The sequence below is a fragment of the Enteractinococcus helveticum genome, from assembly GCF_001657475.1.
Lineage (GTDB): Bacteria > Actinomycetota > Actinomycetes > Actinomycetales > Micrococcaceae > Yaniella > Yaniella helvetica.
Genome location: NZ_LXEY01000113.1, coordinates 1 through 43020, shown reverse-complemented (window position 1 = coordinate 43020; position 43020 = coordinate 1). Strand labels below are relative to the sequence as shown.

The following is a 43020-nucleotide window of genomic DNA, read 5'->3' as shown; positions in this document are numbered from 1 at the left end:
GCCATGTCGAGGTCTTTCTTCAGATGTGTTGTTTCGTCACTTCCATCTTCGGAAGACCTCGACTCTTTTTATGCCTTCAACACGCCCTGATCTAAAACATCATCTACACCCAAAATTCCGAAGAGCCTTTAAACATTACGTAGTCCTCGCGTCTGCGTGAGCTACCCGCTGATGGTGAACAGGCAACGCGTGGCTAAAACGCTAACTACAGTGGTCGTGCAAACCGATGAAACTCATTAGTCTGGGAAACGAAGGATACAACCATGCCTGAGGGCAATACAGAGCACACCACGACCGATGAAACGGCTGCGACATCATGGAAGTCCCGTAATGCTAGGTCACTCGGTCACGTTTTTGGCCAGTGTGTTAGTCATATCCACTGAAAGCGCTCGGAGTGTCCACGGCTAGTGAGCCACCCTTTCGAGCTGAACTTCTCCAGCAACGATAGACGCCGCGGCGTACTGGACGGTTGCTGGCGCTACGAGTGTTATGAACGTACTGTCCATGCTGTTCAGATCCTTATTCTGCGTCGTCGCTTCCCGTTGTTTCATCTGGGCCGACTACCAATCGTTCTGGTGTGCAGGACCCGGTTAATGGATTCTCCTGGGGCCTTTGATTATGGGGCTGTTACAGGATGTAACGCATTCGTTCACCGCCGGCTGGATCGCCGTAGGCTTGAGTTATCTACTGTGCGGTGTGGTTACCGTGTTACTCCATCGCCGCACGCAACGTAAGGAGAAGCGTTGATGCTCATTAAAACCACCCATGCGCCTCGTTGTGCCCGAGCCCTAATGCTGTTGATCCCGCCAATCTGGTTGGGCCTGATCATTGGGATTTCATTCATCGAAGCGCCCCTGAAATTTACAGCACCGGGCATCACGATTCCGCTGGGCTTAGGCATCGGACGTCGCGTGTTCTTGGCGATGAACATCGCCGAAGTCATTCTTGGGGTTCTATTGTTGATCGCACTGATCTCGATGTGGCGCAATCACCGCCGCCAAGAACTGCCAAACTTTGGCAAAATGCAGCGCTACAGTTTCATTGCGCTGATCTTACTGCTGATCAAAACCGCCATCATCCGTCCCCTGCTGGCGGTGCACACCGACCGAGTGTTGGAAGGATCCTTTGAGGGTGGTTCAACAACGCACTATTACTACATCGGCGTCGAAGCGATCCTGTTTGTGGTGTTACTGCTGCTCATGGTGTCCGCGATCCGCGGGCTGATCCCGCCGACCGCTGCCATTGACGGCGTAGCCAAGAACAACAAGGAAGCGTCCGAACACTAGCCCGACGCCACGTGCCACAGTCATAAAGTTTTCGCCCCTGCCGAGCAAATCGGCAGGGGCGACTGTCATGTGGACATGGACTCAGTGATTAGACCGAAGCCAAGCTGGAGTTGTCTTCGCGGCTTGCCGAAGATGCTCGGTAGGGCGAGCTTGGCAGCAGTGCGTCGATGCTGAAGCGGCCGGCACCGCGTGCAGCGATCAGCAGCAGGCCAGCCGCAATGGCCAGTACGAGTTCGTAGCCGCCGTTGTCCACGAAGACGCCGGCCTGAATGTGGACCAGGACGAAGGCGCCGAGCTGGACCAGGATGTTCAGGACTGCAGCCAGTGGGGTCACCAATCCGATGAGCACCAGCACACCGCCGAAGAGTTCGGCCGAAGCCGCAAAGATTGAGGTAACGCTTGGGGCTGGGATGCCCATGTCGGTGAATGCCGAGGCGGTGCCCGCCAGGGTCCATTCGTTGAATTTCTGCCAACCGTGGGCGATCAACACAATGCCCAGGGCGATGCGTGCAATCAACAGCACGACGTCGTCAATGATGGGGTACTTTTTTGCAGGGTGTAAGAATGTCAACATGACCGATAGCTTGACACGGAAAGTGTTTCCGCGGCAAGTCAATCTCGTGTGAGTTGTATCTACTGTCTGCGGCTCAGACTCGCGACCAGGCCTACTTCCCTGTATTCATACGGAAGTAAGTCTGGTATTCCCGGTTTATCCGGTAGCCAAACGTGAAAGCAGCCACGCTTCCACTACATCGTGAAGTATTTGCAGCAGTTGGATGCCGTCCAGCAGTGCAGAAACTTAGGCACCCACGAGACCGGAAACACCGTACATCAGAGCACCGGCAACTCCGGCATACAGGGTGATCGCAATGGCCTGCCACACCAGCACGCCCGCCCGGGAGAGCCCGAATGACACCAGGGTTGCGGCAATCAGATGGGTCGGAACAAACAGCATGCCCAGCAACGTGACTCCCGGGATGCCGTAGCGGTCAAAGAGTTTGCGAACCCGGGCTTTACTTGGCGAATCGGTGACCGGAAGTTCGGCGGTTCCGTGTTTGCGCGCCATGATCGCATCGCGGGTGCGCCCGGAGATCAGCGTTATGAGCGCGACCACGGCTAGGTTGCCGACGATCGCCATGAGCACGACCACCCAGATCGGAATGCCAGCCACGCTGCCGATGACGACGGCGCCGTAGTTTTCGACAAATGGGACCATCGCGGCAAGGGCGACGCCAATAAATTGGACGGCTTCTGGAAGACCAAGGACAAAGTTTTGGAGTGATTCGATGAAGTTCATGCTCTTAGTCTTCCGTGGTCCTGGCGTGTGCAGTAGTGGCATTGCGTCACCTGTTGCCATGACATTCTGCAGGCGATCGTATGACAGTTGTCATGGATCTACACTGATGGGTGTGACTGATTCTTCGACCCCGCTTCGTCCCACCGGCCAGCTGCCGGTCAGTCCGGCGACTGATCCTGCTGACGCGGCCGGCCGCGATATCAATATCACCTGGTGGTACACGTTCCTGAGTATCGCCGGGATGTCGATTTTTCTGCTGGGCGTTGGAGCCTTTGTGCCCATCTCACTGATAACTGCCTCCGATGGTCCAACCTGGCAGATCGTCGTCGTACTGGTCCTGTTTACCGCTACCTGCGTGACGTGTGTGTATGCTTCCTGGCTGATACGCGATGGTTATGGCGCCGGCTGGCCCCCACCAAAAGTTACCGCCTGGCTACTGGCCATCCCGGGACTGGCATTGGTCGTGACCATTTTTATTCCCGGAGCCACACTTTATGGTGCGACCCCGCTGTGGGTCACGCTGAGTATTCTGCTGGCGCTCGTCCCCCGCTCGCACCGGTTGTGGCTCGTATTTATCGGGCTGGCGGCCATCGCCCTCCACGGCCTGCTGAATCCCGGCACCGCAGAGTTTATTTACGGCGGTGGGGTTGTGGGGATCTCGTTGTTGGTGTTGCTCACCCCCACCACGTTTCTGGTCTCCGGGTGGTTGTGGCATCTGATCACCCGCCTGGATGGGGCCCGCACTGTGAACAGTCAGCTGGCCGTGGCCCGCGAGCGCCTACGCTTTGCCTCTGATTTGCACGATATCCAAGGTCACCACCTGCAGGTCATCGCGTTAAAAGCAGAGCTTGCCGACCGGCTGCTCGCCACCCAGGAGCCCACACATCTCCGCGCCGCCCAGGAATCCATCGCCGAGGTCCGCGCCTTGGCAGAGCAAGCTCAGTCCGAAACCCGCCAACTGGTTCGCGACCTGCGCGTGGTGTCCCTGCCCGAAGAGCTCGCCAACGCCAAAGATGTCCTGGCGGCCGCTGGGATCGACGTCGACATCCAACTGGACCCCAAAATTGAACACAGACTGACCGGTGATGTCACCCGGCTTTTCGGCCTCGCAGTACGCGAGGCCACCACCAATATTTTGCGTCATGCCAATGCCACCAGCGTTGGGATCCGATGTGGCGTCAACGGTTCCTTACAGTTGATCATCACCAATGACGGCGTGGAAGCCCCCGACGCCGTCGATACTCAAGGCACCGGCATTGCCGGGCTGCGCACCCGCTTTGCCGCCGTCAACGGGAACATTATGGCCACCCGTCACGATGAGTCCTTCACCTTCCAGGCCACCCTACCGATGCCCCACAAGGAGCAGCACGCATGATTCGGGTCCTGATTGCCGACGACGAGACCATGATCCGCACCGCCATGGAAACCCTGCTGGGTATGGAAGAAGATATTGAGATCCTGCCCGGTGTGGCTGATGGTCAGGCTGCCGTCGAGGCCGCACAACAGCTGCAACCCGATGTGTGCGTGCTAGACCTTGAGATGCCCGAACTCGACGGCGTAGAAGCAGCCCGCGAAATCAACCGCACTGTAGCCACCAAGGTGATCATCTGCACCCGACACGCCCGACCCGGGGTGCTGCGCCGGGCGCTGGCCGAAAAGGTCGCCGGCTTTGTCCCCAAATCCACTCCGGTGGAACGTCTTGCCGGGGTCATCCGTGAGGTCATGGCTGGACGCCGCTACATCGACCCGGATATTGCCGCCACCGCACTCACCGCAGAGCAATGTCCGCTCACAGATCGGGAACTCGACGTTTTGCGCGCCGGACGAGATGCCCCCACGATCGCACAGATTGCCGAACGCTTGAACCTTGCCCAAGGTACCGTGCGCAATTATGTCTCCACCGCCATGCAAAAACTCGGCGTCAGCACCCGCACAGAAGCCGCCCAACACGCTTGGGAACAAGGTTGGATCTAGGCAACCACCTCAGCTCTGGACTAGTCCGAGTCGGTAGGCACCCGGTCCAGCAGGTCGTCCCAGAGCATGGGCGCAAAGTTGAAGGTGTCGGCGCCGTCGAGCCCACCGCTGAGAAATTCATGTTCGTATTCCCATTGCAGCTCATCGAGCACGTCCTCTACGGTCACCCCGGGTGCGCCGTCTTCCACCGCGCCAGCAGTCTGCGGGTCAAAGTCAATCCCCAGCACCTCATAGACGTCGGTCAAGACTCTGCGAATGGAATAGCCGTGTTCAACCACCAAACTGGTAGAAAATAGCCAGGCCCCTTTAACTACGCGCTGCGCGGTGCCCGCCAATTTGATGCGGCGATCGGCATCTAATACCCCGTGGACCGAGTATTCCCCGGCACAATACTCACCCGGGATCTCTCCGACGGCGGCCTGCACCCCCAGCCGGGCCAGCACGTTAGTAAATAGCGCACCAAAGTATTCAAACCGGGACTTGAACCCGACCATCGCATCATCCTCGGGCTGGATGTGGTCGATAACAAGCGCCCCGCGGTGATACGCTGCCGCGCGGCCACCCACCTTGCGTACCGTGGGCGTAAAGCCGTGCGCGCTGGATTGTTGACGCGCCGCTTCATAACCGTCCAAGCGGACATCTTGCTGACCGAACGAAACCGTGGGTTGGGGACGATACAGCCGAATAATCGGCCCGGCGATCCTGCCGTGCTGCACAGCCCGCAGCAACGTGGTTGAATACGCCAGATCTTCTGCCACGCCCAGGCTTTCATCCTGTTCAACCCATGTCAGCGTCTTTGATGTCACATGCGCCCCGTTTCGTTGACTAACCTGTGATGAGCATACGCAACATCACCGCTCAAGGCCGAGATCTCATTGCCTTACTTCTTGGGTGTTTCGGCCTGCGGCAACAGTCGGCGAGACCGGGCTAGTGCGCTGCGTCACCTCGGTGCGATACTGGTTGACAAATGATGTCAGGATACAAGGACGATGCAATGCGGCACCTGCGACGTGGTCTCTATCTGCTCAGTGCAACCTTTTTCTTCACGGCCTGCATGGACCAACCGCAATCTGCGGACCCCGATACCGAGACGAATTCCACGAATACACCCAGTGCAGTAGACAACTGGCATGTCGAAACCATCGCCGAGAACCTGCAGGCGCCGTGGGCCGTCGCGTTCTACGACGAGACACCAATTGTGAGTGAACGCGATACTTCACGCATCCTTGAAATCACCGACGACGGCGGTGTTCGCGAACTCACCGTCATTGAACAAACAGCAGAGTCAACCGAAGGGGGCCTGCTTGGTCTGGCCGTCCATGAGGACTCCTTATACGCGTATTTGACGACGGCTGAGGATAATCGAATTCAGCGCTACGAACTGAACAGCGACGCTGAGGGATTGGAACTGCGCGACCCAGAAGTTATCTTTGACGGCATCCCGGCGGCTAGTCATCACAACGGGGGCCGCTTAGCCTTTGGACCAGATGGCCTGTTGTATGTCAGCACCGGGGATGGGCTGGAGCCCAGCACTGCTCAAGACCTGGACTCCCTGGCAGGCAAAATCTTACGGCTGAACCCCGAGGGCGATATTCCGGCCGATAATCCGTTCGATGACTCACCAGTCTTCAGTTACGGTCATCGCAACGTGCAAGGCGTCGCCTGGGCCCCTGATGGAACCATGTACGCCAGTGAATTCGGTGAAGACACCTGGGATGAACTGAACATCATTGCCCCCGGTGGCAATTACGGTTGGCCACGGGCCGAGGGCATCAGCGGTGATGAATCCTTCGTCGATCCCATCCAGCAGTGGTCGCCGTCTGAGGCCAGTCCCAGCGGTATCGCCATCGCCGATGAACACATCTATATGACTGCCCTGCGGGGTCAACAACTCTGGGACATCCCATTGGACGATCCCGGCACCTCAGTCCCACACTTCTCCGACGACTACGGTCGACTCCGAGACGTAATCACCGGGCCAGACGGCGCCTTATGGCTGCTGACCAACAACACTGACGGACGAGGCGATCCTGCAACGACGGACGATCGGCTCTTGCGGTTGACCCGAGATTAACGCGTTGTCTGTGCTCGCTGTAAGTTTTTCTTGACCTCATAGATCGCCGGATCTCGCCAGGCCGGGAAGTAGTGAGTTTCTGGGTGCCCCTGCGCCAGCCGACGATAATTTTCCTCGTCATGAACCAGCTGCATAATAAAGAAATCTCGGGGCGCAGTCGCCGGATCGAATCGCTTTTTGAATTCCAACAGCGAATCCCCTGAGCCACCTCCAAGGTGGCCTATCGTATAGCCGTGTTCTTGAGCCCACTGGGCAGTGGCCACGTGCACTACCACCGGCCCATTAAGATCACGTCCTTGGAGGGTCGATCCGTTGTGTTGGAAATGAATGACGTCCTTACTCAAAAAGTTCAACGTCGAGCTCACGGTTTGACCTTCAAATACCGCGTCGACTTGGATCATGTGGGGCGACAGCTTGGATTCCAAAGCATGCCAATAGGCATCTGTGAATAAGTAGAACGGACGCGCGCCGAGGCGCTGCATTGTGGTGTCGTACAGCTTGCGGAAGTTTGTGAGGTCTGCGGGATGTTCGATGACGTTGATTTCAAGGCCCGCTCGGAGACCTTTTCGGTAGTTTCGGCGATTGCTTGACGACATCTGAGCTACTAGGTCATCAGTCTGAAGATTCCAAACGATGTTCTCCCCAGACTTTGTGACCGGGAAGGCTTCAGCAAGCCTGGTGGCATAGTCGAACATCGGGTGGAACTGCACGAAAGTAGCTATGATCTTATGATTCTTCGCCCACCGGTCGTAGTATTTGCGGAATCCGTGCAGATCGGGCTGGCCTTCAATCCAGGGGCCACCTTGGCCGTAGGCGTTTGTTGCATCAAAGCAGCCCGTGTTGCGAATTTCTCGGATGATCAGTGGCAACCGGACGACGCCAGCGTCATCGTGCCATTCCAGCAGCGTGAGGTCCGAAAAGTCCGGTTCTATGAGCGCTGCAACTTCGTGATAAGTATTTGAAAAAAAGATGTCTGGGGTGTCTATTTGTGCCCACGCTTTTCGGGGCATAGTTTTTCCATGAACCATCATGTCCACCTCGTAAGAAAGATGAAAGCCGTATGTATGATGTACGCTCCGGCACAGAGAATGATAAAAAGGGCATTCCTAGGGAAGAGGGCCTCAAGAACCGGCCTGTACTCGTGAGAACTCGCCGCAGAGGCTAGAGCTCTCGCAGCGCGACTGCAACACACCTAAGGTGCATGACATAGATTCATAACTCCATATCCTGCCAAACAGCTCATATGATAGCAATCACATTTGCCAAGATTATTGGCTCATGCTTCGAACCACAGCCTCACATGGGAAGATCGACAGGGGATTTTTCCAATTTGCTGACAAACGGTAGACGGTACCTGCCCACCATGCTGTTTGGCTATCAATCCTGGGGGATGCACCGGGTTGCTGCCGAATATGTTGTCTACACAAGAATGCTGGACAGCGCGAGGCAACGACGTCGGGCGGACTCAGTAAAACGGCCAAGCCAGCCAGTGACTAGCATCCGCGGGTCGTTTCATACACGGCTTTGAAGAACGCTAGGTTTTCGTAGAGGAGGTATGTCCCCCAGCTTTCTTGAGCCTTTTCGATGGAGAGATCAGGCTCCGGGAAGACTACATTGACGTCAACAGCATCCCCGATGCACCGTTGGAGTATGAATCGCGTACGAAAGATGTGATGACGGCTGGTGACCACGGTGATCGAATCCCAGGATTTGCTCTCGGCGACTTCTCGGATCGCGTGCGCTTCCCCGCGGGTTGAAATCTCTTCAGGGGTAAAACATGAAATATTCTCGTCCATCCCGGCTGTTTGATCTTCGCAATATCGTTTCGCGGGTTCCCACGCCTTCATCCATTCCGCGGTGAAGTCGCGGGGATTTACCGGCACATAAGAAATTGCCAGATGAGCTGCATGATCACTGGCATAGAGCTCTTCGGCTAAGGGCAAGCGGTACGGCGGAGGGGATAAACTCACCACGGCATCGGTACGAGCCTCGAGGTCGCCTTGGAGCGGGTTGTAGATGTTCACGCTAGCGAAAATAAACCATCCTACGACAAGTGCGATCACAATGCCGCTGATGGTTTTGAGTTTCCGCATCAGCCATTCTTTCCTACGGATCTCACATGTCATCTCCACCCAAGCCGCCCGGCTGGCTCTGGCAATATACCTGCCTTCATCGTGTGCTGATCGCCTTATCGTCGAGGGTTCGTTCGACAGTCGCAGCTGGCGAACCTATCACTACCCGCACAGTTTCTCCATAACCTGCGGGGTTTTGTGATTGCCAGTTCCATGCGTCACGGCAGGCATCAGCGAAAGTTCGGGTAGTTTGCCACTTCAACTTTTCTTGCGCTAGCCGTGGGTCGGCCACCACAGTTGCCAGGTCTCCGCTGCGACGAGGACTGATCTGATACGGGACGGGTCGGTTGGACACTGCTTCGAATGCTCGCACCGCTTCCAAAACGCTTGTGCCCACCCCTGAGCCAAGATTGTAGGTTTGCACACCGCAGGACGCATAATTCAGCGCAGCGACATGGCCCTCAGCAAGATCCATGACATGGATGTAATCGCGCACCCCAGTACCATCTGGGGTGTCATAATCATCGCCAAAAACTGAGAGCTTGTCGCGTCGTCCGACTGCAACTTGGGCAATGAACGGTAAGAGGTTATTGGGAATACCCGCGGGATCTTCGCCAATGCGGCCCGATGGGTGGGCTCCGACGGGGTTGAAGTATCGCAAGAGCACCACCGACATGTCGGGGCGTGCCACCGCAGCATCTGTGATGATCTGTTCGTTCATGTATTTAGACCATCCATAGGGATTGGTCAGGCCCACTCCCGTGTGATGCGTTTCGGCAACCAGTGGGGTCTGGGGTTCGCCGTAGACGGTGGCAGATGAGCTGAAGACGAGCGTATTGATCTGGCGTTCTGCCATGATGTCTAGCAGCGTCAACGTCGATGCCAGGTTCGTCCGGTAATAGCGGACCGGTTGCTCGACCGACTCCCCCACGGCCTTGAGCCCTGCAAAATGTACCACGGCATCAAAATTGGTGTTTGCCAGTGTCACTCGTGTCGCAGTGGTGTTGGTGAGGTCTGCCTGCACAAAGGTGACCGATCTGCCCGTGAGCTCTTCTACTCGATCAAGCGCAATGCGATTGCCGTTCGATAGATCGTCGACCACCACCACGTCGTGTCCCTGTTCGAGCAACACTAACGCGGTGTGGCTACCGATGTATCCAGCTCCGCCGGTTAGAAGTACGCGCATAATAGCCTCCTATGAACTCTTCACGATGTAAGCGCCCTGGCCTCGGCAGGCCAGACCAAATGCGCCGATGAGCAATGGGATATCGACAGTATGAACAGCCAGACCAGACACCACGGGGCGGTGATCGGTTTGCAATCAACATCAACGGTGTCTGACATGACTGGCCACTTAGCGGTTCGAGGGTTGGCGGGCCAGGTGCGGCTCGAGTTGTTGGGCGATGTTGTCTTCTTGTAAACCAAACATGTAGACCTGTTCGAAGTGTTCTTCGACCCGACGACGGGCCTTGGTCCCGCGCTGTTGAATCTGTTCTGGGTGGGCCACGATCTCGGTTATGACTTCGGCCAGCGCGTGGGGGTTCTCGACTGGGAAGATCCACCCGGTTTCGCCGTCAACCACCGAATCAATCGCACCGGTGGCATCGGTGACGACGGCGGGGACTTCCAGTGCTGCGGCTTCCAGTACCACATTGGGGAACCCCTCGCGCAGGGTGGGCAAACACAACACATCGGCTGCGGTGATATATGGTCGAACATCCTCCACATTGTCTAAGCGGTGGATGTGCTCAACGTCGGAGACCTCTTCGGCTAGCTGACGATTTTCTACGGGACCAACCAGCACCAGGCGAATATTCAGCCCGCCAGCGCGCGCCGAATCGACCGCCTGCAACAGTGTGGAAATCCCCTTATCCGGGGTGAGCCTTCCGATGAACACGATGGTCAGATCACAGTCGGCGGCCAGAAATGCTGCCGTATCCGCATCGACCGGCCCGGTGGCGGCACGGTCGAACCATTCAAGATTCACCCCGTGGGAGCTGCCCACCCCCAGGACGTCAATGTGCCCTTGTGGAGCCAGTTCTAGCGCCTCGGCGGTGCGAGCCAGGCTAAAACTATTGGCCACAGTTTGGGTGGCTGACCGGATGGACGTCCGTTCGGCGACATCGAGAATCTTGCGCTTGAGTCCCGTGACGGTTTCCAACGGCATGCCCCACAGCTGATAAATACGCACCGGCACGCCTACCAGTCGTGCGGCCAGGGTGCCTAACAACCCGACCTTCGGGGTCGCTGAGACCACGACATCTGGACGGATGCGCCGCAACAACCGCACAGTAGCCCATAACGTCTGCAGATCCTTACCCATTGATGGGTCTCGCTCGTAGGGGATGTGATAGCCGGTGGCGCCTTCACTGGCTGCCCAGGCTTCTAGTGCACCACTGGAATGCCCTATGACACTCACCTCCCAGCCACGGCCGACCAGGAAACGCACATAATTTCGATAAAACGTCAAAGCAGAATCTTCAACGGTCACGATGAGAACGACTTTTTTCATTGTTCTACCTTCTGGGTGAGTGAGTGCTGCTGGATGGGTTGTCGGTTTCGAGAGAACAGGTGTACTGCGAGCAGCATGCCGACGATGAGCCACAGCACACGCGAGTTTTGTAACGAAATACCGGCTGAGCCGATGAGCATGACCAACAGTGCGTCCCGGGTCGAGTGCCACATCGACATATTGGTGCCTGGTGCGGGGCGTCTGAGCAGTAAGATGCCTACCCACACCAGGAAAATCGCCGACAAGACGAGTCCCCATTCGGCGGCGATCTGTAAATACGTGTTATGCGCGAGTATTGGTTCGTCGCTGAATTCAGCTGCTATACCGAGGTAGGTGCCCACGCCAACGCCGGCGAGGGGGAAGAGCCCAATAATTGGCAACGCATCCGACCACGCAGAGTCACGTCCGGAACCGTCCGCTTCAATTCCGGTTTCGAAATCAAGCAGCAGCGGTGTGAGTCGGCTCAGCGTAGGCACTTGGTCAAGGCTGGCTGCCACACTCATCCGCATCGAATAATCCAGCAGCACAATGAGCACCAGGACGGGCAGGCAGATCGCCACCCCGATTAACAGGGCCCGATAGGGCGAGACATATCTGCCGTGGTTCGAGGAGGAGAAAACAGTATGAAACCCGCGCCACATCAACAAGATCAGCAGCGTAAGCAATCCAGTTTTGGATCCAGAGGCCAAAACAGAAGCTGCCAAGATCACCAGCGCCGGGTAGCGGAAACGGCGTGCAATATCCGGGTCATGCCACAGGAAGGCCATGGCGATCAGCTGGATGAGCGCAAAATAGTTGGGGTCGTTCATCAGCCCGCTGAACCGTATCTCCCAGTGGAACATGAATTCCAGCCTCGGCAGCGAGGGGAACGTGGTTCCAACTACGCCGATGATGCCGATGAGTACGGCCATAAAGACGTAGGAGCGCATGACGATGCGGGCTTGGCCCGCACGGACAATATTGACGCCGAGCAAGAAATAGCCAAACGACGTCAGAAGCTTGGTGTAATCCGTCAGGACAGCGGTAAAACTTTGTTCAATCGGCAAGATATTTGGGACAACAAAGCCCCCCATGGTGATAACCACGATGGATAACACCAGAAAGTAGACTGTTGGGCCCAGCGGAATAGACATCCGTGCTGTGAGGATCATAAGCATCAAAATGAGGAACGCAAACACATCCGCGATCGACAGGTTGATGTCGAAGATAACGCTCGTTTGATTCAGCGTGATACCCAATAAAAAAAGCAATAACGGTGCACGCTTGAAGGCTGCTTGGTGGCGATGCTCTACCGCGAAGGTGCTAGCCATGGGCCCATTCCATTCGCTGCGTCGTCCAGATTGTCCTTGGCTGGTATCCACCGTTGACCTTGCACATAATCCTGCACCGTTGACTTTGATCGAACCTGGATCAACTCCGCGTGCGTCCGTACATAGACCGCAGGTGGAGATTCAATAAAAAACTGGGGCTGAAAGGACATGGTGTAGGCCCCGACCTTGTAAAAAATGATTCGATCCCCCGTCGCTAAGGCCCGCTCGTCGGGTAGTTCCATGAGGCGGTCGTCTTCCATACAGGTGAAGCCACCGATGGTTTGGGTGGGTCGGGTCTCGGTGGCTTCGGTTTGAAGTTCGTATTGGAATGGTCGTTTGCGACGGAACAGTGGATCGATGTTCGTGCGGCTGGCATCCGTCACCACGAATGTCTGGTCGTTGACCTGTTTGACGTCGATCACGGAGGCGTGGAATTCCACAGGCACAGCGATTAATGCGCCGCCGGGTTCCACAATCAGTTGTGTTTCTGCCGGATCCACGACGTCTTCTAGCACCTCACGGATTGCGGTCACATAATCGGCAAAGGTCGGCTGGCCATCTTCGGCGCCAAAGAATCCCCCACCGATGTCGACCCAGTCCAGGTTGAGATTCCGGGAACTGATAAGTTCTTTGGCCACGGTTGCAGCGGCCCGGAAGACGGCTATGCTTTGGGTCTGCGAGTTGCGGTGCATATGCAATCCAGCGATGCGTACGCCCGCGTCGGTCAGCACGGCAATGGCTGCATCGAGCTCACCGCTGTCAGGGTTGAATCCGAAACGGCTGTGGGCGCTGGTGCTGGTGCTTTCGCCGGGACAATACACATTGACGTCCCAATTGACCCGGAGCCCAACGGCTAAGGTGGTTTCGGGCAGCTGTCCCGCCAGTTCTGCGGTCCATAAGACTTCGCGTTTCGAATCAAGGTTGACCACGGAACCTTGTACCAGTGCGGCCCAGAGGCGGTCACGGCTTTTGATCGGACCGTTGTATACGATTCGATCCGGTGCGTAACCCATCGCTAAGGCCAGCTCGTACTCGGTGTCTGAGACGACTTCGGCCCACACACCACGATCTCGCATATACGACAGCAGCCACGGCAGTGCGTTGGTTTTGAAGGAGTACGACAGAATGGAGTTGGGCCAGCCCTCGGCCAGAGCGTCTTCGAAGCGGGTGACGAATGAGTCGAGTTTCGGAACATCCAAAACCAACGCGGGGGTCGGTGGTTGCTGCGGTATGAGGTGAGTGCGTTGCATGAGGCTTACTTTCTGTCCTGCATTCCAACGATTGCTGACGGACCATCTTGTGACGCTGCGGTGAGCTTTGCTGTGCGTTGAAAAAAGCTGACAATCTGGTCAACTGCCTGATCAATATGCGCGGCTGATCGTGCATATGTTTGGCGGGATTTACCAAACGGATCTTGGAGATCATAAAGCTGTTCCGGGTTCAGTCTTGGCACGACGCCGCGCATTCTCATGACCGCGTCGATTGCTGCGGTAGGACTCCCCCTGTTCAGAAACAGCAGCTGTTGGAGACGATCGTCGTTGATGGACGACACGATGTGGGCGAATTCCAGCAACGTGAAAGCACGCCGAACTGCACTGGGCTGCAGCTTTGCTGCTTGGCTGCGGTGTTCACGTTCCATACCCAAAATGAGATCAGCTTGACCCACCAAACCATGCGTGAGTACACGAGCACTGTGCTCATCTCTCCACCGAACTCCCATGTCAGCGGCGATGCGCTGCATAGTTTCTTGCATCGGATCGCCCAGCATGGCTGACGTACCCGCGCTTGCAACCTTGAATTGTGTCCGATCAAGTTTGGAAGCCAGCAGCTTCGCTGCGAATGGGGAGCGGCAGATATTTCCGGTACAGATGGTCAGGATTCGAAGAGTCGTCATGCCGCCCTCGAGACTCGGGATGTGCGGGTTTCAACGTTGTCAGCCTCGTACCGATAGGAGGCAAATCCGGAGTTGCCGGAGCCTCGCATTGGAACCTTATTGACGATCAGTCCCAGAACTTTGCCCCCAACATTTTCCAAGGAGTTGATGGCTTGTTCGAGGTCTTGCAGTCTGGTTTGCCCAATGGAACTCACCAGCAAGCTGCCCGATGCATAGTTCGTCAAGATGGCAGCGTCTGTGACTGGCAAGACCGGCGGGGCATCGATCAGGACGTAATCTGCGGTTTCGCGCAGCATGCCAAGGACTTCCCGCATCTTCTTGGAGCCAAGCAGCTCAGCAGGGTTGGGCGGAATTTGTCCGGCCGGTAGGACCATCAGGTTGCCAGGTCCCCATGGTTGTAAGACATCTTCCAGTGGAGCCCTGTCGATAAGCACATCGCTCAGTCCGGCCGCGCCTTCAATGCCCATCACATGTGCTAGCCGTGGTTTCCGCAAGTCTGCTTCAACCAGGGCCACACGTGCACCCGTTTCGGCCAGCGCCACCGCGAGGTTGGCCACCACATGGCTCTTGCCTTCGCCGGGGGCTGCACTGGAGACTACGAAGACGCGCGCGTCCTCGTTTGAGGCGAAGAATTGGAGATTCGTTCTCGTGGTGCGGAACGCCTCTGTGCGTGGACTACGCGGATCGTCATGAACGATCAGTGGTCTCCGTGTGATCTGGTCGTCGTAGGCGATCCGGCCAACCACCGGAACGTTGGTGATCTCTTCAACATCTGCCACCGAATGGATGCGGGTGTCCAGCGAGCCTCTCAGAATCGCCAATGCAATACCTAATGCCAGTCCAGCCAATAGTCCCAGTGCGCTATTGAGCGCTAAGTTGGGGCTGGTGGGTTCGGCAGGGACCACACCGGGGTCGATGAGGCGGACCTGCACGGGACTATTACCACCTGCAGCTGCCACTTCAATGTCGTTTTCTACTACCTCAACGATCACCTCGCCGGCGGTGTTGACTAGTTCGGCGGCGGTAGCGGGGTTCGAGTGTTCGGCTGAGATCTTCAACAGTGAGGATTCTGCTGGAGACTCCACAGTAAACAGTTGGTCCATGTTCTCGCGAGGAACGGCCCCGTCGAGTTTTTCTGCGACTTGATCTAACACAATGGCCGTCGTGGCAATATCGACGTAGCTGGTCACCACAGTTTGTGCGTAACTTGTACCTTCGAAGAGACCTCCGGAAGCATCTAAACCGGCTCCGCGAACTGAGACGTAGAGGATAGCTGTTGATTGGTATCTTGGCGTCATCAGTGCTGATGCGCCAAGGGCCAGCAGCAGGCCCACCAGGGCACCCGCCACGACAATCCACCAGTTCTTCGACAGCATGCGCCAGTAGGTGCGCAGTTCCATGGGGTAGCTGTTGTTGGTGTCTCGTCGGGTGAAGCCTTGGCGAGACTGGCCTTCATTAGGAAATTGAAACATTAGATTCCTACCCGTTTCTGGATTGAGCTCGTCAGCGGCTGGCGCCGATTCGCAGGTTGTGCGGCCGGGGTGTCTGCGGCGTCAAAGCCGATGATGCCTTCGTGTTTGGATCCGATGCAGCCGATCCGGTACTGGTCCCAGTCCGGTCGCGGCGTAAACCCAAGGGTTGAGGCTAGGTAGAAGTGCGGGACATCTGCTCCGGCGACGTGCACGAACGGATACCCGCCACCAAAACGTGGATTGACATCAATGACGTATGGAACATCGTCATCGGCCACCAGTACGTCGACGTCAACGCTGCCGCGGATGCCCAGGGCAGCATTGAGTGCTGCCGCCAGGCCGATGAACGGGGTGTTCTTGACGGTTTTGGCATTGGAGGTCTCGCCGTGGCGCATGCCCAGTTTCTGGCGGGCTAGTACGCCTTCAACCGGTCCTCCGCGCACTGCGGTGATGACGTCGAGTCCGTATTCAACCCCCCCGACATCGGGTTGGACGATGATGTCGTCGAACCCGAGTGCTTCGGCGTCAGTGGCGTTTTGGTAACGTCCCTCGACCCGGCGGCGGGCCTCGTGGGAGGGGAAGCGGCGCAGCCCGGACGAGCCGCTACCCCACCGGGCTTTGACGATGATGTTGTTAGTACTGGAAATCAGGTCATGCACGGCTGCGACGTCGGGTAGTAGGACGGGGCGTGGGGTGCATATGCCGGCGTTTTGTAAGACCTGGCTCATCATCAGTTTGTCGGCCACTGCCCGGTGGGATTGTTGCTCCAGGACCGGTGTCACGACCCCGCGTGCTCGCAGTTCGTCCGCCAGTCCCTCGGATAACGTGGTGAGTTCGTGGTCGTTGAGCGAAAGGAACAACTCGGGTCGCAGCTCATCGATGATGTCGAGCATTGCGGGAGCGTAATCCGGGCTGGTGAACGCCGGAATCGGACGATAGCTGTCTGCTGCAGCGGCTGTGGCAGCGTTCGGATCGTGCTCGATGACGATCACCTCGCCTACGATGCCTGCTTCGTAGAGCGCTTCTCGGAACCACTGGACGAGGTAGACCCGGCGTCCGGCTGAACTGATAACAATGCGCATATCATGTTCCTGTCTGTGCTGCGAAGGCCACAAGCACTTCGCCTTCATCGGTGTGAGGCCCCTGGAGGGGTAGATCTATTGGGACGAAACCGAGCTGCTGGGCTCTATCAAAAAGTTCTCGGCTGGTTTCGGAGAGCCGCAAGAAAATGCGGTGTGCGTTGTAGGCTTTGCCGTTATGAAGCAATCGGTGCAACAGTGCCTCGACCGTCATCGACGTGTTGTGGTTCGGGCCCAACACGAGGCTGGCGTAGAGTTCTGGACCGCCTAATCCGGACAGCCCGGCAATCCCGATGGGGACCTCGCGGTCGTCGAGATAGACCCAGTGGCGGGTCGTGTTGGCTTCAGCACCCTCGTGGTCACCAATCTTCATGGCGGCGGTGCTGCGCTGCCACGAATCCCACAGATCGTCCCAGCGCTCGTTGACGGGCTCTTCGGTCAGTCCGTCACGGGGTGGGGCACCGACGAACCGCATCATGGTTGAGAGGCGCTGGCTGTCATGCTCTGTGCTGGCAACCGTCCGAGTGAGGGTCTGGGCCATGACTTTCAGATCCATCCACAGATTGTGATGGTCGACGTAGTGGACGTCGAGGTCAAAGCGTGCTTCCCAAGTCAGCGCATTGTGGTCGTTGACTTGGGCCAGCCCGGTGAGACCGGGCCGGACTTCATGGCGGCGGGCCTGATGTGGTGAGTACAGGGCGAGGTATTCGACGCTGAGTGGTCGCGGCCCCACCAAACTCATCTCACCTTTGAGCACATTGACCAAGGCGGGGAGTTGATCCAAACTGCTGGCTTGCAGCCGGCGGCCAAAACTGGTCGTGCCCGAGTCGTCGGTCAACACTCCCTTGGCGGTGTCGTCTGTGCGCACGGTGCGAAACTTCCGGAGGGTGATCAATTCGCCATCTCGGCCGGGGCGTTGTTGCGTGACAATCACCGGTGCTCCAAGTTTGATGCGGACCAAAATCCACAGCACTCCAACAACGGGTGCCAGCACGATGAGCCCCAGGCTAGCTCCGAGAATATCGACGGCTCGTTTGGTCATGACAAGCGCCCACCGATGCAATCATCCAGCACGCTTATGACGCGCGCGAGTTGCGGGGCAGTCATATTTGAACCGCTGGGCAACATGACCCCGTTGGCAAAGAGTTCTTCTGCTGAGCCAGTCAACAGACTGCGGGCATCAGAGAATACCGGTTGTAAGTGCATGGGCTTCCAAACCCTGCGGGCCTCGATCTGATGCTGCGCCAAGATCTCGATGAGCACCTCGACGGCAACAGGGTTTTTCGACTGGTCGAAGACCAAAGAGGTTAACCAACAGTTATCTTCGGCATCATTGGCACCGCCCAGGATCTCAACGCCCGGTTTTGTGGCAGCCCATTGCCGGTAAATATCTCGGGTCTCACGACGGCTGGCAATCATTTCATCGAGGCGTTCCAGTTGGGCTCGTCCCAGGGCTGCCAGCAGATTGCTCAGACGGTAGTTGTAGCCGATGTCGGTGTGTTCGTAGTGGGCCACCGGCTGACGAGCTTGCGTCGATAGATACCGAACGTACTTAGCGATCTCGGCTCGGTTGGTTAGCAACATGCCGCCACCGGAGGTGGTCATGATTTTGTTGCCGTTGAACGAGAACACCGCGGCATCAGCCAAGGAGCCGACAGGACGGCCCGCATGGTAGGCGCCTGCTGCTTCGGCTGCATCCGCTAGGACTGGCACACCATAGCCTGCCGCAATTTCTTCGATCGCAGTGTAGTCGGCGGCCTTACCGAACAAATCCACCGGAAGTACTGCCGAAACCCGCTTATTGCCGCGGTCTAATACGTGCAACGCGATGTCGAGCAGTTCGGGATCCATGTTGCCCGTAGCCGGATCAACGTCAATGAAGAACGGTTCGGCGCCTGTGTAGGCAATCGCGTTGGCGGTGGCAGCAAATGTCAGCGTTGAGGTAACCACTACATCGCCCGGTCCAACACCCAGAGCTAATAAGCCTAGATGAAGTGCTGCAGTGCCAGATGCAAGACCGACGGCGTGATCGACGCCGACTCGCTGTGCGATTTCTGCTTCGAAGGCGTTGAGATCCGGGCCGGCTGGTGCGACCCACCCTGACCGCAAGGCGGCCATGACAGCTGCTTCTTCCGCTGGGCCAACATCGGGACTTGAGAGATGAATTTTTTCGGTGATGATGGGTTCGGGTGTGGTGAAAGTGATTTTAGTTTCAGTCATTGCTAGTTCTGAACTCTCATAGAAGTAGGCCTGTAGGTCAGCTCTGAAATCGATAGCGGTTCCACAACCGTGCGATTAATCAACGGATGTGCCGAAGGGCGCGCGTCTTCATGTTCGGCGGTGAGCTCTTCGTGGAGCTTTTCGCCTTCGCGCAGCCCAGTGAAGACAATCTCGACGTCTTTACCCGACATGGCGATCATGCGTTTGGCGATGTTCAGGATCTTGACTGGTTCTCCCATGTTCAAGATCATCACTTCACCAGTGCTCCCGATGCCGCCAGCTTGCAGTACCAGTTGACACGCTTCGGGGATCGTCATGAAGTATCGAGTGACATCCGGATGTGTCACGGTCAACGGACCACCTTGTTCGATCAGTCTCGTGAAAGTCGGCAGCATCGATCCTCGGCTGCCGATCACATTGCCGAACCGAACCGACAGGTAGAGTTGTTGGGTTTGTTGACCCATCCACGAGGTGAGCTGTTCTGCCGCACGTTTGGTGTGGCCCAGCACGCTGGTTGGATTCGCCGCTTTGTCAGTGGAGATGTTAACGAACCGCTCCACGCCCACAGCCGCAGCGGCCTCTAGCACGTTCTGTGTGCCGACGACGTTGGTTTTCCAACCTTCTTCTGGGTGGCGTTCCAGCATCGGTAGGTGTTTCAGTGCCGCAGCGTGGAAGACAACCTGTGGTCGGTGTTCTTCGAAGATCCGGCGCAGCGCATCCGCGTCGCGAATGTCGGCTAATACGGTCTCTTTGGTGTTAAGCAGTCCGTTGCCGTTCACCATGAGCTGAGCCGTTTGCAGGCCGGTCTCACAACGATCCAACATGATGAGCTCGGCTGGATTGAAGCGGCTAATTTGCTCGCATAGCACGGAGCCAATGGATCCGCCCGCACCGGTGACCAGTACTCGGGCACCGGTCAGGTAAACGGCAATGTCTTCGACGTTAGTATCGACGGGCTCGCGGCCAAGCAGATCATCGATCGAAATATCACGCAGATCGGTCGGGTGGACACCACGTTCGAGTAGGTCGTGCAATGGTGGGATGACCTTGACCTGCACGTCATGTTCAGCCGCGACCTCTTGGACCTGACGCAGCATCCGTGGGGCGGGTTCGGCGACTGCGACGACGACTACCTTGGCTCCAGTTTGCAGGATGAGCTCGGACAGTTCCTCGACTTGGCCAAGCACTCTAACGTGATAGAGCTGTACATGAGCTTTCTCTGGTGCATCATCGATCAAGCCCACCGGCCAGTATTTGGCCCCCGGTGTGGTGACCATCTGGCGGATCAGGTTGGTCCCGACCTCACCGGCTCCGATGACCAAGGTGCGTGCTGCTTTGCGATCTGGCACAGCACGTGCCAGACGACGCAGACGCTGCACGAATCGGGCCCCGAACATCAACAGGATTGCAGTCGGGATGATCAATACGCTCATCGTCACCGGATGATCGATGGTATATCCGGCAATCAAGTTTGCGATCACCATGGTCAATCCGGTGGCGAATCCGGTCTTTAACAGGGCGCGTATCTCGTCAAAGCTGCCGGCGCTATACCGGAAGCGATAAAGAAACGCAGCCCAACCGAATGTGAATTGTGCAAGCGTTGCCACCAACACGAGCACAATGACCAGTACTGCGGTTGAAAGGGTGAGCGAAAAATCATAGTAGACCAGGTAGGCCGCGACGATGGCCGCCGCCCAGCACGCTACATCGAAGTAGTATTGAGCAGGTCGAAACCGGGGTTTGCCATGGTGACCGTATCTTGCAGGTTGTTCTGCTGCGTGTAGGGCGGTCATCGGAAGTCACCGCAATACACTGCTCGGCTCTGCGCGTTAAAATGCGTTATAGACGTCGCCATGACGGACCGACCTCTCCTTATGATGTGTGAGCATCTTGTAGTGTGTGAGCGCTGGGAGGTGGTCCCGTGTTATTTCCGTTGAGGAAACGGTGACCAAGATCTCAGCTAATTCACAGGCTAGGGAGGCAGCGCGAGGCAATCACTAGCTATTTGACTAGTTTGAAGCTTGGGGTTCGAGTCCCAACGGCTAGCTAGTGCTTGTGGGGAAGCGCTTGATGGGGCGCAGGTTAGCGCTAGGTTTGCGTTGGGTTTAATGTTCAAGGAGTGCTATCAGCCCAGGTGGCTGGCGGAATTATAAGCTAGGTCTGACTGCTAGTGACCCGCGGTCGAAGAATTATGGCAACCTTCAACTAGTATGGACCCACCTTTCACGAAATATGAGTGTTTGGTGAGGATAGTGTGGCTCTTCTACCGACGTAGTTGCCATTTGGTCACTGCGCAGTTCGCCACCTAGCCACCCTGCTGCATGAGACTGGGCAGGTAGTCGTTGCGGTACTCATAAACCGCGAGCACACCATGAGATGGACTGCGCTCGACAGGAGCCCATGGCCGCTGCTGTTGGGAACGTCGCGGGCCGTTGCGACATTGCGGCGCAGTCGACGTCGAAAACGCACCAGCGCCCGCAGTGCTGCCGATCAACGAGCTGGAATTGATTCGACTTCCTACAGGCGCCGGGATGGCGATAATTTGTTTAATCAATGCGCGTACTCAAGTCCAGGTGGCCAGCTTCTACTGACGGACGGCTAGGCTAGTACGCTAGGTTTTGGCTCGTCCGTCACTAACGCCCAAGGTCACGACAACCCCGCTACCAACGCCCTTATCGACAGCAACATTGGGGAATTCGTGGCTAAGAAATCTCCGCGAACTGGAAGAAAAGACAGCCAAGAAATTACCGCGATTAACAGCGCTTCGAGGACTGTCATGGCGATGTTCCGGGCGCGACAAACATGAGCACAATGACAAAGATCATCACTCACCCCTTTTAAACCCAGGGTTTTGTGCACCTCATGTTGGCCCGGCTCGATCAACCCTTGACGGCCGTTTGACTATTGCTAGCTGAGAAGCAGCTAGCGCCTCGTTGGATCAGGCTCTGTATATGCCGAGATACTCATGATGTGCACTGCGATGAGGAGCGTACTATTGCCGCTCACGCAGCTCGTTGTCAGCTGCTGTCAGATTCGAAACTATTGCTTCGAGTTCCTGTACTTTCTTTTTCAGTGCATGGAGTTCATCTTCGACCCGTGTCCCCAACAGTGTGCCGTCCCGAAGGTGAACAGGCTCACCGAGATCATTGAAGATCTCTCCGATACGAACTACCCCATCGCCGCATTGAACTTCGTAGTGCTCTCCTATTTTCCGGAGGACTTTGCCGATGACACCGGCGGCTTTGGGTTCTTCAACCACACCGCCAGAGCGTAGAACTCTGAGGCGCTCGCCCTTACTGTAAACGTATGCGCCGGGGTGGGGCGGAGCCGCCGCGCGAATGAGCGCATCCACCTCTCTTGCCGACAGCTGCCAGTTGATCAAACCGTCCCCTGGGTCACGTTTACCAAGGAACGTAGCTAAGCTATCGTCCTGAGGGACAGGGGACCAGTCAAGTCTTTGAAGTTTGGGCAGTAATTGATCCATCGCTTGGGCGAGGGTTCGTAAGCACTCTGCTGTAACATCCGCCGCGTCCATGTCTTCCGTAACCTGAAACGGAACTTGCTCGAGAATCCCACCGCTGTCAGCATGTTCCGCAATTTCAAATAAAGTCGAAGCTGCTGGAACCTGACCAAGAGCAATCCAAGCAACTGGCGCCCTGCCCCTACCTTTCGGGAGCGCGGTAGGGTGATAGCCTACGCACCCCCTGTGGGCAGTCGATAGTATCTCAGATGAGACTAATTGGGAGAGTCCTACAACGAACAGAAAATCGACATCCCATGCCTGAAGTTGGTCAACGACCGATTTGTCGTTCACCCGCTCGAATCCGAAATAATCAACTGTCAGTTCTTTCGCAAGGCTACGGAGATGAGACTCCTCCTGACGAGGTTCGTGCCCGGCTATGCCAACAAGTTGTATGCCACTTTTCGCGATATGACGTGCTGCGACAGCGCTACTGCCCACGGCTCCAACCACCGCAGCTCGTATAGTCTGTGTGCCCATTAGTCCTGCTCCGTCGGTTTTTCGCCGAAAAGTATGACTGATAAGGTTTTCAACAGAATTCTTGTATCAAATGAAAACGACACGTTATCGACATAGATCCTGTCATAGCGCCATCTCACGGGCCAGCTCAAAGTTATGTTCCCATTGGTCTGAGCATGACCGGTCAGTCCCGGTTTTACTAAGAATCTATGCCTGCCGTCTTCAGTCACTTCCTCAATGGTGTCCGCAAGAAATGGGCGTGGCCCAACGATGCTCATTTCCCCGCGGAGCACATTGTAAATTTGGGGAAGCTCATCGATCTTCAACCTGCGCAAAACCCGTCCGACTCTTGTCGTATCCGGATTCCCAGGAAGGACTTCTCCAGTTGAACGGTTGCCGTGCCGCATGGTTCTCAACTTATAGATGTTGAAGGTAGTCAGACCTCTGCCAACTCGTTGTTGACGAAAAAGCACGGGCCCGGGAGTTTCTATTTTCACAGCCAATGCAGCGGTAGCTACTATTGGAGCAACAGCTACCCCGGCAGCAGCGGCCACACAGACATCGAATACCCGCTTGCCGTACTTCTCGTAGAATGAGCTGTTTCGGTTGAGCATTGCCTGCTGAACCCAAAGTTCTGTTGAACGCAGTTGATCCAACTGAACCGTACTGTGATCGCTTTGCCAAGTAGCTGTTTGAGAACTGTTCATGATCATCTTTTCTGGTCGGATTTACCAGGTTTCCTTAATGAGAACGAATCCCTCGGCTGCGTCGAGGCCTTGTTGACTCCCCCGCCAACGGGCAAGGTGTTCTACAGCCTTGACTGACCTCGCATGAGGGAAAGGATACATTTGCGATGCGTAACAACGAAGCGCCTCAAGTTTCCTCTCAAGCTGGCTTTCACTCAAACTTATCCAAACGTTCGGGGTAAACCCCGGTTCAAGATATGGCACATTCCAGTGGGTCTCTGACTGCACTTCGTAAGCTAATACGCGTTTTATCCGTTGCCCTATCTCCGTGTTCGGTCGCCAAGCGACACTCGCAGCGTGAAATAGCGAACGATGATCACCGTGTAAATCGAAAGGGAACGGAACATATAAGATCTCCGGTTCATGCTCCGCAATTAAACGGTGCACTTCCTTGTTGACTTGCCATACAGGCTCCTGCGGATATGTGACAGCAGGTAAGTCCCCAAAGGTTACCCTTGATACGCCCAACCCTTTTAAACTCCGTGAGGCTTCAGAACGCACCGTATCAAATTCTTCTTGCGTGAATAGCGGATGTCCGTCCGATGCCGTACCGGGGCCAGTTGCTATCACAACAGAAACGTCGTCGCCCTCATCAACGTGCTTGGCGATCGTGCCTCCGGCTCCAAGCGTTTCGTCGTCAGCGTGAGGTGCAAGCACAAGAACATTTGCCATAAAACAAGCCTCTTCCGGAATATGTTTATAGCGTGAATAAAGGTGTGAGGAGACTCATAATTTTCATTCTGAGTCAAACAGGATCTTACAAGAACACCACGGAGATAAGAACCATCTGCTTACCCTCAAAAGCTTTTTATCCCATCCAGAAATGTAGCTACTGGCACAGAAAAAGCTGCTCGATTGCCGATGTTATATCGGCAATCGAGCGGCTCATTTAACTGCGAGTTCAATGTTAGGTCGCGAGCGCACCGCGTTTGGATTCTGCTGTCTGGTTGGCACGATTAGCCTTGACCCAGCCGTCGGTGATGTCCCAGATGGAGATAACGGCTACACCAAAGCCGAATATTACCGCCAGGGTGTACAAGCTGTCACCTTGGACACCGTTTTCTGACCAAAGGTTGATGAACTTCGCACTGAACAGATCACCCCGGACTAACAGGGTGATGAACCAGCTGAAAAATGCCATGCTCAGCACGGTATTGACTGCGGCCATCATGAAATTCCAGCCACCTCGGGCGTACAGGACGAGCGCAAAAATAGCTTCCAGAACCAACAGACCGATCAAACCGGTCATCGCCCAGGGCCATAACTCGGGATTCAAAACGGCAATAGACTCGCCGTCGATGCGAATGAACGCCCGAGTTTGATCCCAGATAAGAGCAGCAAGCATCAAACCAATGAAGACCAACGATGCGATGAGGTCACCTTTTCCACGGCCAACTTCTTGTGGCTCCGGGAGATTCTCTACGCTCCATGAAATCCCAATGTCTCCTCCAGAACGCTCGATAATGACAAACGTCAGTGTGACCCAAAAGCACACATGAAGAATGGTCGAGATAGTTGCCACGATGGCTTCGGCCAAAATATCGCCAATAGTGCCGCCAGCCAGCACCTGAGCGAATGCGACGACAACGAAGACGATCGGTGGGATGATCACCAGGAGGCGTTTCAGTAAGCGCCACCACGTGAGATAGTAACGGGGACCAATCAGATGTAATGGACGATCTGCATAGCTGGCCGCCAGGATGCTGGGATCGCCCAGTTCGGTCAACACTGCACGCTCAGCCGTTTCGCGAGTCTCGCCGTGCTCGATGCGGGCCGTGATGGCATCGGCAATAGACGCTTCGAGTTCCGCACGCACGTCGTCGTGCATTTCAGCGGGTAGTTCGTTGATGATAGCGGTGATATAGCGTTCAGAAAGTGAAGTTTTCATGGGATTGCTCCTCACGAGCCAGGCGGTTGATCGGGCAGTGCGGCAATCGATTCGGTCAATCTCTGCCACTCTTGGTACAGGACCCCTGCCAGCCTGAGCCCAGCCTCCGAGGTTTGATAGAACTTTCGGGGTCGTGATTCTTCTGTGTTCCAGTAACTCGTGAGGTGCCCTTGTTTTTCGAGGCGCCTCAACAGTGGATACAACGTATTAGCTTCGGTTTCGAAACCCGCTGCCTCGAGCTCTTGCAGCAGGCCGTAGCCATAGCCTGGAGATTGCAGCAACTGCAGACAGGCCAGCACGATAGTGCCGCGCCGCAATTCTTGAAGATGGGTTTCGAATGCCTCAACCATGTAGAACACTATACTGTGTCAAACACACTATCATCAAGGGCACAATAAGGTTTCTGTCAGTACGCCATGCTCGATAACGCAATGCTTCACGCTCCTGCCCAGGTCACAGGGCTGTTTGATCGCAGCAATGTACAAAAAATGTTGTGAAGGATAGTGTGCCGCTCCCCGCGATTCTGAAAAGCCCGCTGAGCCTGCCGGTCCTATCAGCTCCGATGTCCTGACTGGTCTTCATGGCAACTATCTGCACGACTCGATCACTGGTGCAGGATACGCCCCTGATGCGCAGGGTAGCGCTGACCCATCCGCGATGTCGTGTGGCAGTCACAGGAAATCCGAGGACAAAACCTGGTGCGACATCTGGGGTTCGGGTCAAGGTATAACGCCCTTACGATTATGCCGGGATATGAAAACACACAGGTCCCATTGGCCACCGGTGTCCAGCGCGAATAGCATGACCCTCGTGTGGAAAGCTCTTGGTGCCCTGTGTGTAGGTCTATTCATTACGCTGATGGACCAGTCGCTGGTCGCCATCGCGCTGCCCCAAATTACTGAAGACCTGGGTGCATCAGTCAACCAGGCGGTGTGGGTCTCGGCGGTGTATCTGCTGACGTTCGCGGTGCCACTGCTTGTGACTGGTCGACTCGGCGACCGGTTCGGTCAACGCAATATGTACCTGGTCGGGATGGCGGTCTTCGTACTGGCCGCGACGGCGTGCGCGTTCGCGCCCACCATTGAGTTCCTCATTTTTGCCCGGGCGATCCAGGGCTTCGGGGCCTCACTGTTGAACCCACAGCCCCTGAGCGTCATCAACCGGATCTTCCCATTCCACAAACGCGGCGCTGCCATGGGTGTGTGGTCAGCTGTTGCCAGTTCATCTGGACTCTTCGGTCCGGTGGTCGGTGGCTTCCTGGCCGGAGGGCTAGGCTGGCGTTGGGTCTTCTTCCTCTACATCCCGTTTGGCATTCTCGCGATCGTGTTGGTTGCACTCTGGGTTCCCAAATTGCCCACTGGAGTCTCTCGCATCGATCCGCTCAGCGCCATCCTGTCCTTGATCGCGGTCCTTGCCATTGTGCTCACTCTGCAACAGGGCCCAGAACTGGGCTGGCCAATCTGGCTCTTTGCTGTCCTAGCACTCGGACTCATCGCGCTTATGGTGTTCATCTGGCTCCAACACCGAGCCCAACGCCGCGATCAGGACGCCCTGGTGCCGCTGGAATTGTTCCGGATCCGCAACTTCCGCTGGGGTTCACTTTCAGTATCTACCCTGGGATTCGCGGTCTACTCGATGAACCTGCCCATCATGTTGTACCTGCAGCTTTCTGCCGGACTCAGCGCACAACTGGCAGGTTTGCTTATCCTGCCCCAAGCTATCGTATCCGTGGTGATGGCCCCCATCCTCGGCCGCCTCACCGACCGCCTGCCACCGGGGCGCATCTCCAAGATCGGATTTGGTTCTATGATGACGTCGATGGCACTCTTTGCCATCCTGATGTCGGCAGAAGTGCCCATCGGTTGGCTGCTCATCCCTCTGGTGTTCCAAGGAGCAGCCAATGCCATGTGTTGGTCAGCGAACTCGGCCATCTCAATGCGCGGCCTGCCCGAAAACCTCGTGGGTGCCGGCTCCGGCGTCTACAACACGTCCCGCCAGGTCGGTGCAGTCATCGGGGCCGCCGCACTGGGCGCGGTCATGCAGGTCAGCCTCCAGCACACCGGGTTCGCCCAAGCCATGGGTTTGTCGCTCGTGTTGCACGTGGTGGTGCTGGGCTTGGGTTTTCTGGCGGTTTCACGCTTCCGAGCCGAAAAGCAGCATCCAACATCGGCCAATTCTTAAAAGCTACCCCAATACAGAGCGCTGTCGCGCCCCCGAATGACGGCGAGCGCGACAGCAGCAGGCGAAGGTTCAGGTACTAGCCGCGTGCTGGTTGCAGTAACACTTTGGAGTAGCCCTCTTCGCGCTTATCGAAGCGCTCGTAGGCGTCCGGGGCATCTGCCAGCGGCAGTTCCTTGGAGACGACGAAGCCGGGTTTGGCGCGGCCGGCGATGATCAAATCGCGCAGCCGGTGGGCGTATTTTTTCACATTGGCCTGCCCGGTGCCCATTGTTTGGCCCTTTTCAAAGAACCGGCCAATCCTAAACAACAGCTCACCTTTGGCCGAGTGCTCATCCGGTGCTCCGGGATCGGACGGCACATAGAGCCCGACGACGCCCAATCCCCCGGTGGATCGCACGGTATCAACCAGTTGATTGAGCACAATGGCTGGTTGTTCATTTCCATCGGGTTCGGTGGCCTGGTAGCCCACGGCGTCAATACCGCGATCCACGCCGTAGTCTTGGATCGCATCACGGATCTGTTGGGCAGGGTCGCCGTCGTCGAAGTTAATGGGCTCGGCCCCCAGTTCCTTGACCAATTCCAGCCGATTTGGGACGTGATCGACCACAAACACCCGACTGGCACCCTTAATCTGGGCAGAGTAGGCTGCCATCAGCCCAACGGGGCCGGCACCATAGACCGCAACGGTTTCACCGGGTTTTACACCGGCCAATTCCGTAGAGTGGTAACCGGTTGGGAAGATGTCGGCCAGCAGGGCGAAGTCTTTTTCGTGTTCTTCACCTTGGGGTAGTTGCACGCAGTTGTAATCGGCAAATGGCACGCGAAGGTATTCGGCTTGGCCGCCACCATACGGGCCCATACCAACATAGCCGTAGGCACCACCGGCCTTGCCAGGTTCGTTCACAGTCAAACAGAAGGCGGAGTTACCGGCTCGGCAGTTATCGCAAAAACCACAGGCAACATTGAATGGCATAACCACCCGGTCACCAACTTTGACGGTGGTGACGCCGGAGCCGACTTCTTCAACAATGCCCATGTTTTCGTGGCCAAAGGTAATGCCGGGTTTGGCATCCGTGCGGCCTTCATACATGTGCAGATCGGAGCCACAGATCGCAGTCGAAGTGATTTTGACGATCACATCGGTGGGGTATTGGATGACAGGGTCGTCGACGTCTTCCACGGCGACTTCAAAAGGTCCTTTGTAGACAACAGCTTTCATGAATTATTCCACTCCTGACGGGGTGTTGCTATTTCGGTGTGGATTCGAAGGCTGCCACACCGGCCTCGGCAACCGTTTGATCGTTGTCGACGGTCGAACCGCTGACCCCAACCGCACCAATAACGGTGCCGTCGTCGAGTTTCAACGGGATGCCACCGGGAAACGTGATGAGTCCGCCGTTGGAAAATTCCAGGTGATACAGCGATTCGCCCGGCTGCACCATGGGCGACAGATCGCCGGTTGGCAATCAAAATACCGTGCGGTGCGGGCCTTTTTAATCGAGATATCAATGCTGCCCAGCCACGCGTCGTCCATGCGGCCAAAAGCTTTCAAATTGGCTCCGGCATCGACGACTGCCACATTCATTTTCAGATCGAGCTCTGCTGCACGGCGCAAACATGCGTCCACAACGGTTTGGGCCTGCTGCAGGGTAATGGTCGAGGGATTACTGGTCATGGTGCGACTCCTTATTCCATAGGGTTCGGATGCGAATGACCAGACGTTTGCGAGGTTGCGCGCTCTATTGGACTACGCTGTAGCTCGCCAACGCCTCTCATCCCATTGTGGCCGGGATGAGCAGTTTCCGAAACGGGGTGTGCGTTACAGCGAGGTTAAATGCTGATCCAGATCCAGGGGCTTGCGTGGTTTATGCTTGCGCTTATGCTCGGGCACACCACCCACGTAGATCCAGCCGAGCAGCTGTTCGTCCTTGTCTAGTTTCATGGCTTTGCGAACCGCTTTGGAGCGTGTGGCATGCCCGGTGCGCCACATGGTGCCCCAGCCGGCTTCGGCCAACAATAGGCTCAGGAAATGCGCGACCCCTGCGGCCACAGTTTCCTGTTCCCAGTACGGCACCTTCTTGCTCTGTTTCGGACTGACGACGACGGCCAGCACCAGGGGCGCTCGGGTGGCCTTCGAGATGCCCTTTTCCTTGGGCGTCTTATTGGCCTTGGCCAAGGCTTTGCCCAGGGTCTCACGGTCTTTGCCGCGCAGCTCAATGATCCGCCATGGCCGCAATCGCGAATGATCAGGCACACTCGACATCACGCTGACCAATTCGCCAAGCTCCTCGTGACTAGGTGCTTCGTCGGTGACTTTGGAACGTGATGCGCGGCGGGCCATGGCGTCATAGACGGGGCGGGAAGATGCTGAGTCGGTCGTCGTCATTGGCATCCCTTATCTCGCGACGTGTCGTGCACTACGCAGCGACTGCAGTACGGAAGTGTTGCCTATATTACTGGACGCAGGTAGCTGAAGCCCGTGGTTCTCAGGATTTTTTTCAGGTCAATCCGCTAGGGTGTTCGAGGCACTAAACGCCGTACCCAAACTGCCCCGTTTCATTCGAGGATCATAATGTTCGCAACGCCGCGTAAGTTCTTCCGCTTCTTTGCCATCGCGGAGGTGATCTCGTGGACACTGCTCATTGCCGGTCTCATTTTGCGTGCCACCCAGGGCTGGGATGTGGCGGTAACCATCGGCGGCGGGATCCACGGGTTTGTGTTCTTATCCTATGCATTGACGGCGATCCTAGCCTCGAAAAACCAGCGGTGGTCGGCTGGACCAACGGCCATTGCTATCATCAGCGCGGGCGTACCCTACGCGACGGTACCGGTGGATATTTGGTTAGACCGCACCGGTCGACTCGAGGGTAACTGGCGCCGCACAGCAACCGAAGACCCTCGCGACCACACCTGGCATGACCGCCTGCTGCGCTGGGTCATCAACCACCCAGGTCGCAGCGTGCTCATCGGATTAGTTGCCGTCGTGGTGGTCTATGTTGCCTTATTGCTGATGGGCCCACCCGTGGAACGCTAAGCGGCGAACCGCTAGTCAAACCAGCCGGTCTCCATATCAATCAGCCAGTGACTTCTCAACGTCAAGGCACGCTCCAAGGCAGCCAAAATACTGAGCACCAACGCCGGTGTAGTCGCCCAGTCTGGTAATCGAATTGGTGAGGTAAACGGGTCGATATATTGTTGGGCAAATCCTATCTGCGTGATGATCTCAGCAATGTGCAGCAACCCGAATGGCAAAAGTGTCAGCAGAATGACGACGGCGAGTATACTCATCAGCCGACTGATCCTAGGCGCTCGCTGAGCTAGGCTGGCGCGCAGGCCCTCGGCACTGGCGGGGTCAGGTTTTAGCACTCGAGCTTGACCGGTGCGGTCCACGAAGTGCATTCGTTTCAGCCCGTAGGTACTCGCAGCAACTTCGATTGTGCCACCCTCAACAGGGAATTCGGCCGGCAGATCGGCTTGGGCGGTATGCACACCATCGAGATAGAGGTCAGCTTTGTCGTCCCAGTCAAAGTAGTTGACGTTGACGGCATAGAGTTTCGCACGGCCCTCGGAGGTTTCTAGCGGCGCATAAAACAACGACCTTGTCAGCCCGTGCCAAACGCGGAACGGTTTGAGCGGGTGGCCGTCTCCTGGGCGTATCCTTTTCTTCTTGCGACCAAAGCCCCAGTCGGAGCCGGTGCCTGTCGAATTCATCGAGGATAGATCAATCGTGGAGTTGGCCCCTCCAGACGCGCCACCACGATCTTCACTTCATTGAGCTCTACCTCAAGCCCGTGAATCCGCTCATCTACCTTGTCGAACCGCGCGTCCATACGTCGACTCAACCACGCGAGGCCGGCAAGATATCCACCTCTGAGTGTTACTAGCAATGCTGCGGCTGTGATGATCGTTGCAATCACATCAGCTGACATGTACATACCCCTTATTGTGCCCCAAGTGTTACTTCATGTTCCAGCAAATGTACAACATCGCCGTCTTTCCTATCAGACGGCAGCATCCACCTGTGGAAAACTGCGTGGGGCCTCATGTTTCCCAACATAGGTAGGGTACCCATAGGTCTGAGCCCAAGTACTTGGGCAAACTGGGTCCCGGCAATATCTATGGCCGGGACCCGTGCAGCGTGAAGTTAGAACGGGTACTGTGCGATCGAAGAGCGCACGGTCAGCCACTGCGTTTCAGTAAAGGCTTCGATATTGGCTTGAGCCCCACCGAAGCGCGATCCGGTACCGGAGGCACCGACACCACCAAATGGGGCGTTGGCTTCGTCGCCGACGGTTTGTTCGTTGATGTGAATCTTGCCGGAATCAATCTGATCGGCCAAATCCATGGCGGTGCCGACGTCGCCGAGAATCCCGACCGATAGTCCGTATTCGGAGTTATTGACGATCGCTGCGGCGTCTTCAATGGTGGCAAACGACATGACCGGAGCAACCGGGCCGAAGATCTCATCTGCCCAGGCGGTGTTGTCGACAGAGACATTGGATAGCACGGTTGGTGAGTAGAACAGGTCCTCGTACTGGCCACCGGCTTCAACCTTGGCGCCCTGGGTCTGGGCCTTTTCAACGATCGAGTGGATATTGTCGCGCTGGCCTGCATCAATGACTGGGCCCAGTGCCACGGCCTCGGTCGCGGGATCGCCGATCGGCAGGTTCTTGGCCTTTTCTGCCAGTTTGGCAACGTACTCATCGACCAGTGACTCGTGGACCAGGTGGCGTCCGGCGGTCATGCAGATCTGGCCCTGGTGCATAAATGCACCGAATGCACCAGCGGAAACCGCAGCATCCAGATCAGCCCCCGGCAGCACAACCAGAGCGTTGTTGCCACCAAGTTCCAGGTGTGCACGTTTCAGGTTGCGGCTAGCAGCCTCACCGACCTTGCGGCCGGCTGCCGTTGAGCCAGTAAACGACACCACACGAACTTCAGGTGCTTCGGTCATGGCTGCACCGGTATCGCCACCGCCCGGTAGTAAGTGCAGGACGCCCTCGGGCAGGCCAGCTTCTTCCAAGACGCGTGCGATCATCAGACCACCGGTGACCGGCGTGCGCGGATCCGGCTTCAACAGCACAGAGTTGCCTAATGCCAGCGCTGGAACAACCGAACGGATCGAGAGGATTAGCGGAAAGTTGAACGGCGAAATCACGGCAACAACACCTGCCGGACGACGACGGGCGAACGACCATCGTGGCTCATCCGAAGTCAGCACATCACCCTGCGGCGCGGTGCACAGCGCTGCTGCCTCGTAGCATTCCTGTGCTGCCACGTGAAGTTCGAGATCGGCTTTGGGCGGGATGGCCCCGGTTTCTTTCATAATCCAGGACTGCAGCTCTTCGGCGTGCTGTTCAAACAAGAGACCGGCTTTGCGCAGAATCGCAGCGCGCTGTGTCGGGACCATCTTGGCCCATTCTTTCTGTGCAGCCGCCGCGCTCTTAGCTGCTGTTTGGACGTCGTCAGGACTTGCCGAACCAATTGTCCCGAGAGTTTCACCGGTTGCTGGTTCAATGATGGCGATGTCTTTGCCCGTGCCGGATTTCCAAGCACCGGACAGAATATTGTTGTGCCAGCGTGGATCGTCAAGCAGAGTCGTTTGCTCTTGCGTCTGTGTCATCTAGGTTATCTCCCTTGTAGAAAGCAATGAGTGGTAGGGACAGAAACCCTGAGCATTCCAGGGCATCCCCTACCAGTGTGCTGTATCACGGAATGAAGGTAAAGATGATGTCTCTCGCAGCGAATCAAATGGCCCGTCAACGGCAGTTATTTGAGTTTACCGTCGGAAAGGTCCAGTTCTTCTGCTGGATCCGGCGGCAGAGTCTGATCGTGATTCCAGATTGATTTTAACCAGCCGTTATCCGCCAAAGATTCTCGAAGTTGTGTTTCAATTTGTCGGATCCGCTCCCTCGTCACTCCGTGATCCCGGCCGATCGCATCTAGGGTCGCGGCTTTGGCATCCAGCGTCGTGATTCCCGCTCGCTTGTACAGAATGTCCTGGTCTCGATCTGTCCAGTATGAAACCACAATGTCTAACGCCTCACGGAGCTCCTGACGATAGATCCTTTCGACGGCGTAGTCTCCACCTTCGAGAGTCGTGGGGTCCACAATCAGTTCACTCAGACCGTATGGAATACCGTCAACCCAGCAATCACGTGACAGAGAAACAATTGTGGGTTCCGCTTCAAGGACACTTCGAACCTTGGCTGGTTCGACTTTCAGCTTCACAGCTACTTGCTCATCTGACGCTGGTTCTCCAGCACTTATCAATTCCTGTCGAGTTTTATTGATCTTGTTGATTTGTTCTACGACGTGTACCGGAAGCCTGATTGTTCTAGATGAATCGGCCATACTTCGGCTCATGGCCTGCCAGATCCAGTTATATGCGTAGGTAGAAAATTGGAACCCTTTTTTGTAGTCCCAAAGTTGGATACCTCGCAGTAATCCGATATTTCCTTCTTGAATAAGGTCAAGGAATCCAAAGGAGGCTTCCTTGAGCCAGCTGTACTTCTTTGCGACAGAGACGACAAGTTTGAGGTTAGCGTTCACCATCTTTTGAAACGCATGCTCCCCTCGCTCGACGATGCTCCAATAGTCACGCCGTTCTCTGCGTGTCTTCGTGAAGTTCGTCTTTAAAATATGTTCAGCATACAAACCGGCTTCTACTTGTTGAGCCAGCTCAACCATTTCTTTGTCTGCAAGGAGTTCATACCGTCCGATCTTTGCTAAATAGTCGCCCAATGCATCGTCGGTAATACGGATACCTCTCAGGCGTTCCTTAGGCCTATCCTCATCGTCGTCAAAAATGTCATTCCATCGTGGCCCTTGCTGAGGCCCTTCGGAGGACAGCTCAACGTCGATCGAACTTTCTGGAACTTCGGCAGTTCTATCGACGATGATCTCAGCACGCGGCGATTCGTTGGGCTGCGGGGCTAGAAACTCGATGAGCTCCTCGAGATGTTTCTCAAGGTCGAAGTACATGTAGTTGCGAGCATAGGGCAGGACATCCGGAAGAAATCGTTCTTGTCGTGCTGGATCTTCAATAGTTCCGAAGGCATACAGGTACACGAACCGCCCTCGGTCTCCGCTCGGCCTTTTCCGAATGACGCGCCCCAACCGCTGAATGAATTGCCGTTGAACGCGACTGCCTGATGTTTGAATTGCAAGGTCAGCAGCTGGGACATCGACACCTTCATCTAGCACTCGAGGGGCACACAGGGCTTGGAGATCTCCTCGACGAAACGCATTCATGGTGCCAAGTCGATCGACTTTCGACATTCCGGACATAAGAGATCCAGCGGGTACACCTACAGCTTCTAGCGTTTGAGCTGCAGCATGGGCCTGATTCTTACTCGACCCGAATACCAGAGTTCTTTCCGATGCATCAACAGCTGGTGCTAAAGCTGCTAGAGCATGATTCTTCACAACAGTGTTCGCGAGAAGCTGCTGCCGATCAGCAACATTTTTAAGGTACCGCCGTGCAATCGCTCCTTCAGCCGAAGCATCATCCCGTTGCGCAAGCAGACCGATCGCTTCCATAAAGTCATGCTCGTTCAAACTGTGCAGCTCGATATAGTTTCGCAAACTCAGAGTATCGACGCGAATTTTTTCAGATAAGTCATCGTAGGCGCTCTGTTCGTTGGGCAACAAGTAGATTCCGACCAGCGCGATATCGAACTTGGAAATAACGTCATAACGCTGCGCTTCTTTGTACCAGATCCGATAAACGATAGGACCGAAGTACTCGTCCAGGATCTCATTCTGGCCATCATTTCTGGTGTAGGTTGCGGTAAGCCCGAGACGCCAGGTGTAGTTCTCTTCTAGAGCGCTAGCGAAAAATGGTGCCGCATAGCGGTGGCATTCATCCGCAACAACTAGCCCTGATCTGAAGTAGTCGATAACTGATCGTGCACTCGCACTATTAATGATTGCCACAATCACATCGACGTCACGAAAATCGGCCGTGTGATTACCCCCGAGACGACCTATCGAAGCTGTCTGTAGATCTCTTCGGAGAGTCTCCGTCCATTGGTCTTGTAGCTCAGACGTGGGTACGAGAACGGTAACTTTCATGCCAACGCGCAAAGCCTGAGCGATGGCTGCAACACCCACACGCGTCTTGCCCGCACCAGTTACCGCTTCAATCACGCCACGAAAATTGTGAGTGCTCCATGCTTGAAGCGCTCGTCGCTGCCATTCATATAGTTCGGCAAACTCGAAATTGCTCACGACGGTGCGATAGTCAATGCTGGAGACCGCGTTCTTTTGCACGTAGCACCGCCGTATTCTGCTGTATTTCCCTCAATCTTTGATTCAATTATCGGACAAAACGCCTTGTGAGCTACTAATGCACCGTCTGTTAAGATCTGGGTCACATTTCAGGTGCGTTAAGCACGAAAGTCGACAAACCCTTCTCAAGGGTTTATCGACTTTCGAGTCAACGTGTAGACCGAATTATTTCTCGGGCTGGTCTATCGGTTTGTCGCCGTTGTCATAGACTGGTCCGGATTCTTCACCGGTAACCAGTTTCACTGAACTGGTTTCGGCTTCTTCTTTATACCAGTCGGTGTATTTCGGATCCGAGGCGTCTACGGCACTGCCCGCACCACGACCGTCCGGCGAATGTTTGACGGCGAGTTCGAATTCTTCGCCGTGATCCTCGATGCCGCGAATAACGGCGTCACTGACTGCCTTCTTCGCGTAATCGTAACGAATCCGAGCGGGGTCCGTGGACAGGTCTTTCAAGAACGCCCAGACCATCAAAATCAGCACGATACTGAACGGCAGTGCAATGAGATAGGTCAGGCTCTGCAGGCCAGATAACGCGTCTTCACCACCGGACAGCAGCATGACGATGGCAATACCGATCATGCACAGGCCCCAGAATACGACCAGGGTTTTCTTGGGTGCCGGGTTGCCTCGCGACGTCATCATACCCATGACCACGGATGCCGAGTCCGCTGCGGTGATGAAGAAGATCGCGAGCACTGCCATGAGAATAAACGGCGTAATCGCGTTGAAGGGCAAGGTATCAAAGAGGTTGAACAGCACTGCCTCTGGTGAGGCATCGCCGTTGAATCCTTCGACCCCGTTGATGGAGTTGATGATCGAGGCACCACCAAATACGGTGAAGGCTAGGATCAAAATCAGGGTCGGGACGCCCATGGTAACCAGCGCAAATTCACGCAGGGTACGACCACGCGAAATACGGGCGATGAAGGTACCAACAAACGGCGTCCAGGCAATCCACCATGCCCAATAGAATGCGGTCCACCAGGTTTGGAATTCGACTGTTTCGGGACCCCAGGATAATGATTTGGCCATCATCGGCAGGTAATTGTCGATGTAGTGCAGGATGCCGGATGGTACCAAGTTCAACAGGTACAGGGTCGGGCCGGCGAAGAACACGAATAACACCAGACCCAGTGTGAAGGTGATGTTGATGTTCGATAGGTAGCGGATACCTCGAGAAACACCTGACACGGCACTGATAATAAAACCGGCGCCCAGGATGCCGATAATGATGATCAGCGTGTTGTTCCCGATTGGGCCGATGCCGCTGACGATGGTGACGCCCTGACCGATTTGAATAGCAGACAGTCCCAGTGTGGTTGCCGTACCGAAGAGCGTGGCAATGATGGCAAAGATGTCGACGAGCTTTCCGGCGAAACCGTCAGTCTTGGATTTGCCGAAGAGCGTTTGGAAAATGGAGGAGATCAGTGTTGGCCGACCGCGGCGGAACGTTGCATAAGCCAGCGCCCCGCCAACGAGTGCGTACATACTCCAGATGTGCAGACCCCAGTGGTAACTGGCCTGGGAGACACCCTGGTGGATGGCTTCTCGGTTGACCTGCGGAGTTTCTCCTGCGGCTTGTTGCAGAGCGTTCATCGTCTCTTGCTGGGCTGCGGGAGTGTGCGGTGGCGGAGAAAGAAAGTGCGACAGCGGTTCTGAGGGACCATAGAAGAACAACCCGACGCCGAGTCCGGCCCCGAACATCATGGCAACCCATGAGAACCGTGAGAATTCGGGCTTCTCGTCGTCTTTGCCCAGTTTGATCTTGCCGTAGCGGCCGAACGCCACGTACAGCATGACGAACAGCCCAACGCCCATGGCCAGGTTCAGCAGCCATCCCATGTTTTCCATGGACCAGCTAAACGCGATGCCAGCAACGGTGCCCACCGATTCGGGGCTCAAAATACCCCACAGCACGAAGGCCACAATCAGCGATGCGGTGACAGCGAAGATAACCTTATCAATGCTGAAGTTGCGATCTTGATCGTCAATGCCAACGCCCGACAGTAGGCCGGGGTGGATATCGCCGGGGTACAGCCCGAGGGCTAGGGTTTTTCGTTTGGAACGGAGCTTGCCCACAAGCGGGGTTTTTGTGGTTTTACGCTCGGTCGAAGGATCCGAGGGGTCGAGGTTCAAAACTGTGTCTCCTTTGAGATCACGGTGCGCGGTAGTGTCGCCGCGTTGGAAAGCTTGCACAGGTGTCGTTGTCCGAGGCCACGAGTATTAGACTTTCGTGCAGGTAATAATGCAACAGCTGACGACACAGCGCTGTGGATGATCTCTGGAGCGTGGTGGCTCTGGAGCGTGCCTCAAACGTTCCAGTGTACTACCGCCGTCAACGAACTCCCAATTAGAACAGTGTCGACTTCGGCACATATGCAAGAGGCGCCGCACACCCCGTAGGTGTGCAGCGCCTATTGGCAAGCTATGAGCTCAGGCGTCTATTCGCTTAGTCGGTGCCAGCATCGAATGCGGCGTTGAGGCCGGCGGCTTCCTGATCTGCGTCAAGGTCAACGTCGGAGACTGCGATCTGTTCTGCGCCACCCACTTCGAGTTCACCCATGAGTTCGGCGGTTGGGCCACCCAGGGTGCCGCGGGATGCGTACTGTTCCAGACGAGCGCGCGAGTCGGCGATGTCCAGGTTGCGCATGGTCAGCTGGCCGATGCGATCGTCCGGACCGAAGGCGGCGTTTTCGACGCGCTCCATGGATAGTTTCTCTGGGGTGTAGGACAGGTTTGGTCCGGTGGTGTCCAGGATGGTGTAGTCGTCACCGCGACGCAGGCGCAGAGTGACTTCACCGGTGATGGCGGAACCGACCCAGCGCTGAATGGATTCGCGCAGCATCAGTGACTGTGGATCGAACCAGCGGCCTTCGTACATTAGGCGGCCCAGGCGGTAGCCGTTGGTGTAGTAGTTTTCGATGGTGTCTTCGTTGTGGATCGCGTTGAGCAGGCGCTCGTAGGCGATGTGCAGCAGGGCCATACCTGGTGCTTCGTAGATGCCGCGGGATTTTGCTTCGATGATGCGGTTTTCGATCTGGTCGGACACACCCATACCGTGGCGGCCACCGATGGTGTTGGCTTCCAGCACCAGTGCGACAGGGTCAGTGTATTCGGTGCCGTTGATGGCCACCGGACGACCCTCGTGGAAACGGATCGAGACTTCTTCGGTTTTGACTTCGACGTCGTCACGCCAGGCGGCAACGCCCATGATCGGTTCGACAATGTCGAGCCCGACGTTGAGGAATTCTAAGGATTTGGCTTCGTGGGTCGCGCCCCAGATGTTGGCGTCGGTCGAGTAGGCCTTTTCGGTCGAGTCGCGGTATGGGTAGCCGCGTTCGACGAGCCACTCGGACATTTCTTCACGGCCGCCGAGTTCTTCTACGAACTTGGAATCCAGCCATGGCTTGTAGATTAACAAGTTGGGGTTGGCCATCAGACCGTAACGGTAGAACCGTTCGATGTCGTTGCCCTTGTAGGTGGAGCCGTCGCCCCAAATGTTGACGTTGTCTTCTTTCATGGCACGCACCAGGAGTGTACCGGTCACGGCGCGCCCCAGCGGGGTCGTGTTGAAGTAGGTTTTGCCAGCCGAGCGTACGTTAAACGCACCGGTCTGCAGGGCTACGAAGCCTTCTTCAACCAGTGGCTTCTTCGCGTCGACAAAGCGGGCGATTTCTGCACCGTAATCTTTGGCGCGATCAACCACGCCTTCGATATCCGGCTCATCGTACTGGCCAATATCAGCGGTATAGGTGCATGGGATAGAACCGTGTTCGCGCATCCACGCGACGGCTACAGACGTATCGAGACCACCTGAGAAGGCGATACCAACGCGTTCGCCGACGGGGAGAGAAGACAAAACCTTAGACATGGTCTCAAGAATAGTGGTTTAAGGTCTGCTTCACCGAATCGTTGCACTGAACGACCTGGCACTGTCAGCTAACCTTCAGGAGTTGTGGCTTAAGCTGGGTGCATGTCGAATTCTGACGTGAATGAACCCAATCGCCTCATTAGCTTCCCGATTGACCAGTGGGGTGTGCCTGATAATCCGAACGTCGGCATGGTCATCGGCTCCGACAACACCGGTGAGCGCTTCAACCTGGTGGCTGTTGCTCCCGATGGCACCGTGGGATCGGCCGCGTTTCGCGACCGACCTGACGCCGAAACAACCGTGGGACTGATCAACAAAACATTAGACTCCCCCGCTACCGGTCGTATGGGTGGCCCGTTTGTGATGTTTCGCAAAGGGAAATTCAAACAGGGCATCCGTTGGGTGGGTTTCGATCTGAAAACGGTTCAGGGCAAACCGGCCCCGGATACCGACAATCCTCGGGCCATGGTGTGGCTGCTGCCCGCTTCTGATGAAAAATCAGTGGCACTGGTTGATACCCGGGACCCAGATAATTACCGGCCCATCGGTTTTTTCTTCACTGTTGACGACGCCAATGCGTTTGTCGACACGATGGATGCGATCGTCTCATCCATCTCCGAATCCGCTGGCTAACGGCTCATCCTTCTTGTTGGTCGATTTGCGGAAGGAATTCCTCAGGTAGCTCGGCAACCAGGATGAGCACCAGGTCATGAAGTTTCCAATCCATGTCACTGAGTTTTTCACGGGTGTCTTCGACTTCTTCCAGTGACGGCAGTTGACCTTCGTGGGGAACGACAAACACTTCGGTATGGAAAACCTGGCCCTGATCGCGGAGTCGCACATCAGCTTCTTTGACCCAGTCCAGCTTCAGGATGGCGTCCCTGGTGTCAGCGATCAACGGGTGCGGTTGCTTGGAATCCGTCGTGGTGGCTCGTGCATCAATGAGGCCGGCCAAGCAACTACGGAGATTGTTGATACCGTCGCGAATAATGTCGACAGAAATAAAAATGGCTGCCGCCGCGTCAAACCACCATAGTCCTGCACCCACTCCAAGAATTCCGACACCAGTTGCAAACCCTGTCATCCAGTCGGCCTTGTTCATATCCGCGTCGGTGTGGAGCACCTTATTATGCAGTAGTGGTGCCAGCTTGGATTTCATCCGACCTAAAAAGACGCTCGGAATCGCGACCAGAATCGAGGCACCAGACATCAGCCATCCGACCCACAGCTGGACGCCGAAAATTTCTATCATGCCGATGGGTGGCCGATCGCCTTGGACCAGACCCATCGCAGAGTCGACAAAAAGGTAACCGCCCAACGTCAGCAACGAGGTAGCCGCCACCAGGTGGCCGACTCCGATGGCCCGGTGATATCCATATGGATGGCGCGGGGTTGGTGCCCGACTAATGAATCGGATAGCCACCAGAAACGCTAATGGTGGCAATAGTGACAGTGCATCTTCGATCCAGGCAGCTTTCATTGCTTGAGAACTGCCAGCCAAAAGCACAATAACCGCGGTCGCAATGAGCTTATATACCACGGTGATCCGTTCGAGCCGGACGGCTCTGCGCAGTGCGTCCTGTTGCTCTTGGGGCAGGTCATGGTGCCCGAAATACCGTACTTTTTTGGTCGGCTTCGCACTCATGGACGCATCTCCTCTGGCACTTGTTGATCAATATCTTGATCTAAGAGGAATCGTTCCAAACTCGTCATAAAGGCGTTTTCACCCATTTGGACTGCCATGACATGTTTAGCTGTTTTGCCATCCACGCCAAGGGACTCCGCATACGAGGTGGTCAAGCCAGCATCGGAGGACCACGGTGATTGATCGGTGAGCCCACCGATGACGACATCGAGCTCACGTTCCGATAGCAACTTGATCAGTTGTTCCTCACCGCCAGCATGCCATTCAACTTCGGCATCAATCGATTCGGCATAGTCTTCAATGAGTTGGGCCTCAATGCCCCCGGGCTCATCCGGGCTGTGTTCCGCTGCCGTATCGGTCCATGGTGGCTGGTGCGAAACACCGGCGCGCAGTGTTGTACCGCTAATTCGGTTCAGAGTGCCATCTGGATCAGCAGGATAGTGGCCGCCACAACCGACCAGGCCAAGAGCCAGTCCACAAACGACCAGCATTCGACCTAGTACACGAGCTATTGGAACAGGAGTTTTCACGTGGTCCACCGTCCTTCCGCAAGGTGGTCAGCGAACTTGATGCTTTAAGTGATCTTCTTCGACCTTAAAGAGTTAGAGGTTGAAATACAAGATATTTTCGATGACTTCTCCATGCTGGGATATCACTATGGACGCTGACTTAGTATCCCCTGATAACTGCCTGAGGTCTGTTGACTCTGCAAGCTCTGACTGCAAGCGTGGAAAGTGTCAGAGTTCCCCTGAATTGAAAGGAGAGAACGATGGTAACTGCTCGCGAAATCATGACCCCTGATGCCGAATGTGTCGGGGTCAATGACACTATTACCCAGGCCGCAGAGAAGCTCCGGGATCTCGGAGTTGGCTCAATGCCATTCTGTGGTGAAGATAACCGATTGAAAGGTATGTTGACCGACCGCGACATCGTCATTGGCTGCATTGCGGCCGGAAAAGATCCTAACGCGATGACCGCCGGCGAATTCGGCAACGAAAAACCTGTAACTATTGGAGCAGACGACTCCATTGACGAAGCCATCGCCACGATGAAAGAACATAAGGTGCGTCGTCTGCCAGTCATTGATGGCCACGACCTCGGTAATTTTCAAGTCGGGTGAGACCAGCGAGTGTTTAGGCAGCGAGTTGTGTGTCCTTTTGTGACGGTTCGGTGGGCTGGTTGATCCAGGCGGCTGCTGGCAGCTGCAGGGTTTTGGGCAGCTCAT

The 43020-nt window shown here is 56.0% G+C and carries 40 protein-coding genes; 8 read left to right on the top strand and 32 right to left on the bottom strand.

Translation table 11 applies throughout. The features are described from left to right. Positions 1 to 746 precede the first annotated feature (746 nt). Positions 747 to 1286 carry a hypothetical protein gene (locus A6F49_RS15920; RefSeq protein ID WP_043055611.1) on the top strand — a complete coding sequence of 180 codons (540 nt, stop codon included), beginning with the start codon at positions 747 to 749 and terminating at the stop codon, positions 1284 to 1286. An 88-nt stretch (positions 1287 to 1374) separates the two neighbouring features. On the opposite strand, the gene A6F49_RS15915 is transcribed toward A6F49_RS15920, so the two are convergent. After that, positions 1375 to 1860 (bottom strand): DoxX family protein, encoded by a 486-nt coding sequence (locus A6F49_RS15915; RefSeq protein ID WP_043055610.1) that lies wholly within the window; start codon positions 1858 to 1860, stop codon positions 1375 to 1377. A 225-nt stretch (positions 1861 to 2085) separates the two neighbouring features. Then, positions 2086 to 2583 (bottom strand): hypothetical protein, encoded by a 498-nt coding sequence (locus tag A6F49_RS15910; RefSeq protein ID WP_043055609.1) that lies wholly within the window; start codon positions 2581 to 2583, stop codon positions 2086 to 2088. Between the two features lie 112 nt (positions 2584 to 2695). Here A6F49_RS15910 and A6F49_RS15905 point away from each other — a divergent pair, with 112 nt between their 5' ends. Beyond that, positions 2696 to 3958, top strand: coding sequence for a sensor histidine kinase (locus A6F49_RS15905; protein WP_161485837.1), 1263 nt, complete (start codon positions 2696 to 2698; stop codon positions 3956 to 3958). After that, positions 3955 to 4557: a response regulator transcription factor gene (locus tag A6F49_RS15900; protein WP_043055608.1), complete on the top strand. Its 603-nt coding sequence runs from the start codon at positions 3955 to 3957 to the stop codon at positions 4555 to 4557. Before A6F49_RS15905 ends, A6F49_RS15900 begins: the two co-directional genes overlap by 4 nt. A gap of 20 nt (positions 4558 to 4577) precedes the next feature. On the opposite strand, the gene A6F49_RS15895 is transcribed toward A6F49_RS15900, so the two are convergent. Next, positions 4578 to 5363: a lipoate--protein ligase family protein gene (locus A6F49_RS15895; RefSeq protein ID WP_067605879.1), complete on the bottom strand. Its 786-nt coding sequence runs from the start codon at positions 5361 to 5363 to the stop codon at positions 4578 to 4580. A gap of 188 nt (positions 5364 to 5551) precedes the next feature. Here A6F49_RS15895 and A6F49_RS15890 point away from each other — a divergent pair, with 188 nt between their 5' ends. After that, positions 5552 to 6631 carry a PQQ-dependent sugar dehydrogenase gene (locus A6F49_RS15890; RefSeq protein ID WP_201120386.1) on the top strand — a complete coding sequence of 360 codons (1080 nt, stop codon included), beginning with the start codon at positions 5552 to 5554 and terminating at the stop codon, positions 6629 to 6631. Here A6F49_RS15890 and A6F49_RS15885 read toward each other — a convergent pair. The 17 genes from A6F49_RS15885 to A6F49_RS15805 form a co-directional block, all read right to left on the bottom strand. Then, the gene (locus A6F49_RS15885) at positions 6628 to 7641 is read right to left on the bottom strand and encodes a GNAT family N-acetyltransferase (RefSeq protein WP_043055607.1); all 1014 of its coding nucleotides are present in this window, start codon (positions 7639 to 7641) and stop codon (positions 6628 to 6630) included. The genes A6F49_RS15890 and A6F49_RS15885 overlap by 4 nt on opposite strands. A 483-nt stretch (positions 7642 to 8124) precedes the next feature. After that, positions 8125 to 8724, bottom strand: coding sequence for a YdcF family protein (locus A6F49_RS15880; RefSeq protein WP_043055606.1), 600 nt, complete (start codon positions 8722 to 8724; stop codon positions 8125 to 8127). A gap of 76 nt (positions 8725 to 8800) precedes the next feature. After that, positions 8801 to 9889: a UDP-glucose 4-epimerase GalE gene (gene galE / locus A6F49_RS15875; protein ID WP_067605877.1), complete on the bottom strand. Its 1089-nt coding sequence runs from the start codon at positions 9887 to 9889 to the stop codon at positions 8801 to 8803. A 168-nt stretch (positions 9890 to 10057) separates the two neighbouring features. Continuing rightward, on the bottom strand, positions 10058 to 11215 hold the full coding sequence (locus A6F49_RS15870) for a glycosyltransferase family 4 protein (protein ID WP_043055605.1): 1158 nt from the start codon (positions 11213 to 11215) through the stop codon (positions 10058 to 10060). Next, complete coding sequence (locus A6F49_RS15865) at positions 11212 to 12525, bottom strand: O-antigen ligase family protein (RefSeq protein WP_043055604.1); 1314 nt, start codon at positions 12523 to 12525, stop codon at positions 11212 to 11214. Before A6F49_RS15865 ends, A6F49_RS15870 begins: the two co-directional genes overlap by 4 nt. Next, on the bottom strand, positions 12504 to 13775 hold the full coding sequence (locus A6F49_RS15860) for a type III PLP-dependent enzyme domain-containing protein (RefSeq protein ID WP_043055603.1): 1272 nt from the start codon (positions 13773 to 13775) through the stop codon (positions 12504 to 12506). The genes A6F49_RS15865 and A6F49_RS15860 overlap by 22 nt, the downstream gene beginning before the upstream one ends. A gap of 5 nt (positions 13776 to 13780) precedes the next feature. Next, positions 13781 to 14419, bottom strand: a complete 639-nt coding sequence (locus tag A6F49_RS15855) for an arsenate reductase/protein-tyrosine-phosphatase family protein (protein ID WP_043055602.1) — start codon at positions 14417 to 14419, stop codon at positions 13781 to 13783. After that, positions 14416 to 15891 (bottom strand): polysaccharide biosynthesis tyrosine autokinase, encoded by a 1476-nt coding sequence (locus A6F49_RS15850; protein WP_052499965.1) that lies wholly within the window; start codon positions 15889 to 15891, stop codon positions 14416 to 14418. Before A6F49_RS15850 ends, A6F49_RS15855 begins: the two co-directional genes overlap by 4 nt. Beyond that, positions 15891 to 16973 carry an ATP-grasp domain-containing protein gene (locus tag A6F49_RS15845; protein ID WP_067605874.1) on the bottom strand — a complete coding sequence of 361 codons (1083 nt, stop codon included), beginning with the start codon at positions 16971 to 16973 and terminating at the stop codon, positions 15891 to 15893. The genes A6F49_RS15850 and A6F49_RS15845 overlap by 1 nt, the downstream gene beginning before the upstream one ends. Before the next feature lies 1 nt (position 16974). Beyond that, entirely contained in the window at positions 16975 to 18012 is a 1038-nt protein-coding gene (locus A6F49_RS15840) for a sugar transferase (RefSeq protein ID WP_067605869.1), read from the bottom strand. Continuing rightward, the gene (locus A6F49_RS17890; protein ID WP_043055600.1) at positions 18009 to 19190 is read right to left on the bottom strand and encodes a DegT/DnrJ/EryC1/StrS family aminotransferase; all 1182 of its coding nucleotides are present in this window, start codon (positions 19188 to 19190) and stop codon (positions 18009 to 18011) included. The genes A6F49_RS15840 and A6F49_RS17890 overlap by 4 nt, the downstream gene beginning before the upstream one ends. Before the next feature lie 2 nt (positions 19191 to 19192). Beyond that, the gene (locus A6F49_RS15830) at positions 19193 to 20983 is read right to left on the bottom strand and encodes a polysaccharide biosynthesis protein (RefSeq protein WP_067605866.1); all 1791 of its coding nucleotides are present in this window, start codon (positions 20981 to 20983) and stop codon (positions 19193 to 19195) included. A gap of 1199 nt (positions 20984 to 22182) precedes the next feature. After that, complete coding sequence (locus A6F49_RS15825; protein WP_043055599.1) at positions 22183 to 23190, bottom strand: methionyl-tRNA formyltransferase; 1008 nt, start codon at positions 23188 to 23190, stop codon at positions 22183 to 22185. Beyond that, the gene (locus A6F49_RS15820; protein WP_201120383.1) at positions 23190 to 23876 is read right to left on the bottom strand and encodes a sugar transferase; all 687 of its coding nucleotides are present in this window, start codon (positions 23874 to 23876) and stop codon (positions 23190 to 23192) included. Before A6F49_RS15820 ends, A6F49_RS15825 begins: the two co-directional genes overlap by 1 nt. Before the next feature lie 21 nt (positions 23877 to 23897). After that, on the bottom strand, positions 23898 to 24587 hold the full coding sequence (locus A6F49_RS15815; RefSeq protein ID WP_043055598.1) for a PIG-L deacetylase family protein: 690 nt from the start codon (positions 24585 to 24587) through the stop codon (positions 23898 to 23900). A gap of 235 nt (positions 24588 to 24822) precedes the next feature. Continuing rightward, positions 24823 to 25803: a permease prefix domain 1-containing protein gene (locus tag A6F49_RS15810; RefSeq protein ID WP_043055597.1), complete on the bottom strand. Its 981-nt coding sequence runs from the start codon at positions 25801 to 25803 to the stop codon at positions 24823 to 24825. Between the two features lie 11 nt (positions 25804 to 25814). Beyond that, the gene (locus A6F49_RS15805; RefSeq protein ID WP_043055596.1) at positions 25815 to 26153 is read right to left on the bottom strand and encodes a PadR family transcriptional regulator; all 339 of its coding nucleotides are present in this window, start codon (positions 26151 to 26153) and stop codon (positions 25815 to 25817) included. 451 nt (positions 26154 to 26604) lie between these two features. On the opposite strand from A6F49_RS15805, the gene A6F49_RS15800 reads away from it, so the two are divergent. After that, the gene (locus A6F49_RS15800; protein ID WP_043055595.1) at positions 26605 to 27984 is read left to right on the top strand and encodes a DHA2 family efflux MFS transporter permease subunit; all 1380 of its coding nucleotides are present in this window, start codon (positions 26605 to 26607) and stop codon (positions 27982 to 27984) included. A 76-nt stretch (positions 27985 to 28060) separates the two neighbouring features. Here A6F49_RS15800 and A6F49_RS15795 read toward each other — a convergent pair whose 3' ends face one another. The 4 genes from A6F49_RS15795 to A6F49_RS15785 all read right to left on the bottom strand — a co-directional run bounded on the left by A6F49_RS15795 (position 28061) and on the right by A6F49_RS15785 (position 30370). Beyond that, positions 28061 to 29203, bottom strand: a complete 1143-nt coding sequence (locus A6F49_RS15795) for a glutathione-independent formaldehyde dehydrogenase (protein ID WP_043055594.1) — start codon at positions 29201 to 29203, stop codon at positions 28061 to 28063. Between the two features lie 28 nt (positions 29204 to 29231). Next, complete coding sequence (locus A6F49_RS18770) at positions 29232 to 29450, bottom strand: GlcG/HbpS family heme-binding protein (RefSeq protein ID WP_327019983.1); 219 nt, start codon at positions 29448 to 29450, stop codon at positions 29232 to 29234. Then, positions 29345 to 29659, bottom strand: a complete 315-nt coding sequence (locus tag A6F49_RS15790) for a GlcG/HbpS family heme-binding protein (RefSeq protein ID WP_327019982.1) — start codon at positions 29657 to 29659, stop codon at positions 29345 to 29347. The genes A6F49_RS18770 and A6F49_RS15790 overlap by 106 nt, the downstream gene beginning before the upstream one ends. 144 nt (positions 29660 to 29803) lie before the next feature. Next, positions 29804 to 30370: a nitroreductase family protein gene (locus A6F49_RS15785; RefSeq protein WP_043055593.1), complete on the bottom strand. Its 567-nt coding sequence runs from the start codon at positions 30368 to 30370 to the stop codon at positions 29804 to 29806. 186 nt (positions 30371 to 30556) lie between these two features. Here A6F49_RS15785 and A6F49_RS15780 point away from each other — a divergent pair, with 186 nt between their 5' ends. After that, positions 30557 to 31018, top strand: coding sequence for a DUF3817 domain-containing protein (locus A6F49_RS15780; protein WP_043055592.1), 462 nt, complete (start codon positions 30557 to 30559; stop codon positions 31016 to 31018). Positions 31019 to 31029: 11 nt separating this feature from the next. Here the strand turns inward: A6F49_RS15780 and A6F49_RS15775 are convergent, their stop codons facing one another. The 6 genes from A6F49_RS15775 to argG all read right to left on the bottom strand — a co-directional run bounded on the left by A6F49_RS15775 (position 31030) and on the right by argG (position 40150). After that, the gene (locus A6F49_RS15775; RefSeq protein WP_043055591.1) at positions 31030 to 31695 is read right to left on the bottom strand and encodes a hypothetical protein; all 666 of its coding nucleotides are present in this window, start codon (positions 31693 to 31695) and stop codon (positions 31030 to 31032) included. Next, on the bottom strand, positions 31692 to 31913 hold the full coding sequence (locus A6F49_RS15770) for a hypothetical protein (RefSeq protein WP_235605042.1): 222 nt from the start codon (positions 31911 to 31913) through the stop codon (positions 31692 to 31694). The genes A6F49_RS15775 and A6F49_RS15770 overlap by 4 nt, the downstream gene beginning before the upstream one ends. Positions 31914 to 32128: 215 nt before the next feature. Then, positions 32129 to 33607 carry a benzaldehyde dehydrogenase gene (locus A6F49_RS15765; RefSeq protein ID WP_082911858.1) on the bottom strand — a complete coding sequence of 493 codons (1479 nt, stop codon included), beginning with the start codon at positions 33605 to 33607 and terminating at the stop codon, positions 32129 to 32131. 146 nt (positions 33608 to 33753) lie between these two features. Continuing rightward, a complete protein-coding gene (locus A6F49_RS15760) occupies positions 33754 to 36258 on the bottom strand; it encodes a sigma-70 family RNA polymerase sigma factor (RefSeq protein ID WP_052499963.1) in 2505 nt (834 codons plus the stop codon). A gap of 183 nt (positions 36259 to 36441) precedes the next feature. Next, entirely contained in the window at positions 36442 to 38415 is a 1974-nt protein-coding gene (locus A6F49_RS15755) for a BCCT family transporter (RefSeq protein ID WP_052504641.1), read from the bottom strand. Positions 38416 to 38728: 313 nt separating this feature from the next. Further along, positions 38729 to 40150: an argininosuccinate synthase gene (argG, locus tag A6F49_RS15750; RefSeq protein WP_043055589.1), complete on the bottom strand. Its 1422-nt coding sequence runs from the start codon at positions 40148 to 40150 to the stop codon at positions 38729 to 38731. A 102-nt stretch (positions 40151 to 40252) separates the two neighbouring features. On the opposite strand from argG, the gene A6F49_RS15745 reads away from it, so the two are divergent. Continuing rightward, a complete protein-coding gene (locus tag A6F49_RS15745) occupies positions 40253 to 40783 on the top strand; it encodes a hypothetical protein (RefSeq protein WP_043055588.1) in 531 nt (176 codons plus the stop codon). Positions 40784 to 40787: 4 nt separating this feature from the next. Here A6F49_RS15745 and A6F49_RS15740 read toward each other — a convergent pair whose 3' ends face one another. Next, positions 40788 to 41795, bottom strand: a complete 1008-nt coding sequence (locus tag A6F49_RS15740) for a cation transporter (protein WP_043055587.1) — start codon at positions 41793 to 41795, stop codon at positions 40788 to 40790. Then, entirely contained in the window at positions 41792 to 42325 is a 534-nt protein-coding gene (locus A6F49_RS15735; RefSeq protein ID WP_235605041.1) for a transglycosylase SLT domain-containing protein, read from the bottom strand. Before A6F49_RS15735 ends, A6F49_RS15740 begins: the two co-directional genes overlap by 4 nt. Positions 42326 to 42564: 239 nt before the next feature. Here A6F49_RS15735 and A6F49_RS15730 point away from each other — a divergent pair, with 239 nt between their 5' ends. Next, a complete protein-coding gene (locus A6F49_RS15730) occupies positions 42565 to 42915 on the top strand; it encodes a CBS domain-containing protein (RefSeq protein ID WP_043055585.1) in 351 nt (116 codons plus the stop codon). The last annotated feature ends 105 nt before the right edge of the window (positions 42916 to 43020 follow it).

Coding starts and splice junctions, on each gene's coding strand:
- A6F49_RS15920 (WP_043055611.1), top strand. CDS start 747: ATGCTCATTAAAACCACCCATGCGCCTCGTTGTGCCCGAGCCCTAATG.
- A6F49_RS15915 (WP_043055610.1), bottom strand. CDS start 1,860: ATGTTGACATTCTTACACCCTGCAAAAAAGTACCCCATCATTGACGAC.
- A6F49_RS15910 (WP_043055609.1), bottom strand. CDS start 2,583: ATGAACTTCATCGAATCACTCCAAAACTTTGTCCTTGGTCTTCCAGAA.
- A6F49_RS15900 (WP_043055608.1), top strand. CDS start 3,955: ATGATTCGGGTCCTGATTGCCGACGACGAGACCATGATCCGCACCGCC.
- A6F49_RS15890 (WP_201120386.1), top strand. CDS start 5,552: ATGCGGCACCTGCGACGTGGTCTCTATCTGCTCAGTGCAACCTTTTTC.
- A6F49_RS15885 (WP_043055607.1), bottom strand. CDS start 7,641: ATGCCCCGAAAAGCGTGGGCACAAATAGACACCCCAGACATCTTTTTT.
- A6F49_RS15880 (WP_043055606.1), bottom strand. CDS start 8,724: ATGCGGAAACTCAAAACCATCAGCGGCATTGTGATCGCACTTGTCGTA.
- galE (WP_067605877.1), bottom strand. CDS start 9,889: ATGCGCGTACTTCTAACCGGCGGAGCTGGATACATCGGTAGCCACACC.
- A6F49_RS15870 (WP_043055605.1), bottom strand. CDS start 11,215: ATGAAAAAAGTCGTTCTCATCGTGACCGTTGAAGATTCTGCTTTGACG.
- A6F49_RS15865 (WP_043055604.1), bottom strand. CDS start 12,525: ATGGCTAGCACCTTCGCGGTAGAGCATCGCCACCAAGCAGCCTTCAAG.
- A6F49_RS15860 (WP_043055603.1), bottom strand. CDS start 13,775: ATGCAACGCACTCACCTCATACCGCAGCAACCACCGACCCCCGCGTTG.
- A6F49_RS15855 (WP_043055602.1), bottom strand. CDS start 14,419: ATGACGACTCTTCGAATCCTGACCATCTGTACCGGAAATATCTGCCGC.
- A6F49_RS15850 (WP_052499965.1), bottom strand. CDS start 15,891: ATGTTTCAATTTCCTAATGAAGGCCAGTCTCGCCAAGGCTTCACCCGA.
- A6F49_RS15845 (WP_067605874.1), bottom strand. CDS start 16,973: ATGCGCATTGTTATCAGTTCAGCCGGACGCCGGGTCTACCTCGTCCAG.
- A6F49_RS15840 (WP_067605869.1), bottom strand. CDS start 18,012: ATGACCAAACGAGCCGTCGATATTCTCGGAGCTAGCCTGGGGCTCATC.
- A6F49_RS17890 (WP_043055600.1), bottom strand. CDS start 19,190: ATGACTGAAACTAAAATCACTTTCACCACACCCGAACCCATCATCACC.
- A6F49_RS15830 (WP_067605866.1), bottom strand. CDS start 20,983: ATGACCGCCCTACACGCAGCAGAACAACCTGCAAGATACGGTCACCAT.
- A6F49_RS15825 (WP_043055599.1), bottom strand. CDS start 23,190: ATGGGCACACAGACTATACGAGCTGCGGTGGTTGGAGCCGTGGGCAGT.
- A6F49_RS15820 (WP_201120383.1), bottom strand. CDS start 23,876: ATGAACAGTTCTCAAACAGCTACTTGGCAAAGCGATCACAGTACGGTT.
- A6F49_RS15815 (WP_043055598.1), bottom strand. CDS start 24,587: ATGGCAAATGTTCTTGTGCTTGCACCTCACGCTGACGACGAAACGCTT.
- A6F49_RS15810 (WP_043055597.1), bottom strand. CDS start 25,803: ATGAAAACTTCACTTTCTGAACGCTATATCACCGCTATCATCAACGAA.
- A6F49_RS15805 (WP_043055596.1), bottom strand. CDS start 26,153: ATGGTTGAGGCATTCGAAACCCATCTTCAAGAATTGCGGCGCGGCACT.
- A6F49_RS15800 (WP_043055595.1), top strand. CDS start 26,605: ATGACCCTCGTGTGGAAAGCTCTTGGTGCCCTGTGTGTAGGTCTATTC.
- A6F49_RS15795 (WP_043055594.1), bottom strand. CDS start 29,203: ATGAAAGCTGTTGTCTACAAAGGACCTTTTGAAGTCGCCGTGGAAGAC.
- A6F49_RS15790 (WP_327019982.1), bottom strand. CDS start 29,659: ATGACCAGTAATCCCTCGACCATTACCCTGCAGCAGGCCCAAACCGTT.
- A6F49_RS15785 (WP_043055593.1), bottom strand. CDS start 30,370: ATGACGACGACCGACTCAGCATCTTCCCGCCCCGTCTATGACGCCATG.
- A6F49_RS15780 (WP_043055592.1), top strand. CDS start 30,557: ATGTTCGCAACGCCGCGTAAGTTCTTCCGCTTCTTTGCCATCGCGGAG.
- A6F49_RS15775 (WP_043055591.1), bottom strand. CDS start 31,695: ATGAATTCGACAGGCACCGGCTCCGACTGGGGCTTTGGTCGCAAGAAG.
- A6F49_RS15770 (WP_235605042.1), bottom strand. CDS start 31,913: ATGTCAGCTGATGTGATTGCAACGATCATCACAGCCGCAGCATTGCTA.
- A6F49_RS15765 (WP_082911858.1), bottom strand. CDS start 33,607: ATGACACAGACGCAAGAGCAAACGACTCTGCTTGACGATCCACGCTGG.
- argG (WP_043055589.1), bottom strand. CDS start 40,150: ATGTCTAAGGTTTTGTCTTCTCTCCCCGTCGGCGAACGCGTTGGTATC.
- A6F49_RS15745 (WP_043055588.1), top strand. CDS start 40,253: ATGTCGAATTCTGACGTGAATGAACCCAATCGCCTCATTAGCTTCCCG.
- A6F49_RS15740 (WP_043055587.1), bottom strand. CDS start 41,795: ATGAGTGCGAAGCCGACCAAAAAAGTACGGTATTTCGGGCACCATGAC.
- A6F49_RS15730 (WP_043055585.1), top strand. CDS start 42,565: ATGGTAACTGCTCGCGAAATCATGACCCCTGATGCCGAATGTGTCGGG.